This is a genomic window from Bacillus sp. GS3m_15504, assembly GCF_055825275.1.
In genome coordinates this window covers 2,765,427-2,821,946 of the sequence record NZ_JBVVNL010000001.1, presented here as the reverse complement: position 1 = coordinate 2,821,946, position 56,520 = coordinate 2,765,427, and the positions used below count along the sequence as shown (strand labels likewise).

Sequence of the window (56,520 nt, the reverse complement as noted above, 5' to 3'; positions counted from 1 at the left end):
AGAAAGAAAGTGAGGGTTGCATATGGCTGCATGGGTAATTTGGTTTATCATAGCTGGTATTTTATTTATTGCAGAAATGTTGTCGATTACATTTTACATGCTTTGGCTTGGAATTGGAGCTGTTGTCGGAGGTCTTATTGCTTTATTTGCCCCTGAAGCACTACTATTACAAGTTGTTGCTGGAGCGATTGTAAGTTTAACATTGACTTTCTTTACGAAAAGAATATCAAAAAACTTTCGAGAAGCAAAAGGTTTTACTGATACAGTAGATATGTTGGTCGGTAAAAAAGGGATTGTCATGCAAGCGATTACAAACGAAACGAATGGTATTGTGAAGGTGGATGGAGATACTTGGACAGCTGTTGCAGATGCTCCAATTGATACTGGAGAAAAAGTTGTTGTTATAAAGAGAAATAGTACTATATTACAAGTGAAAAAGGAGAGTGAATAAATATGGTAGCATTAACGCTAACGATTATTTTCGCACTAATTGTTGTTACATTTATCGCATTGACAATCAAAATTATTCCACAGCAAAAAGTTGGAGTCGTTGAAAGATTTGGTAAGTTTCAGCGTGTGATGCAGCCAGGATTAAATTTATTAATCCCGATTGTAGATCGCGTTCGTGTATATCATGACTTACGTATTCAGCAAACGAATGTACCACCGCAGAAAGTAATTACGAAAGATAATGTACAAGTAGAAATTGATACGATTATTTTCTATCAAGTCGTTGAGCCTGAACTTGCGACATATGGTATTTCGAACTATGAATATGGTGTTCGTAACATTACTTCAGCAACGATGCGTCAAATCATTGGTAAAATGGAACTGGATGAAACGTTATCTGGTCGTGAAAAAATTTCAACAGAAATTCGCTTAGCGCTTGATGAAGCAACAGAAAAATGGGGCGTTCGCATTGAACGTGTTGAAGTTGTCGATATTAATCCGCCTAAAGATGTGCAAGCGTCAATGGAAAAACAAATGAAAGCAGAACGTAATAAACGTGCGATCATATTAGAAGCTGAAGCTGCAAAGCAAGATAAAGTCCTTCGTGCTGAAGGGGAAAAGCAAAGTAAAATCTTGATGGCTGAAGGGGATAAAGAAGCACGTATTCGAGAAGCGGAAGGTATTAAAGAAGCAAAAGAATTAGAAGCACAAGGGGAAGCAAGAGCGATTGAGGAAATTGCGAAAGCAGAACAAAATCGAATTGAATTACTTCGTGAAGCAAATTTAGATGAGCGTATACTTGCTTACAAATCATTTGAATCATTAGCTGAAGTTGCGAAAGGGCCAGCAAATAAAGTCTTTATTCCATCTAATGCAATTGAAACACTTGGTACTCTTGGGGCAATTGGAGAAATCTTTAAAGAAAAACAAGCGAAGAAACTACCTTCAAATAATACAGAAAAAGAATAATAAGAGTGAAAAGAGAAATGGGATGCCATTTCTCTTTTTTATTATAGAAAATTCAGAGTATGATATAATGGAATTTTTCGGATATTAAAAAGGGGAGTGGAGAAACATGCAAATACTACTAATACGCCACGGAGAATCAGAAGCTGATATTTTAAACGTACATGAAGGACGAGCTGACTTTGAATTAACAGAAAAGGGAAGACAGCAAGTGCAAAGACTTGTACAGAAAGTGAAAGCAGATTTTCCGCCAGATTTCATTTGGGCAAGTACATTAAAACGTGCTCGCGAAACTGGTGAAACGTTAGCAGAAGGAATTGGGTGCCCAATTCAATTAGAAGAGGAATTAATGGAGTTTAATAATGGAGTGCAAGCAGGTCTTTCATTTGAAGAAGCTAAGAAATATCCCGAGCCAAAGTTTCTTCATGATCGTTTTGAAAACGGGGAATCATTTATTGAATTTAGAATGAGAATAGAAGGCATCTTTTCTAAAATCGTGACGGAGAATACATATGACCGAATTGCAATTGTTGCACACGGTGGTGTAATAAATAGTCTATTACGTGCGTTTTTCAAAATGCCAATTTCAATGGACTATTATTTTAAAATGGGAGATACGGGAATAAGCTTAATTGAAATTGACGGTGAACAAAAAACGGTACATTTCATTAATGATACGAATCATTTGCACGGGATGTAGAGAATTATGTGCAAAGTTGTATTTTTCGATGTTGACGGTACACTTTTAAGTGAGATTGATAGAAGTATGCACGAAAGTACAAAAGAAGCGATACATAGGTTAATAGATAAAGGGATTCATGTAGTTGTTACGACAGGGAGACCGTATAGTTTATGCTCACAATTTAATGCGCTGGGCATAAATACAATTATTTCTGCAAATGGTGCACATATCAAGTGTGGGGAAACAGTTATACATAAATCAGTACTTTCAAGTGAAATTGTTCATGATCTCTCAGAGTTTGCTGCATTACATGGTCACGGTGTTTCTTATTTTACAGAGGATTTTGCAATGAACGGAATAGCCGCGGATAATGGACGTGTAATGCAAGCGCTTAGCGAGACGTTGCATTTAGAGAAGTATCCAGAAAAAAGCAGGGATTTGTCAGAAGAAATCTATTGTTTATGTCTGTATGCAGATGAAATAGAAGCTCAAAAATTTCTTGAAAGATATCCAGCACTTACGTTTGAACGTTTTCACGGTTACGTTATGAATGTGTTGGAAGATAATAAAGTATCGAAGGTAACTGCAATTCAAAAGGTATTAGAACACCTAAACATTTGCAAATCAGAAGCCATTGCTTTTGGTGACGGTAGAAATGATATTGAGATGTTAGAGTATGTAGGATTAGGTATTGCGATGGGGAATGGCGGAGAAGAGTTAAAAACAAGAGCTGATTTTGTTACAAAGAAGGCGAGTGAAGGTGGTATTTTATTTGCCTTAGAAAAGTTTCATATCGTCTAACATACCTTTATTGAAATAAAGGTATGTTAGGATCTTTAATGTGCTCGCATAATAAAATATGTATTTGTCCACGATGATGATAAAAGTGTGCAACAATTTCAAGCAACCATTCAAAACGTGAATAAGAAACGCCCCAATAGGCAGTCTTAATTTCCACTAATTCTTCTCGGGAATAGGAAAGAAATGTTTTAGAGAGAAGGGTGAATCCTTCAAGCATTATTTGTTGCATGTATGTAATTGTTTCTGGTGTATGTTCTAAATAAAAGGTACGTAACTCTTTTTTCGTACTACCATTTAAAATGAGTAAATCAGCATGGCAAATAAGAGAAAGATGTGCACACATTTCAAATAATGAACGCTTCGATTGAATCGGAGCTATTTTTAAATCACTTTCAGTATATTGATCCAGCATTTGAATAGAAGTATCAATAGCAACTTTAAGTTGATGCAATGCAGATTGTACAAACATTGTAATTCTCCTCTTCTCCGTATATAATAGTTTCTTGAGGGTATTATATCATGCTCAAAATTCCGAAAATTCTAGTAGTTTGACTAGCATATTGAAAAGTATTATATTGTAAAAGGTCATATGAAACGTGAAATAGAATGGAATGCAATTATTGAGTTAGGAGTTAGACCAATGAGTTTGAAATATGGAAGAGATACAATTGTTGAAGTTGACTTAAATGCAGTAAAACATAATGTAAAAGAATTTAAAAAACGTGTGAATGATGAAAATATTGCAATGATGGCTGCTGTAAAAGCGAATGGGTATGGTCATGGGGCAGTTGAAGTTGCAAAAGCTGCTATTGAAGCAGGAATAAATCAGCTTGCAGTTGCATTTGTAGATGAAGCGATAGAGTTAAGAGAAGCAGGAATTAACGTGCCGATTTTAATTTTAGGCTATACATCAGTAGCGGCTGCGGAAGAAGCAATTCAATATGACGTTATGATGACCGTTTATAGAAGTGAAGATTTACAAGGTATAAATGAAATCGCAAACCGTCTTCAAAAGAAAGCGCAAATTCAGGTGAAAATTGATACAGGAATGAGTCGCATTGGTTTACAGGAAGAAGAGGTTAAACCATTTTTAGAGGAATTAAAACGTATGGAGTATGTAGAGGTAGTGGGAATGTTTACACATTACTCTACGGCAGATGAAATCGATAAATCATATACGAATATGCAAACAAGTTTATTTGAGAAAGCTGTCAATACAGCAAAAGAATTAGGAATTCATATTCCATATATTCATAGTTCAAATAGTGCAGGTTCAATGGAACTTAGCAATACATTTCAAAATATGGTTCGTGTAGGTATCGGAATTTATGGAATGTATCCTTCAAAAGAGGTAAATCATTCAGTTGTTTCGTTACAGCCTGCGTTGTCGTTAAAATCAAAAGTAGCCCATATTAAGCATGCGAAGAAAAATCGCGGTGTAAGTTATGGGAATACGTATGTAACGACTGGTGAAGAATGGATTGCCACTGTACCGATTGGTTATGCTGATGGTTATAATCGTCAGTTATCTAATAAAGGGCATGCATTAATAAATGGAGTTCGAGTACCTGTTATTGGCCGTGTTTGTATGGATCAGCTCATGTTAGACGTTTCAAAAGCAATGCCAGTACAAGTGGGAGACGAAGTAGTATTCTACGGTAAACAAGGCGAAGAAAACATCGCAGTAGAAGAAATAGCGGATATGTTAGGTACAATTAACTATGAAGTTACATGTATGTTAGATAGAAGAATTCCACGTGTGTATAAAGAAAATAATGAAACAACTGCTATTGTAAATATACTAAGAAAAAACTGAATCGTTATGATTCAGTTTTTTTATTTTTGACAAATAAAAAATGCCCTATTTGTACCGTGTGATTGAATGTCCTTAAAACCTACGGATTCTAGCGAAGAAATTATTTCTTCATTGGAATAACAAGCTTCTTCAAATGAAAAGTCACTTCTTGTCCAATTATTATCTATGTCATGCTGAAATAGTATAAAGTTCATTTCTGCTTTTTTATTTTCACTATCATATGTAGAATCAATCGTACAAACATATTCGTCTGCTGAAATATGAAACGAAGCAGTCCAATTTTCAAGAAAGCCTTTTTCCGTATTCATATCAAATACGAATGTACCTTCGCTATGTAATACGGAATAAACATTACGAAAAACACTTTTTAATTCATCTAATTTTAAAATATGGTTTAAGCTATCGCCAGTAGAGATAACATATTGAAATTGCTCATTTATGTTGAAATAGCGAGCATCATCTACGATAAAGGCTGCGTCTGGAGCGTTTTGACGTGCGTATTCAATCATTTGAGCAGAACCATCTATACCAGTTACCACAAAATGATTATCAATTAATTTCTTAGTAAGGTGACCAGTCCCACAGCAAAGATCTAAAATATGAGAATGTGGTGGTGCATATTGTAAAACGAGTTTTTCCAAAAGTAGATAAGCGTGTTCAGCATAATGCCCCCAATGCTTATTATAAATGGATGCGAAAATATCATAATCAGAATAAATTAGCTTTTTAGACATATGTATTCACCCCGGAATTCATTACATTATAATAGTCATGCTTCGCTTTCATTTCAAAACCACATTGTGTATATAGTTTTAAAGCATTGTTATTTTTCGTTTCGACGTCTAATTTAATTGTTGAAACTCCTTTTGTAATAAGGGTATGTATCATGGACGTAAGAATATCTTTACCGTATCCTTGCCCTTGATAAGAAGGGTGAACGGCGAATCCTGATAGTGTAGTAGATTGGTCTTCTTTAGAAACTGTAATTGTTCCTATCACTTTTTCATTGATAAGGACGCTGTAAACTTGATGGGAAGATGAATTCATCATCTTTTGTAACCATGTAGCGGTATTTTCTACTGAATCTCCAAACGCTTTACTAGAAAGCTCAATAAGATCAAGAAGTGATTTTGAAGATGCAAGAGTAAGCTGTATAGCATTCTTCGTCGTTTTTTGAACTTCTTTTCCTTTGAACTCCATACTATATTCACTATGTAAATAAGGCAGCTCCATATGTATTGCAAATTCTTTCCCAGAAGCAGACTCCCCATTCATAATAAGAAGAGCTTCGTCTGCCCCTCTTAATCGTATTTCTTTCATTGCGGTTTGTAAAAGAGTAGTACCTATACGTTGTTTCCTATAGTTCGGGTGAACAAAGCCTATTAACTCAAGTTTAGTAGGTCTTTCAAAGTCATACATACTTAATGCACCGACTAATTTTGTATCGTCATAAAATAGAAAATCATTTATCTCTTCTTTATTACGGGCAGTTAAAAAGTTTATATGTAAATCTGACGAATAATCAATTCGATCGTGTTGCCCGCAAATATGAGCTAAATCCTTCATTTGCTGTATTTCACATTCTGTTAAAGACCACTTTTTCTGAATTTCCATTTCATAACCCCTCACATTCGTATTTAAAAATAGGATGGATGCCTTAGCCACTTTTCTAATTCCACACTCCCTTGAACAGACAACAGTCGGTATAAATAACGGTAAGGCTGTCTACACTTTTCAAGTTGAGGAATAGGCATAATTGTTTCGTAACCACTTTTAAAAGCATGAGCTTCTTTTTCGGTAAGTACATATTCTAGTCCGATAAACTCAAACTCTCGAGGAGCAACTGCGTAAGCTTCTGTATCTACTAAACCTGTAATAGTTGTACCATCTGATAAAAACTGAGTAGGGTCCATATCAATTAAAACGAGCGTTGCCTCCTTTGGTACCGGTAAGGAAGAAAGTTGTTGTTCAAAAGTAGGAAATGCGTTACGGATGCTCGCATTATCGGAATAAAACCTATTTACAAGTTCTTTACTGACTTTTAATATGTGAGACTTAAATTCTTCTAGTGGAACTTGGAAAGTACCTGATGGGTTTCCTATAAACGCTGCTTGAAACGAATGAATTTCTGCTAGTCCTTTTCCAAGGCTGAATAAAATTGAATCAGATTGTCCGATAAAGGATTGCAGCGTATTTCCTGTTAGTTTTTCGACACTAACAAACTTTCGGCCATTTAAAACATGTTTTTGCAAAATAGTGGGGATGGGCAAGTTAGTATGCTTTTTCAATAATTCGTGTATAAGTTCTAAATGATGGACGTTTCTTGGATCAATTCCGAATAGGTTTTTACATCCCCACCAAAAATCATTATTTGGCTCTTCATTCATTTTTGAGGAACGAACAATAACTTCTTCAAATGCTGTTTTAACAAGAAACACATCGCTTGCATGTTCTTCATAACCTGGGTGTAAAGTTTGAATAGATAAAATAGGTGAAGCGAATAGTTGTTGTAGCATGAAGTCACTCCTTTTTTCTGTAAATTCGATAAACTCATTATATAACAGAATGTATACGAAGTGGATAATGATAGGGGCAACATAGAACTTAAATAAATTTACGGTGAGAAATCAGTGTGAAAATTATATTTTTCTACTTTTGTATGAATTATCAAAATAATGTTTCTGATGATAAATCTGTAAAAATACCCAAATATAAATCTCATATTTTTCAGTAAATGAAGAGTTAAGCTCACTTTCAATAGGAGTATAACGTAGGTTATGAAAAATATTTCTCAATAATAAAATGAAGAGAAAAATATGAAAAAGTAGAATAGATTCCTTTATAATAGTTTTAAATTAATTAATATAATTAATTATTAATTATATTAGATAGGAGAGAAAATGATGGCAAATGTACTCGTAATAAATTTCCCTGGAGAAGGTCATATAAATCCGACTTTAGCTATTATAAGTGAGTTAATTCGGCGAGGGGAAACAGTTGTTTCGTATTGTATTGAAGATTATAGAAAGAAGATTGAGGCAACAGGTGCAGAATTCCGAGAGTTTGAAAATTTTCTCTCCCAAATTAATATTATGGAACGAGTAAATGAAGGTGGGAGTCCTTTGACGATGCTATCTCATATGATTGAAGCATCAGAGCGTATTGTTACTCAAATTGTAGAAGAAACAAAAGGAGAACAGTACGATTACTTACTATACGATAATCATTTTCCAGTAGGACGTATTATAGCGAATGTTTTACAATTACCTAGCATTTCGTCTTGTACAACGTTTGCTTTTAATCAGTACATTACTTTTAACGATGAACAAGAATCGAGACAAGTAGATGAAACGAATCCGTTATATCAATCTTGTTTAGCGGGAATGGAAAAATGGAATAGACAGTATGGAATGAAATGTAATAGTATGTACGATATTATGAATCACCCTGGTGATATTACCATCGTATACACTTCAAAGGAATATCAACCACGTTCAGATGTATTCGATGAATCGTATAAGTTTGTCGGTCCATCAATTGCTACTCGAAAAGAAGTAGGTAGCTTTCCTATGGAAGATTTAAAAGGTGAAAAATTGATTTTTATTTCTATGGGAACAGTTTTTAATGAACAACCTGAGTTATATGAAAAATGTTTTGAAGCGTTTAAAGGGGGAGAAGCGACAGTCATATTAGCTGTTGGTAAGAAGATAAATATAAGTCAGTTTGAAAACATTCCGAATAACTTTAAGTTGTATAATTATGTGCCACAATTAGAAGTATTACAGCATGCTGATGTATTCGTGACACACGGTGGTATGAATAGTTCGAGTGAAGCACTATATTACGGTGTCCCGTTAGTTGTAATTCCGGTAACAGGAGATCAGCCTTTAGTTGCGAAACGAGTGAATGAAGTAGGGGCAGGAATAAGGCTTAATCGTAAAGAATTAACTTCTGAATTGTTACGTGAGACTGTAAAGGAAGTAATGTATGATGTAACGTTTAAGGAAAATAGTCGTAAAGTTGGAGAGTCACTTCGAAATGCTGGTGGATATAAAAGGGCAGTTGATGAAATATTTAAAATGAAAATGAATTCGTACTTGAAACTTAAATAAATGTTTGAGGCACACTTACTACAATGCGTAAGTGTGCTTCAATAAAAAATTACATAAAAATCACTATAATGGTGAAACTTTTGTGTATATAAACTGATATCTTTGTATTAGTAGTAAAATTACGTTAAAATAATACTAAGAAAATATATAAGTTTTGGGGGTAATGAATGAAGAAAGTATTTGAATACGTATTATTAACAATTGGCTCAATTATTGTAGCAGGTTCATTAGAGCTTATTTTAGCGCCTAATGGATTAGTAGATGGCGGGGTAACAGCCATTGCTATTATGGCGAATAAAGTTGCAGGATTGCCGCTTTATGGAGTGTTCTTAGGAATTAATATCCCGATTTTATTATTTACTGCAAAAGTAATGGGAAAGAAGTTCTTTATCCGTACATCCTATGCAAATGTTGTGACAACACTTGGATTGATTTATTTGAAACCATTTCCAGCAATTACAACTTCTGAATTGTTAATTGTTCTTTATGGAGGAGTTCTATTTGGTGTTGGTGTAGGGATTGTAGTAAAAATGGGCGGAGCAATTGACGGATCAGAAATGTTAGCTGTTTGGATGAATAAACATTTTAAAGTGCCGATTAGTACATTTTTACTTGCTGTAAATGCGGTTATTTTCATCTTTGTTGCCATTTTGTTTTCAATTGAACAAGCGATGTTCTCATTAGCAATTTTCTATATTGTTACGAAGATGATTGATTTCATATTAGATGGCATTAATCAAGGAAAGAGCGTTATGATTATTTCTGGTAAAAATAAAGAAATAGGCGATCTACTTATGAAAGAATTGCAATTATCCGTTACGTATCTACATGGAGAAGGTGGTTTTTTAGGAGAACATAAGAGAATCATTTATTGTATTACAAACCGTTTCATTTATCCGAAAATGAAAGATCTCGTTCTCTCTGTAGATCCAACTGCTATTATTGAAGCTTCCTATTCAACAGAAACAACTGGTGTCAAACGTCCAGGAAGGGCAATGAGATCAGAAAAATAGTACATAAAATAGCTCCACGTAAGTATAACTTGCGTGGAGCTATTCTTATTTAGGGAACCACGCTTTTTTCAGTAATTTGACAACAGTTTCGATACAATCCTCTGGAATACTGCCAAAACCGAGTAATACATACGATTCCTCCCTTACATTATGAACAGAATCGTATGTTGAGAGAGGGTATAACTTAATACGTTGTTTTGCAGCTGCATGAATAAGTTCTCGTTCGTTCATCCCATTATGAACGTGAAGTACAATATGAAGTCCGGATTGTTCACCGAGTATATGAACGTTATTTCCCATTTCGTTTGTAATAGATTTAATTAAAGAAATATGTTTTCTTTTATATAATGTACGACTTCGGTTAATATGACGTTCCCAATCACCACTTTGAATAAAGGTAGCAAAGGTAAGTTGTTGCATTGTAGAAACCGTTTGTTTAAACATACCACCAAATTCTTTATAGGTTTTTAGCAGATGAGCTGGTAAAACGATATATCCCATTCGTAAAGAAGGTAAAAAAGACTTCGAAAAAGTTCCCATATAAATAACACGTTCATTTGAATCTAGCCCTTGTAAAGAAGGAATAGGTTTTCCAATATAGCGGAATTCCCCATCGTAATCATCTTCAATAATATACCCCTTACAATCATTTGCCCATTTTAATAACTCGAGTCTTCTAGATAACGGCATAATGATTCCGAGTGGGAATTGGTGAGATGGAGTGACATAGGCCACATTGGAACCAGATTCACGTAAAGCAGAAATATGAATCCCTTTACCATCTAAAGGGATCGGGTGAACAGGAAGGTCACAACTTTGAATTATGGCAGGTATACGGTGAAATCCAGGGTTTTCGATTCCGTATTCTTTTTTTGAACCAAGTAGTTGAAGTAGTAGCCAAAGAAGAGGTTGCGTACCCGCTCCGATAATAATTTGATCAGGTGAAGAATGTACTCCGCGAGCATGATATAAATACTTTGAAATATGTTCTCGTAGTACGAGCTCACCTTGTGGATCTTCTTTAGCAAATAATTCATTTTCATACTGAAATAAAGTTTCGTGTAATGCTCTTTTCCAGTTTGTTATCGGAAAAGACTTTTGATCAATAAGTCCTTGACTACAATCATAATCATATTGTTCGCTTTCTTTATTGTTAGCAATGTTTGACGCAATTTGCTGTTTCTTTTGAATGACATCAATATCAACTTCCGCAACAAAAATCCCACGTTTCGGTTTGCTTTCTACATACCCTTCAGCTTGTAATTGTTGATAAGCGGATTCAACTGTAATACGGCTCACATTAAGTTGCATAGCTAAATTTCTATGAGAAGGAAGGCGTGTACCAGCACGTAGTGATCCTTGAGAGATTTCTCGTTTCATATATTCGTAAATTTGTAAGTAAATGGGTTTCTTACTTTGTAATTGTAATGGGATAGTAAAATCCATGTTATGAACGCTCCTTTAAAACTGTCCTTATAAAAAAGAATTGAACTGTCACTTAAGTTAAGGGCAGTTACTTTCTATAATAATGATATAACATTTAGAAAATTTTATAAATAGTAAGGGGAGAATCATAATGAATATTAAAGCAGTAGTAACAGAAGCTGATTTACACGATGTATTTCCTGTATTACAGCAATTGCGAACAAAACTTTCAAGAGAAGAAGCAAGTTCTTTATTTCAAAAAATGAAAGAAGAAAATTATAAACTATTTTCGCTGCGTAACGAAGAGAATGAAGTTGTTAGTCTAGCTGGTGTAGCGATTTGTACGAATTTTTATAATGAGAAACATGTTTTTGTGTATGACCTTGTAACCGCGGAAGCTCACAGATCAAAAGGGTATGGTAATGTTCTGCTGTCATATGTAGAAAAATGGGGGAAAGAAGAAGGGTGCAGTTCTATCGTACTTACATCTGCATTTCCAAGAATTGATGCACATCGTTTTTATGAAAGAGAGGGTTTTGATAAGGTAAGCTATTCTTTTTATAAAGCGTTATAATATTAAGTAGGTTCCGTATGTAAAAGTATATGGAACCTATTTTCTTTTTCAGATTTGGGTTAGGGACAGGTTTAGTAATATAATTTGTCGAATGTTAGAGATTAACAACGGAATATTGAATTCAGAGAATGTTAGGAGCGTTTAAACTTGAAAAAAATAAAGGAATTATCTATACCAAATGATGTAAGAGTCATTATTATTTCTGATATTCATGGAGAATTAGATCTTTTTAAGGAATTACTACATAAAGTTAATTTTAAAGATGAAGATTATTTAATTATTAATGGTGATCTTTGTGAGAAAGGGAGAGATAGTATTGGCGTCGTAAACTATGTGATGGATCTAGTAGTTAGTAAGCCAAATGTGTATGTAATAGAAGGGAATTGTGAAGTTGTAGTTGAAGCACTTGTAAATGAAAATCATGCTCTAATAAATTATTTGTGTACGCGAAAAAATACAATTTTTAATGAATGGCTAGCGCAATTGAATATTAACGTTCATAAAGAAAGTGATATCCGTGAATTGAAAACAAAATTAATGAGCCATTTCTCAAAAGAAATAAAGTGGCTAATAGAATTACCAACAGCGATTGAAACGGAGGATTATATCTTTGTACATGCTGGACTTGAAGATAGAGAAGATTGGAAAGAGACAGAACGAAAAAATGCGATAGCAATGCCGGAGTTTTTCAATCAATCACATAAAGCAAATAAGTATGTAGTTGTCGGTCATTGGCCTGTTGTAAACTATTCAGAGAAGGCACCATCTAACAATCCTGTTATTGATAAGGAAAAAAAGATTATTGCAATTGACGGCGGAAATACGATTAAAGAGGCAGGACAATTAAATGCATTTATCATTCAGAGGACAAGTGCAAGTGATAAGTTTTCTTATACATATGTAGACTATTTTCCAGAATATGAAGTAATAGCAGATTTTCATGCCGATGCAACAATGCAGGGCGGGGTTACCTATCCACATTATTACATAGAGCCTATGGAGAAGAAGCAAGATTACACAATATGCAGGCAAAAGGAAACGAATATATTACTTTATGTGAAAGATGAATATATTAGGCAACTTGATTCAGGTGAATACACAGTGAAAACGGATATATCTTGTGCGCAAATAAGCGTAAAAAAAGGGGATATTGTTTCTTTCATTGATGGTAGCTGCTCAGGATATGATTTAATTAAAAAAGATGGAGTAGAAGGCTGGATAGAGAAAGGGATTTTAGTTGAGATAGAAAAGACGAAAAAGAAAATATTTAGCTGAAATAGGAGGGATGTAACCTCCTATTTTTTTAAGAAGTAGATTGCTTGCTATCTTTAATAAGTAAATAAATCGTACTCGGTAAAATGACAAGCGTCATTCCTAAAATAATTGTTAGTATAGCATAACCTCTATATGGAGCAGAAACGATAAATGGAAGCCCCGCTAGGAAAATACCTGCTATCATCATTGAAATACTACAAATATTTGAAGCTCTTTTTTCAAGGTGCTTATCATTCCATTCCAATGAAACGGTTGATTTAGTCGTATCAATTTTGGAACTGAAATAGCCTATTAGTATAAATAAAAGCCCTAATGTTAAAAATATGAAATGATCAAGAGGAAGTGAAAAGCCAAGAGCGATAAGGGCAATGACAATATCAACAAAAAATAAGAATAGTAACATTGCGTTGCTAATCAAATGGAGAAATTTCTGGTTACTCGCTGCTTTAGATAAAGCTAAAAATAAAAAGAATACGAAGGAACATATAATTATATTTACGATAACAAAAGTGCCTTTATCCATTGTTGATGTAGGCGTTCCATTGAAGTCCCATTTCGTAACAATATTTGATGGTAAGAAGAAATAGAGAATAATATTTGTCGTAACAATAGTGAGAAATAAAGTAATACTAAATCGATTATTCATTGAATCACCAGCTTTCTACATGCATAATTGTTATCTTATAACAAAATTATACAATATAATAAACGATATCTGTTTTGATTTTTCAGAAAAAATATTATAATTATATATGAAATAAAGAGGAGTGTAGGAGGAAATTATGAAAAACGTAATCATAAAAGGGGATAAAGTAACAATTCGTACAATTGAAGAATCAGATATAAAAACATTATGGAATCTCGTGTTTAAAGAAGAAAATCCAGAATGGAAAAAATGGGATGCACCATATTTTTCGTTTTCGATGCAAGAATACTCAGTCTATAAGGAAAAGATGCAAACTCGTTTAAAAAAAGAACCGCTATCTAATTTAATTATAGAAAATAACGGTCAAGTTATAGGGACGGTCGGATTTTATTGGGAGTATAAACCGACGCGTTGGTTGGAGATGGGAATTGTCATTTATAATCCGGCTTACTGGAATGGCGGCTACGGTACAGAAGCGTTAACGTTATATCGGGATTTACTATTTGAAAAGATGGAGATTGGTAGAGTAGGGCTCACGACTTGGTCTGGTAATGAACGAATGATGAAAGTAGCGGAGAAAATAGGAATGAGCTTAGAAGGTAGAATGCGAAAATGCCGTTATTATAACGGAACGTACTATGACTCTATTCGAATGGGAATGATTCGTGAAGAATGGGAGGCACTATGTGTAACAAAGGGGTGAAGGGATATGTACGTTATTATTGCTACATTTGATCGTGTATTTACTAATAAAATTACAGAATTGCAAAATGAATTAACAAATATCATTGGCACAAATCAATTAGCCGGAGCAGAACCTCATATTACGTTAGCTGATTATAATGAGTTAAATGTTCATTTGTATAAGGAGAAATTAGGGGAGTTTGTAGCTATGCAAGAAAATATGGAACTAGTAACCTTTCCTTCTGTTGGAGTTTTTCCTACTAACGGAACAGTCTTTCTAGCACCGACTGTTACTGATGAATTGTTAAAATTTCATCATTCTTATCATGATTATTTTAACAATTTTCATGACAACCCAAATTCATATTACGTACCGGGAAAGTGGGTTCCGCATTGTACGATTGTAAATAGGTTACATACAAATCAGTTTTTAAGCGTAATGGAATATATTTATGAAAAATTTGATTTTGCAATAGCTTCAATTGAAAAATTAAAATTAATTAAGGTGGATTATGAAAATGGTTCTGCCATTTCTTCTAGTATATTAGCAGAATATAATGTAAAGAGAATGGAGACATCGAGATGACATATGTAATTAGAGAAATGAAGCAAGAAGATATTCATGCTGTACAATCAGTAGCGAAAATAGCTTGGCATGATACATACGAAGGCATTATTCCGAGAGAGATTCAAGACAGTTTTTTAGACGAGGCTTATTCTGAAGAAAAAATGAAATATCGTCTTGAGAATACACATTTATTCGTTGCAGAAGAAGAGGGAGAAGTAATTGGCTTTGCAAATTTTTCACCTGTTAGACTGCAAAACGAAGCAGAATTAGGTGCGATTTATTTGTTACCAGATCAACAAGGGAAAGGGATAGGAAGTGCTTTATTACAAAAAGGGTTAACAGTATTAAAAGGAATTCGGAAACTATACATTCATGTAGAAGCAGCGAATGAAAAAGGAAAACGTTTTTATGAAGCGAAAGGTTTTGCACAATTAGAGGAATTTGAAGAAGATTTTGAAGGACATATGATGCAGACAGTAAGGATGGTTTTATACATATAAGGAGGACTAGAAGTGAAAATCTTTGATTTTAGTGAAAAAGTAGGAAAGCAAATTACAGCATTTCAATCTAATTTCATAATGTCGAAAATAGTAAACCATCAAGGGAATATACATATCGGGGCTATGCATTTAAAAGAGAATGGAATAATTGGATATCATGAAGCAGTTGTATCGCAACTGCTTCTTATTGTGGACGGAACAGGATATGTATGCGGGGCAAATAAAGAAAAAGTGAAGGTGGAAGCGGGACAAGCTGTGTTTTGGGAGAAGGGTGAATTTCATGAAACGAGTACAGAAAAGGGATTGATGGCAATTGTGATTGAGTCGGAGGAACTAGAAAAAGGAATTTTAATGAAAGAAGTAGGAAAGTTTGATGATTAAGGTGTGTAAGGAGGGGGAATATGCGCAAAGTTACACAAATAGTAATATGCGCCACAGCAGTATTATTCATTACATTAGCTATGGTAAATGGAGAAACGTGGAAAGATAAAATTGTTATTTCACTAGCTGTTCTTATATTTACTGGATTTTCTTTAGTATGGAACACATTCGTTATAAATCTTATGGAGAAATTCAATAGAAAAAGGAGTAAATAAATGCGACCTTTCAAGCGAATGAGAACTATATATTTAATAACAGTACCTATTATTGCATTACTCTCATTATTTTTTCCACAGTCAGTAGGAGATCGTATACTTACTTTCTTTTTTGTACTTGTTTTTGGGGGATTAGCAATTGGATTTACATATTTGATGAACTTTATTAACGAAGCAAAAGATAAAAGAGGATAAATAAAAAAGTTTTCAGTGGGGGAGATAGTAAAACTCAAAGGTGTAGATTTGTATAGTTTGAGAAGACGGAACAGGAGACATAGGATGATAAAAATTGCAAGAGCAGTAATGATTATAGCAATTGTAATTGTAATCATTGCAGGGCTAATAGCTCCATTTTCATTAAAAGAAAAAATGGTATATACATTCGGTATGCTTTTTTATGGTGCAATCGGTTTAGGTGGACTTACATTATTAAATTACATTATAAAAAAGCAAAGAAAAGAGAAATAAATAAAAATTTTACCAATCGGAAAAATAGTTGGTGGTCTATTTGTAAAGTTAAAAAACAAGGGGAATAAGAGAATGTTAAAATCGTCAAAAATCATTAAAATTATTGGGTTTATAGTAATGGCTATTGCTAATAGAATTTTCCCTTTTATACTTGTATTCGGTGCAATGCCTCTTGGGAGTACAAACTTAGTAGAATACATAACTAATAAATTTAGAGAGAATAGAAATAATTAGTTTGTTTAAGAAAGTAAGGATCTGATTTATTGTAGATATAATTCTGTTAATTGTTAATGCTGGTGAATGAAAAATTTTCTTTTCAGTTTTAGAAAGAAGTGTGAAGATAATTTGAATGTGCGTAAAGGTACAAAAATATTTATATGCACTTTTGGATTAATAATGATGATACTATCAATGGTAGTACAGAACACATGGAAAGATAGAATTATAGTTGCTTTAGTTGCAATTTTATTTACTGTAATTTCTCTAGTGTGGAACTCTGTTGTTATTAATATCATTCAAAAATTTAATAAAAAGATAGATAAGGAACAGCAGGATGATGAAAATCGCGAAAATTGTAATGATTATAGTAGTTGTAATTTCAATCATTGTTGGACTAATGGGACCATATTCAATTAAGGAAAAGGTAATATATACATGTAGTATGGTTTTCTGGGGAGCTATGGGGATCGGAGCTATTACTTTAATGGATTATATTAGCAGAAGGATAAAAAAATGAAACTTGGATTAATGAGTATTTCTGATAGAAGGAAAATTAGACGAGTATTTCTTTTCTATAAATTGAAATGAAGAGAAATTTGTATTTATTATATTATTCTAAATGTAGATGAATACAAATTCAGTTAATATGGCTATAAAGGTAGCTTGGACAAAGAAAAAGGAGTAACTAAATGTTAAAGCAAGGAAGAATTATAATTGTTATTGGCACATTAGTAACGCTCATCGCGAGTTTTATGGTGCCAGCAGACAATAAAACAAGATTAATAAATGTACTCGTAATATTTTTATTCGGTGTAATAGCTGTGTGGTCTTCAGTTTTATTTGAACGAATTTATCAAAAGATACATAAAAAGTGAAATAAATAAAACTTTTGTCGATTGGAGTAGTAGTGAAACTAGAGGGATTAAAACAATTTTGATGATTATTGTTATAATGGTCGAATCGGCACATAAATGTAATTTTGATTATGTAGGTGTTCCTTATCCAGTGGGCTATTTAGGTGATGAAAAAGTATTACGTTTTAATCATGATAAGATTGTAGAGGAAATGCATAGAGGATATATGACTGAGAGTGAATTAGTAGAATTGTAAAGTGGTTGGAAAATACATATAGATTTTAAAAATACGAAAGGGGAAACAAAATGGAAAGATAATGAGAACCCTTGTAATCATAGGTATACTTATCCCTCCGGTACTACTGTGGAGTGCACCGGATGTTCCTTTAAATGATAAACTGCTGTTTACAGGGTTACAACTAACTGTAGGATTCACCACAGTGGTAGCGTTAGAGATTATATTTAAAAATCGAAAAAAGAAGAAGGTAAAATAGAGATAGATTGTATGGAATCACAGCTGAAAATATGTAACATGTATGATTAATAGTTTTAATTGGGAGGTGACCTACCAGTTGCCTCTTTTAACGTTATAGTTTTAATTTTATCTGAAAAAGAAAAAGGAGCAACGATATGCTTAAGCAAGGCAAATTTATGATTATTATTGGCACAATGGTACTTGTTATTGCAGGGTGGTTTTTCCCATTTAATTTATGGCAGAAACTATTTTTCAGTATTGGTATGATTAGTATTGGGATGTTGGCATATGGAAGTTCAGTATTATTTAATCGTTTAGCTAAAAAAATTACAAATAGAGGTGAATAAACACCTAGGAATTTTGTATTGATTGGGAAATGATAATAATAAACTTTCCATAAGAGTTGGAGAGAGCTGTACTTTAATAAGTAAGTAGCGAACATCATCTTATGGTTTTGAAATTAAAGGATATTTTTTGAAAGTGAAGTGTTACATATTACCGCTAGTGATAAGTATGTGAATGTGTGTTAATTTAATGAAAAAAGTCGCCTATTACAGGCGGTCATTTTGTAATATATGTAATATTATTTACTGATTATTTTTTTCGCTTATTAATTTTGTATGCTCATTTAAATAAATATCTATTAGATTTCTTAATGTAATAGTTTCTATTTCAAGAGGGATTTCGATTTCATCTTCATCATACTTATTAAATATAACTGTTGTATCTCTTCGAACATCCGCCCCAAAAATATTTGCACTTATTTTTTCGTGATGACTTTTTTTGTTTAAAACTTTATCTACAGTTTCAGCTATCCAATCACCGAATGTGGATACCTCCACATTTAAAAAAGCTTCTAAAGTATCGAATTCTTTTTGTAGTCTAATAACTAAGCTACCTGTACTAAGTAATTCGAATTTGTAATCTATATTATTTTCTCCTTCAAAAAATTAATTTTATCGATACATCGTCCACATTCCAATGTCTTTAAAACCTAATCGTTTATAAATTCGTCCAGCAGTTGGATTGTTATAAAATAAGCCATCCGTTTGGACAGCTCATTTACATAATTCTCGTTATTGGAAGTGAAATTATTTGATAAAGTAACCCCAATAACTTATTACTACAAGTATTAAAGATAATACTGTATATACAATAGATCCTATTAAAATAGGATTTACACTTATTTCAAATTTTTCTTCCTCTACTTTAATACCCAATCTAGCTTGAGCTTGAAGGCGAACACTGTTGCTAGAAAATCCGCCTTTACTGCTAAAGTAATATGTAATAATGACAAAACATATTCCAGCGAAGAAAGTTAAATCAACAAAACTCCATTTTAAGATCTTAGATGATTTATATACAATTCCAGCTTCAATCATTATAGTTACAAGTAATCCTAATCCTTTTTTCATGTAATCAATCCTTTTGTATTCTCTAATGATTTCGAAATTTATCACTTATAATCATTTTATCATGTGATAAGAAGAAAAAACGAGGGATTTTTATTATATATTGTGTTCATCCTCAATTAACATAACGTCTCCTGATTGGTAGCAAGCACATGGAGAAATCCTATCCTCAAAAGGAATCTGCCTTTTTCTTTTTATATAATTTTATGCAACTTTATATGTATCCCTATCCTAGCGTAGGTTTTAGGGTTTAGGGTTCTCGTATGTTACTGAATTAGCCAAAAACCTGTATGAAATCTTGCATGCTCTTAACGTGGATTTTTCCAATATATTGGCGCTCCCCTAATAGTGTGTATTTCTCAGCAGTTTGATCTTGTAGGAAATTCAATGATGTTACTCCGCAATTGCATAATTTGCTCTACAACATCTAGTGTGGCAAGTTTAATTGTTTCTTGGCCAGGCGTACTAGGTAAGTTGTCGGCATCTAGACATTTATAAAATACCTTTCATTTTTAGCACCGAACTGTATATTTGAAACAGTTTTAAATCGTTCAACAATAGTTGACTTTCCACAGAGTTTTATCAGCTTATATGCGGAAAGAAGTGCCTCATAATGAGAGGTAACAAATTCTTTTTTACTATATGGTATAAATGAATCATGGAAGCCGAGTAAAATTGATTTTAATGTTCCATTCTCTTGAAATACCCCCATAGATCTTGAAAGTCTGTTTCATAACCGAAAGACTCTATATCTTCAATAATAAATCAGTTATGGGCTGCTTCTTCTTTTGGGTAAGCGGATACTTGTTCATGATCTTTCTTAATTTTCGTATCATCATAAAATGGAATGTTTTTTTGTTTTTCCGAATTTTACAACTTAAGTTTTTTGAAAGCAATATAAAAATTTTATGTTTAGTTCACAAACTTTCGGAAAAACTAGGAAAGATATGACAAAGGAGGTTATGAACGGTGGATCATCCAATTCAAGGGTTAATGAAAGCAGCAATGGAAAATTTAAAAGAAATGGTCGATGTAAATACGATTGTTGGAGAGCCTGTTCAGACGGCTGACGGTGGTGTAGTGTTAACGGTTTCTAAAGTAGCGTTCGGTTTTGGAGCAGGAGGTTCTGATTTCCAAACGAATGATGGACAAAGAGCGAACGGTAACCCTGCATTTGGTGGCGGTAGCGCGGGTGGTGTTTCTATTACACCAGTAGCATTTCTTGTGGTGAATAAAGATGGAGTAAATATTCTGCATCTACAAAATGCGACACATTTAGCGGAAAAAATGATTGAATTAGCTCCACAAACAATTGATAAAATTCAATCGATGTTCCAAAAAGATGAAAAGAAAGAGGGAAATCATCATCCTCAAAATCCAGATGAAATCCTTTAAAAACGCCTGCTCACGAGCAGGTGTTTTTTCTTGTAATCACTATGTAATAAAACACATGAAATTGTAAATAGTTTTTGAAGTTTTTTCTATGTTTCTAAAATTTTTCATGTTAAAATATGCTATAGAATTGAAACATATAAAACGAAGGTGGCTAGGTGCTTTGTCTGGAGGATCTGACCAAGTAAAGAATATGATATATATTAATGGTAATCGTCGAGGTCATTGTTTTATTACATCAGGAATTACGTTTAAAGAGTTTGCAAGTAACATCCCTTCACCGCTTCATCAAGTGTTGCTTTTAAAGCATAACTTTGAATGGACAGATTTTCATTATCATACTTTATTTGAATATGTTGAGGAAGAAAATATACATAAGTTAATTCAAGCAGAGATTGATGAATTTGATGAATTTTGTTGGGTAGATTTTGATGATGCAAGCGATTTAGATGAACTAGAGCCAAAAGAAATTGCAGAGCTTTTATATTTGGCTCACAAAAAAGAACCACTTGCAAGAACGTTCTTTCCGTTATTGAAAAATAGATTTGTTTATTTTTCACATGATGACGGATGGTACAACAAAGTGTATTATCGTAGAATTGCAGACTTTGTAGGGATGTTAAGTAAAGTTATTCCTTATAAACTCGGTGCTTTCGGTAAGAAACGTTTTTCTTTCTTCCAAAAATCAAAAATTTTCCCAGCAATTTCAAAAGAAGTGATTATGGGGCTTCTTCCATTAATGGAAGATGGTCTTTATATTGATCTGGCAGGGAAAATTGAGTCAAGAAGGGGTCTTGAAATTCCGGTATATGTAGTTGGTTCGTATGAAAGTACGGATGAGGTACTAGATAATATCGATGAATTGAAAGAAGAAGCAACAGAGACTGGCTGGCTTATTTTTGATAAGAAAGAACAAGAGTGGCAATGGGTTGTGGACTAAGAAAACTTGGCGCATGCAGTCAAGTTTTCTTGTCTTTTGAAAGGAGTACAAATGAAGAAATATTATACAATTGTGGGTATTATAAGTATTATTCTTGTGGCAATTTTACTTATAACTTGTCCGAAAGAATCAGATTTTAGATTGTATCTAGAAGATAAGTATGCATTGAAATGTGACGAGAGTAGTTTTGAATGCACACAAAATGTAGATGGTAAAAAAGAAAAACTAAAATTTGAAAGTACAGATGCACGAAATGGTGTATTCTTTATGACTGTAAAGCAAACATTTAAAACAGAAGCTGATGTTACGAAAGAATATAGCGGGGTAGGAATGTTTGGTACATTTCTTTTTGTTTCAGAGAAGACTTTCTAGTAATAGAAGGTCTTTTTCTTATGCTTATGTTCATATAGATGAAGTAAGACAAGCATAGGAGGGATATTGATGAAGAAGGAATGTATTGTTTGTGGCGGTGAGGAGTTTTTCTCTTCTACATTATACGCACGTACAAAACAAGATTGGGCATATGCGCCAAACATGTACCGTTTTGAAAAGGTGTTTATTGAGCATAGGGATGAAGAAAATTATCCAGTGTTTCAAGAAATTACAGCGAAACATTGCTGTGGATGCGGTCATATTATGTTGTATCACGAATGAACACACCAAGTATAACTTGGTGTGTTTTTTTAAAACGCTGACAAAGCAAGCGGATAAAGTAAAGTAAATAAAACAGAAAAACTCCCAAAACCAATTGCTGTATATCCAAGTGTTCTTGCTCCGAAATTGACAGCTAATAAGCCAACTAAAATCGCAAGGGAACCGAGTGTAACTGGATAAAATGCAATGGAGAAAAGCGAAAGAAATAAAGCGACATAGCCTATCATTGCACCGGTATTTGTACCTTCTATTTCATTTGCAATTTCTTTACGCTTATGTCTAATTGGTAAGCCAGCTGGTGATATTTCAGCTGCATACTCTTCGTTTTTTTCACCACTTTTAAAATGATGATTCCTCTTTCTTCGCATGTACATCCCTCTCTTTCAATTGGGTGTACTTATAGTATCTTTCATCAAGAGAAGAACATGAGTATGAGTTAAACCCAAGTAAAGCAAAAATTGGAGAATAAAGATTCCTTCATTAGCATGTACATTTCCTAATGAAGATAAAACAGGAATTTTGGAAAATGATGTAGAATGAAATGATTGATAAAGCGTGAAGGTAGGGGAATGTATGACGAAATTTAATTGGCATGAATCAGCAGAAAAGAAATGGGATAGTAGTGCAGAGTTTTGGAATCAAAATAGTCAGGAGATGTGGGACAGCGGGAGTAGGAGTACAATTATTCCGTTTTTTGAACAGTACGTGAAGAAAGAAGCCGAGGTGCTCGATGTTGGTTGTGGTGATGGATACGGTACATATAAATTAAGTCGCACGGGCTATAAAGCAGTTGGAGTGGATTTATCAGAAGTGATGATTCAAAAAGGGAAGGAGCGCGGAGAAGGACCTGATTTATCTTTTATAAAAGGAGATCTTTCTTCCTTACCATTTGAAAATGAACAATTTGAAGCAATTATGGCAATTAATTCTTTAGAATGGACCGAGGAGCCATTACGAGCATTAAATGAGATAAAGCGTGTTCTAAAAAGTGATGGATATGCATGTATTGCAATTTTAGGACCGACAGCAAAGCCGCGCGAGAACAGTTATCCTCGTTTATACGGCAAAGACGTTGTTTGTAATACGATGATGCCCTGGGAATTTGAACAGTTAGCAAAAGAACAAGGTTTTAAAGTTGTAGATGGTATCGGTGTATATAAGCGCGGAGTAAATGAGAAGATGTTAGGTCAACTATCTACAGAGTTACAACAATCGTTAACGTTCTTATGGGTATTTATGTTAAAAAAGCATAAAGAAATGAAAGAATTTTTAGGAGGTAAATAAGTGCAGAAAATACAAAAAACTGATACAATATCATCAGAACCAATTAAAGGGGGACTAGGGTATATGACAACTACTACAACAGTTAAATCCGATATTGAAATCGCACAAGAAGCGAATATGAAAAAGATTCAAGAAATTGCAGCTGATTTAAATATTTTAGAAGATGAATTAGAGCCATACGGGCATTATAAAGGTAAGTTATCTCTTGATATTTTTAAGCGCTTACAAAATGAGAAAGACGGTAAAGTTGTTTTAGTAACAGCGATTAACCCAACTCCAGCTGGAGAAGGTAAATCAACAGTAACAGTTGGTTTAGGTCAAGCTTTTAATAAAATTGGTAAGAAAACAGTAATTGCACTTCGCGAACCATCTCTTGGACCAACGATGGGGCTAAAAGGCGGAGCAGCAGGTGGTGGCTTTTCACAGGTTGTACCAATGGAAGACATTAACCTTCACTTTACTGGAGATATCCATGCGATCACAACTGCTAATAACGCGTTAGCCGCGTTTATTGATAATCATATCCAACAAGGAAATACACTTGGAATTGATACGCGTAAAATCGTTTGGAAACGTTGTGTTGACTTAAATGATCGTGCCCTTCGTAACGTAGTAATTGGTCTTGGTGGACCGGTTCAAGGTGTACCACGTGAAGACGGTTTTGATATTACAGTAGCATCTGAAATTATGGCCGTATTCTGCCTTGCAACAGATATTCAAGATTTAAAAGCACGTCTATCACGCATCGTAGTTGCTTATAATTTTGCAAATCAACCTGTAACGGTTAAAGATTTAGGTGTAGAAGGTGCGTTAACATTATTATTAAAAGATGCATTAAAGCCAAACTTAGTGCAAACGTTAGAAAATACACCAGCTATCATTCACGGCGGACCATTTGCGAATATCGCTCATGGTTGTAACAGTGTTATCGCTACAACAATGGCAGCAAAATTAGGTGATTATGTTATTACAGAAGCTGGATTTGGTGCAGATTTAGGTGCTGAGAAGTTTTTAGATATTAAAGCTCGTGCAGCTGGCATTAAACCAGAAGCAGTTGTTATTGTTGCGACGATTCGTGCGCTTAAAATGCATGGTGGCGTAGCAAAAGATCAATTAAAAGAAGAAAATGTAGATGCATTAGCAAAAGGTATGGAGAACTTACAGAAGCACGTTGAAACAATTCAAAGCTTCGGTGTGCCTTTCGTAATTGCAATTAATAAATTCATTACAGATACAGATGCAGAAGTTGCATACTTACAAGAATGGTGTAATGAGCGTGGCTATGCGGTATCCTTAACAGAAGTTTGGGAGAAAGGTGGCCAAGGCGGAGTTGACCTTGCTGAAAAAGTGTTAAAAGAAATTGAAAAAGGTGAAAACAACTACGCACCACTTTATGAATTAGAATTACCATTAGAAGAGAAAATTCGTACAATTGCTCAAAAAGTGTACGGCGCAAAAGACATTGAATTTGCTCCGAAAGCACGTAAGCAATTAGCTCAATATGAAGGCGAAGGTTGGAGTAACCTACCAATTTGTATGGCGAAAACACAATACTCTCTTTCTGACGATGCAACGAAATTAGGTCGTCCATCTGACTTTATCGTTACAATTCGTGAGCTAAAACCATCTATTGGTGCAGGCTTTATCGTTGCGTTAACAGGAACAATGTTAACAATGCCAGGCCTTCCAAAACAACCAGCAGCACTACAAATGGATGTAAATGAAGATGGAAAAGCAGTAGGTTTATTCTAAAAGGTTGTAATTCATCTCGTTTATCTGTAAACTATATATACATCAAGTGGCGCCTTTCCATCGAAAGGCGCCTGTTTTTTGGAGGAAATTATGTTTGATCCAACTGCTTTTGATAATTTAAAAGTAATCGTAGAAGGCGCTGTATATGATTTTGATTTACATGGAGATATTCTTGTAACAGATCGAAAAGATATGATGGACCTTGCTTCATTAAGTCGTATATATCATATTTCATTTCAGTTAACAGAACCATTCGAACCGTTAGTAGAGGCAACATTTTCACTATCTGTAGATGCAAAGAACTTGTCTGGTGAAATATTAGAAGTACCACAATTTACACCAGGATGCGAAATGAAGTTAGCATTTTCATTCCCGATTGAAAAACCAGAAGTAGTGTGCGGTGAAATTGAAACTTTCATGCATTCTATATGGGGAAAAGAAAGAATGATTACGCAAAAACTTTCATACGAATATAATAAGCAAGCGATTTCATATCATAATAAGGTAGAGGTTCTATTTCAAAAAGCGATTACAGAAGACCATGTTGATGATTTAATAGCTGTTATTTCACACATGATAGAAACGGTGCGAACAATACAACATTTTCTTCAAAAATAGAGATAAAGGAGAAAAACAAATGATAAAAGATATGCAACCATTTTTACAACAAGCTTGGGAGAAGGCTGGTTTTAAGGAGTTAACTGAAATTCAAAAACAAGCGATTCCAACTATTTTAGAAGGACAAGACGTTATAGCTGAATCTCCAACTGGAACAGGAAAAACATTAGCGTACTTATTACCCCTTTTACATAAAATCAATCCTGAAGTAAAACAGCCGCAAGTTGTTGTTTTAGCGCCAACACGTGAACTTGTCATGCAAATTCATGAGGAGGTTCAAAAGTTTACAGCAGGAACTGAAATTTCAGGTGCATCTTTAATTGGTGGTGCAGATATTAAGCGCCAAGTAGAAAAATTAAAGAAACACCCAAGAGTAATTGTCGGTTCACCAGGTCGTATTTTAGAATTAATTCGTATGAAAAAGTTAAAAATGCATGAAGTGAAAACAATTGTATTTGATGAGTTTGATCAAATTGTAAAACAAAAGATGATGGGCGCTGTGCAAGATGTAATTAAATCTACGATGCGTGATCGTCAATTAGTATTCTTCTCAGCGACAATGACAAAAGCAGCAGAAGATGCGGCGCGTGATTTAGCAGTTGAGCCACAATTAGTACGTGTAACACGTGCAGAGTCAAAAAGCTTAGTTGAGCATACGTATATCATTTGTGAGCGACGTGAGAAAAATGATTATGTAAGAAGAATTATGCATATGGGCGATGTAAAAGCAGTTGCTTTCTTAAACGACCCATTCCGTTTAGATGAAATTACTGAGAAATTGAAATTCCGTAAAATGAAAGCAGCAGCTCTTCATGCAGAAGCAAGTAAACAAGAGCGTGAAGCAACAATGCGTGCATTCCGCGGCGGGAAATTAGAAATTTTACTTGCTACTGATATTGCAGCACGCGGTATCGATATTGACGATTTAACACATGTAATTCACTTAGAATTACCAGACACAGTAGACCAATATATTCACCGCTCTGGACGTACTGGACGTATGGGTAAAGAAGGAACTGTTGTATCTCTTGTAACACCGCAAGAAGAGCGTAAATTACTACAATTTGCGAAAAAACTAGGTATCGTATTTACGAAGCAAGAAATGTTCAAAGGATCATTTGTAGAAACAAAACCGAAAGCACCAAAGAAAAAGAAACCAGCATTTACTGGGAAGAAAAAGCCTAGATAAATGATGGGGAAGGCGTAACTATTTGTAGTTACGTCTTTTTTGTTTGTAATCAAGTGATAAAGGGTTAAGGTTAGGAGCTAACATAGTAACAGCCCATATTGGGAAAATCCCTGATGATGAAAATAGTGAGTACTATGATAAAATGCTACGTGTTTGTAATGAAATAGGGGACTTAGCGTTCAGATTTGGAGGATTCTTCGCTATTGAGACGGAATCTGAAAAAGCGATAGTGTTAAAGCGATTCATAGAAAATATAAATTCAAAAGGATTAGCGGTTAACTTTGACCCAGCAAATTTAATTAGCGATATAAATGAAAACTTGATAGAAAGTTTATTACTACTAAAAGATTATATAGTACAAACTCATATTAAAGATTGTACAAAAGTGAAAAGCGATAGTTCAAGTAAGTATATTGAAGTCGCAGCGGGGAATGGTGAAGTAGATTTCGATATATTCTTCAAGGTATTAGATAACATTGGATTCGAAGGATATAACATGATTGAAAGAAATGATTATTTTGATGAATTGGATGGGATGAGTCAGTCGATAAATTTTGCAAAGAAGTACATACCAACTCAAAAGGAATAACGATAGTATCTGTAGAAAGCTACATAGAATATAAAAACCATTAGGGGGAAATGTAATGATCCATAAAGTAGGACAAATTATGTTATATGTAAATAATCAAGATGAGGCAGTCAATTTTTGGACGGAAAAGGTAGGGTTTCATGTAGTAGCAGAGGAAGATAACAAGCAAGGAATGAGATGGATTGAAATCGCTCCGAAAAGCGGTGCTGAAACGAGCATTATACTACATAATAAAGAAGTGATTTCTAAAATGAGCCCAGAATTGAATCTTGGTACACCATCTTTAATGTTCTTCTCAGAAAATCTTGATCAATTATATACAGATTTAACAAATAAAAATGTTACTGTTGGAGAAATGGTAACTATGCCTTCTGGTAAAGTGTTTAACTTTGCTGATAGTGAAGGGAATTATTTTGCGGTTATGGAAAAGAACCAATAATAATATTGTTATGTGAAAATCCCCCCTCAAATATATTGAGGGGGATTACATATTTGAAGTGGATTTTTCATTAGAGAGTTGATTAATATAAAATACGCCTTTTTCAATAGCTGTCTCAATATAACCAATGATTTGATTAAACGTAAACACCTGTAAGTCTTTATGCAAATGTTGCTCTGGATACAACATATCTTCAAAAAGATATTTTCGAAATTCTAAAACATTTTCTTTAGAAACCTCTTCAATATCGACAATGTGAGCATCTTGATTGAGAAGCGAGAAGAGCTGTTGTTCTTTATCGTAATGATGAAGCAACTTTGCATTTAACAATTTAAAATCGTTATAGTACAGGGTTGCGATCGTCTCGTCATTTTCTATTCTATTTTTTAACCAAGGTAGAAAAAAGCCACTTAGCCAATTATCATCGGCAATGAGGTGAGTGTAATAGCCTAAGAGAAAAGGGGAATCCATTTGAGCTTTATATTTTTGAAAAAAAGAATTGAAAGCTATCCTTCTCGTATAATTTTTCGTTGTGCCAGCGTAAAAGTGTGAAGTTCCTTTTTCTTCTGCTGAATGAACCGCATCAGGGGCTACACCTCCGAGTATGAAAGAAGTTTTATCTTGAATACATAGTTTTTCGGCAATACCGTTAGCAATAATAGCATGCATAATTCGTGATCCCATGAATGACACCTCGGTTTCAAGTATTCATTTCAGGAGGAGGACTGAACAGTTAGTATTACTTTCCCTGTACTTTTTCTACTTTCGACCCATTCATGTGCTTTCCCTGCATCTTGAAGTGGAAAAGATTTCGTAGCCTTGATTTGCAAATGTCCGTCACGCAAATAACGGAAAACTTCATTTGCAGTTTCTTGGAGTAGTTCAGGACGTTTTTTTCGTGTAGTTCCAAAGCTAAAACCGAGTATAGAGCGGCAACTTGCATGTAAATCTTTCGTTTGGAAATTGCCAATTTCACCACTTGCATTACCAAAATGAATGAGGCGGCCGTAATAAGCAAGACATTTTAAACTTCTTTCCGAAACCGTTCCAGAAATAGAGTCTAAAATTACATCAACCCCTTCACCATTTGTCAGCTCATTGACTTTCTCTACAAAATCCTCATCTTGATGACCAATTACATAATCAGCACCGGCATCTAAAGCAATTTCTTTTTTTGCTTCACTTCCGACAGTACCTATAACTGTTCCAGCCCCTAATAGTTTTGCAAGTTGAATAGCAGTAGTGCCAATTCCACCAGCTGCCGCATGAATGAGTACAGATTCACCTTGTTGAAGCCTTGCTACATTTGCGAGTAAATTATAGCTTGTGAAAGATACGATAGGGCATGCTGCTGCAATTTGAAAATCGACTTCATCAGGTAATGCGAAAGTAAGATTTTCATTTGCAACAACATATTCAGCGTAAGACCCATTTTGAGGGAAAGCAATGACACGTTGTCCAGGATAAATATTTTTCACATGAGAACCGACACGTTCTACAATACCAGCGGCATCTATCCCTAGAATAAAAGGTAGCGCTTTATTTCCTTTTTTGCCATAACGTGATTTAATATCAGCGAAATTTACACTCGTAGCAACAACACGAATTAAAACTTGATCTTCTGAAATAGCCGGTATATCTACATCTGTATATTTCATCACTTCAGGTCCTCCGAACGACGTTACAACGATAGCTTTCATCATATATCCTCCTAAATTTGACTATATAAATCATTTTAAGTCTTCATTAGAAATTGGAAAATTATATAATTGTTATGCAAGGTTATAAGCGAAGCTTATGAACGTATTGAATCATTATATTAATTTATATAAAATTTTCTAGAAAAATCGAACGAAATATAAATTACTTGCCAATATATTGTGTAAGACAAAGGAGGGCTGGAATATGAAGGGTGAAATAGATGACACACATTTAATCCAATTAACTTTATCGGGCAATAAAGAAGCGTATAGCGAATTGTATGATAAAACAATCCAAGAAGTATATAAGACAGCACATTTTTTAATAGATGATAAAGCAGATGTAGATGATGTCGTTCAAGAAATATACATACAGCTATATGAATCGCTTCGTAAGTATGATAGCGAGAAGCCATTTCGTCCTTGGCTAATTGGAATTGCAATTAAACAAATTCATTCTTATAGAAGAAAGAGGTGGATGCGACTACGAATTATAAAAAAAGCAGAAGAGCAAAGAAAACCAGTACAAATTGATTTTTCTAGCGATGTTGTAAGTAAAATATCAAACCAAAAATTAATCGAACTTATTCATAAATTACCGTATAAATTGAAACAAGTTATTATCTTAAGATACTTACACGATTACTCTCAAGAAGAAGTAGCACAAATATTACATATTCCAATTGGTACTGTGAAATCTAGAATTCACGCAGCATTAAAAAAACTACGTCAAAAAGAGCAAATAGAAGAAATCTTTTTAGGAGAGGTAGGGAATGTGAAATGAGTTTAGATTGTAGAGTTAGAGAATCTATACAAGAAGAAGCGAAGGGGATTGTTGCCCCGCCGGAGTTGAAAGAAAAAGTAATCGTTCAAATAAAAATGAATCAAGGGGGGCGTAAGAGGAAGAAACGCCTTATCGCAGGAGTACTTGCAGCGGCTTTTTTAATCCCGACGACTGGTTTTGCGTATCAATCTATTATGGCAGATGGTATATACGGATCTTTTGAGAATTTAAAAAAGCATGCTGGAACGATGACATTAGAGGCGTACATGCGTTTTAGTGCAAAGTTATCAGAAGCGAAAGATGAAATGGGTACGAAAGAATATGAAGTGTTTACAAAAGAACTAAAGAAATTAACGAATGCAAAGCTTGCGTACGGAGATTCAAACGGTAATATTGATTATGATGCATTATCATCAGAAAAAAGAGAAGAAATGAAAAAGGTAAGTATGGGCCTTCAACCATACTTTGATAAATTAAATGGTCATAAATCAAGTAAAGAAGTATTAACGCAAGAAGAGTTTGATTGCTATATGGAAGCTTTAATGACACATGAAATCGTACGAGTGAAGACAAAATCAACTGGTGCAATAAAAGTAGAAGAAATACCTGAGGCGTACAAAGAAAGGTTTATTAAAGCGGAGCAGTTTATGGAGTATGTAGACGAAAAGGTAAGATAAGTTAGAAAGCTCATAGCTTTTGCTTTGAGCTTTCTTTATTGAAACGTAATTATATTTCCTATTCCTTTTGCTAGCAATAGAAAATATACAACTACTAGTATTAGTCCATTTAATACTGTACCAACTATTCCGAATAACCAATTTTTTGATGCTATCGCAAAAAAATCCCCAGTAATGAAAGAATCCCTAGTATTGAAATAACTAAAGTTAAATTTGCATTAGGCCCTCTTTAAATAAAGAAAGAACATATGCTTGCGAGAAACATTAAACGTGAGAATCCAAAAAATCTATACATAATACTTCTCCCTTGATTGAAGTGTATTTTGAATTAGTGCACGATTTTCTTTAGTTTAGCATAAATTTCCTAGTGCATATTGAATATATAAACAATAAAAAACGAGTATAAAATCTAAGTGATTTCATACTCGTTTTATTATTACTTAAATTTTCTTACCGCATGAATAGCTACTCTTACAAGTAATATCGCACTTATAAATAAACCACCGTAACCAACGACACTTAAAAATTGATCATTTGGTTCTTTCGCATTGTTTGCTAAATGCAATACGCCTACCGAAATTCCACCAAATGCAGTTCCAATAAATGCAATGAGGAATTGTGAGATGAACGTAGTAATGAATGATGCATTTGTTTCGTCAGAGAAAAAGCCGACCTTTACGGATAATTCTCCGTTTTCTAGTTTTGAACTTAAATCATCTAATTTTCTAGGAATGCGTCGCATGGCAGGTAACATAGAGAGTAATTCGTTTGTTGCAGCTTCTTTTAAACTTGAATAATTGTTAACTGGCATAAAACTAGCTACATGATCTTTCGCAAAGCGCTTCGCTTCATCCATTAAATTGAATTCAGGGTTTAGTTGTAGCATCGTTCCTTCTAGCGTAATTAAAGAGCGGAAAGCCCCTGCAACCATTGGATAAAATGCTAATTCAAATTCAGCGATTATTTGAAACAACCCTTGAATGAATTCTTCAGAACTATTTGTAGAAACGTACGTACTTTGGATTAATAATTGACTAATAGACTGTTCTAATCCTTCTTTATCAACATTTGGTTTCTTTTCAACTAATTGAAGCAGTCCATCAAGTAAGACATATGAATTTTTGCGCTCAAAGCCGATAAGCAGTCGCTTGAATGCCTCTTGTTGAAGTGTTCCTAATCGTCCGACAGAACCGAAATCAAGTAATGCAGGAGTACCATCACGAAGAATATACACATTACCTGGATGAGGGTCTGCATGGAAAATACCTTTAAAGAAAATTTGCTCTAAAATACAATCGAAGAGTTGTCGTTGTACTTTTTTCGTATCAATTTGTAATTCATTTAATAATGCTGCCCCACTTTTAACACTTACTCCATCTAAAAATTCAAGCACAAGTATTTTTGAATTACTGTATTCTTGATATACTTCCGGTATTTTTACTTTCGTTTCACTATTTTTTAGTGAATCAGACACTTGTTCGAAGTTACGAGCCTCGATTTTGAAATCAATTTCTTCTTTCATTGCGGTAGAGAAGCCCTGTGCTAAATCAAGAAATCCGATATTTTTAGCCCAAGTTGATTTGTTGGAAATCCATAGAGCGAAGTGAATTAAAATATCTAAGTCACGTTTAATTGTCTCAGAAATATTAGGACGTAGTAGTTTAACGACGACATCCTGGTCGTTTTCTTTGAGCTTCGCTTTATGTACTTGGCCAATAGAGGCGGCAGCTAACGGTTCCATTTCAAAGGAGCTGAAAATTTCATCTTTCGGTATATGTAGTTCCTTGTTCAATATTTCTTCAACTTGTTGTTGTGATAAACGTGTTACATTTTCTTGAAGGTTTGATAATTCGTGAATAAAAACTGGTGGTAGTAAATCAGATCGAGTTGATAAAACTTGTCCGAATTTAATAAATACACCACCACATTCTTCTAGTGTATTTCGAAGGGAAGTGGCGAGCTTGCGATCTGCTTCTGGTGAGCGCTTTAAAGCTAAATATTTTCCCATTCCGTGTTTGATTGCAATAGAAGAGACGCGCATATATCTTTTTTGTCTACCAATTTTAGCGAAGAATTTTGAAATAGGGTTTCTGCTTTCTATTACTACGTCATCCATTTCGCTACGCTTAATAGGATCAAATAATTCAAAAACTAGGTAACAAAGCATCGATACAATTAATGAGCTCCCCAGCCAAAAATATCTATCAACACCGACAATCGATTCATCTTGATAGCGTAAATATAAAAACCAATACATAGCCGACGTAAGTGAAACACCTAAAGTGGCTGCACTTGCTTGTTTGAAAAAATTTAGTTTTGTACCAATTAGTCGACCACTAATAAAAGACATAATGACTGCTAGTAGAAAAAATTGAAAAAACATTGTATCATTCCTCTGAATTTTATTCGATTACTGTATTATACTGGAATATAATTATTGTAACAACAAGCCAAGGAAGTACATCCCTGACTTGCACGATCAAATAGAGTATTCAATTATATTTTTTCATATTTGCAGTGTCTTTTTGTATAAAGGAATCTAACAGTGAATAACCAGCTATTAAACTAATTATCGTAACAAAAGTTGTATTTATAAGAATAATATTAGCTAAATAAGGTAAGTATGAACCAACTGGTGAAAAGAGTAGAGCTGGAGAAAAGGAAATGAATAGCGTAGGCAACGTAATAGCAATAAATTTATCCGTTTGAAAGCTCCAGTTTTGTTTACTCGTTTCGCGATTAATAGATTGAAGGAATCGTAATAAAATGCCAACTATAAGAGGGAAGAGTGTAAAGTAGAATAATCTTGGATAAACGTTAAAGTTCACTTGCGCGTCTGTATCTAAATAAAATTGAATTTTTACTCCGACAAATAATAATAAGACGACAAATAATGTGAAGCAGAGGTATAGCATCACTTTTTGCATTACATTCCACCATCCTTTACTCAAAATATATTCAAAAAAAGAAGAGATATACAATAACTACTGTTGTATATCTCTTCTTTTACTGTTAGCTAATAGGTGGATTAGTTTTTTCTAACTTCGTGAAATAATCAATAATGCCCATTGCGCTAATTTCTATATCTAGATGTAAAATGTTATAAACGGAATGATCTGATGGGACGTTTAATTTTATAAGATGAGAAGAGATTTTATCCATTAATATAGTTTGCAAAGCTTTAGTAGCCTCATCGAAATCATTATATTTTTCAAAGACCTCTTTACCAGTATGAACGAAAATAGGTAACCAATGTTCTAGTTGCTTATATACTTCTGTAACATTGGATGATGCGCCGTAATGGCCGAAATAAATAGTATCTACATTCATACTTTGAATATGATTTTTAGAAGCAATCATCGCATCTGGTTGGAATTGTGAAGGGGACGTTGATGGTAGATACAGTTCTACACCAAGGTCTGCAAGTTCTCTATAATAAATTCCAATTGTATCGCCAGTGAAAATACCGTTTGTTAATGAATCGTGAATGCTAATATGGTGCTTAGCATGTCCCGGTGTATCATAAAATGTAAGGATGCGGTCTTCTGCAATTTGTAACGTATCACCATGTTGTACAATATGAACACGTTCTTCTTCAATTGGAAGAATTGGATCAAAAAGTTTATCGAAATCTTCTTTGTACACAGCTTTTGCACCTAAAATGAGTTTTGTTGGATCAATCATATGACGAGCACCGCGAGAATGCACATATAAAGTAGCATTTGGGCATTTTTCCATCATTAAACCAGCAGCACCGGCGTGATCTAAATGAACATGTGTAACGATAATGTTTTTAACTTCGTTTAAATCAATATGTAATTGTTGTAAGCCGTCTAAAATATACGGAAGAGAAGGGGCTGCACAAGTTTCAATTAAAGTAATATCATCACCTAATAAAACATACGTACCAGTTCGTTCATTATGTTGTAAATCAAAATCATCAATCAGATATAGGTGAGAAGATAATTGTTCTACTTTTTTCATCTTTACCACTCCTTATATACGGTATGTAACTATTATACGCCAAAAATACAAAAAGGCAGAAAACGAAAGTTTCGTCTTCTGCCTTTTTGTATTGTAATTATTGCTTTTGTTGTTTATTGATAGACATAACGAATAGTCCAACAATGCCACCAACTAATGGAAGCATAATTTCTCCAGCTAAATTAAAATAGGAGCTTAAAAATAAACCATTTACATCGATTACCCAGCCAATCACATACAATAACACCATATATAGTACGAAATAAAACTCGCGATTTGAAATCGTTTCATGTTGTGCAGTTTTCATATTGAACACCATCCTTTTCTATAATAATAGAATATAAACTGTCACATTTTGTTCACAATTTAATTGTAAAACTTTCCATCATAAAAGTCTAGTAATTTGTGTCGAATTTTCGAACGGAAATAAAGCGTTTACAATCGTGGGGAGAAAATACGTAATAAGAGCTGTAAATTCACGAATGTAGTATAGTATAAACATAGAATGATAGTGAAGAGAGGGGCAAAGACAATGACAGTGTATGATTTTTCAGCTAAAACAATAATAGGTGAAGAAAAATCGTTAAAAGATTACGAGGGAAAAGTACTTCTTATTGTAAATGTAGCTAGTAAATGCGGGTTTACACCGCAATATAAAGGATTACAAGAAGTATATGATAAATATAAAGAACAAGGGCTAGAAATACTCGGTTTCCCATGTAACCAATTCGGAGGACAAGAACCAGGTACAGAAGTAGATATTACAAGCTTTTGTGAATTAAACTACGGTGTAAACTTCCCAATGTTTGCAAAAATTGATGTAAAAGGTGATAAGGCTCATCCTCTGTATACATACATGACAGAACAAGCACCAGGTTTACTCGGTATGAAAGCAGTAAAATGGAACTTTACAAAATTTCTAATTGGAAAAGACGGAAAAGTAGTAGGACGTTTTGCACCGCAAACGAAGCCGGTGGATTTAGAGGTTGAGATTGAGAAGGTACTTGGTGAATAACTAGGAGTTTCACTTTATTAAAAAATGTCTCAAAGAACTATTTTGTTCTTTGAGGCATTTTATTTACATTCACATTGTCAATATTAAATCGCTGAATGGAAGTCATTTGATTTAGGTGGAGAAGCAGCTTTCTTCATAAGCTTTTCCCATAAGTGTACGGATTTTTTCCATTCTGCTGCGGCTTGTCCTTTTTGATACATAGCATACTCATAACTGAAAGTAAGTTGTTGCATATCCGCCGAGTTGTAAAGTGTATCAACATGGAGAGCATATTCTCGGAATGTTTGACTCTCGTCTCGTCGTATACCAATTCGCGCAAATTGTTTTAGGAGTGAATCGTAAGCTTTTGTATAAACGGCATCATCTTTTCGATATTTATAGAAATGAATGATAAAAAACGTAATCCATTTCATTCTAATGATGAATAGAATGTATCCTATAATACTAATCGGTATCGTAGAGAGGAATACGTACCACCAAGAAAATCCATTTTTAGAATTTGGAATCTTTTTAGTAGAAGCGTCTTCTGTATCTTCTATTAAACTTTTGAGCTTTGCTTCATTGTTTCGTTGTTGTATTGGTTCGTTATTAGAATTATATACTTCGTTATTTTGTAAAGTAGGAGCAGGAGTATTATTTGTGAAATTATAGGGATTCGTAAATCCTTTTGTCGGTTCGAATGGAATCCATCCATATCCAGGGAAATATACTTCGACCCAAGAGTGTGCGTTATCGTTCGCGACTTTATAAACATCCTCACCTTCAGCACCCACAAGCGTATTATCAAGTGTTCCTTCTGTATAACCTTTTACCCAACGAGCTGGAATCCCGGCAGAACGAAGTAAAACAATCATAGACGTCGAAAAATTATTACAGTAGCCGCTTTTTGTATCGAAAAGAAATTGATCTACATAATCTTGGTGTTTGGTAGGGAATGAGACATTCGTTGTTTCATATACAAAAGAATGGTCAGTAAAGTAGTTTTCAATAGCTAATACTTTATCATATCGGTTGTTTTTATCATTTGTTAGATTAACAGCTAAGTCTCTTACTCGCTGCGGTAATGATTCGGGAAGTTGCGTGTACTTTGTCATGAAATAAGGATTTGTTTCTTGACCTTCATTCGTTTTTACAGCTTTCAAGTTTTCTATGGAAAACTCCGGGACCTCATATGTTACTTTATAAGAATGTAAAGTAGTAGAAGAGTCTGCGTCCATCGTATAGATTTTTTCTGAAAATGGGTCAACGCTGTATGATATATCAGAAGAAGCCTCAACTGATACTAAACCTGCTGGATAGGTAAGGTGCGGATAACTTTTTTGCATGGTGATTGTTGCCGTAGTTGTCTTTGTTTTTGTATTTTGTTCGTACCAACTCACGACGTCGTTTTTATTTTTAAAAGTAACCTTCTTTTGATTTTCAGAAACTTCCCAACCTTTTCCTGTATAAAAATCTTTCGTTTCTACTCTCCAATATTGTTTGTTTTGCGTTGCTGCTGTAAAAACAATTGTAGGATCTGCTTTAAAAGGACCACCTAATCGTGAGTCATCTAAACCATACCCAATTTTAGAAACTTCTTGTTTTTTACTTGATTCGGATGTGTTGAATTTTAAAAAATCCATTGGGTTTGGCCATTGAGGGCCAAATTTTGGCGCAAAGTATGCGATGGTTGCTGACAATACAATAAATATTGTAAGAGGTTTAAGTAGTTTTGAGATTTCTCTAGCATAATTTTGTAAGTGCTCACTCTCTTTTATATGTTCTATGCGAAGAAGACTCAGCATAAAAAAGCCGATGACAACGGTACGAATAATAGCGTAGTTTGCATTGTATACATGTAAGTTATGAAAAGCGGTGATATAAATAATAGTCAATATAAGAAATAACAATCCACGCTTTTTATGAATCATCCAAAAAGAGATGAAAGAACTCAAAAACCAAAATGATAAAAAAAATAAAAGTGTAGGAAAAACAGGAGAAATATCTAGTAAATTCCCCTGAAATAACAGGGAGGAATTTCGAGAAATATCAGTAAAAAATTTTGTTAGCCAAGTTGGATTAATAAAAGCATTTTTATAATACAGGAAATGAATGATGAATAAAATCGTCACGATTTTTAGTGGAATTTGCCACCTTATTTGAAAAAAAGAAAGAGTGAAGCAAATTCCTATAAATATTACAAAAATATCTAATCTACCTACATTTGTAATACCTATAAGGGGTCGTATCCATTCTAGTAAAAGTAGAAATGCGCATGCATGCATGAAGAATCTGCTCATATCCCATTTGTATTTTGTTTGTAATGTTGTCATTTGCTCACCTCAAAAAACACATTGGTATATCGGTTTTCATAAACCACATTTACAAATATTTTTCGTTTTTGTAGAGTTTCTAAAATACTTAGTTCTCGATGTGAGAGTTGATTCGGTTTTTCTTTTACAATAAAAACTAGTAATTTTCTATTTTGTATAGCGGCATAGTCAGCCGCCTTTTGAATATCGGGAGAAAGATCGCTTGTCACGAGTATAATTGTTACGGGCTCATAAACTTTTCTTAATTCCATTTCTACACTCTGGGAGAGCGGGAATACACTGTCCGCTTGTACTTTTGCTAAATGACAAAAGATTTGCTGCAACTGACTATCTCCATTGTCTAAAGGGAAAAAAGTTCGTTCTTTTCCGACAGACACAAATGACGCTGGTGAATTTTGCTTCAATACAGCCCTGACAATAGAGGCAGTAAATGTGACGACTGATTCGAATAGAAGGGACTCAGTTCTGTCTATGAATATCATAATATTATGGCTACGCTGTTGTTCAAACTCTTTCGTCATAATGTTGTTTGTTCTTGCAGTTGCTTTCCAATCAATCCATGAAAAGCGGTCACCAGGTTTATAGTCTCTCACACCGACAGAAATGGTAGAGTCTTTTGTGAAATTTATATTTGCTGAGAGCGCTCCTTGTTCGAAATGGTTTTCCAATTGCTGATACGTTATATCTACATACTGAGGATAGACTAAAAATGTATCCGGAACTGAAAAAGTTACTTCTTTCTCCATCATACTGAATAGATCACCAGTTTTGACTCGTACGCTTGAAAAAGTGTGCTCTCCTCTAGGGATTGTGTCAATTGCATATTGAAACGAAATATTTCGTTTTAATCCTGGAAAGAGTATTGTTTTATTCATCTTTGTTTGTCTACAACTTGTAAGGTGTGGTGGCAGTTCATCTTCTATAACTAAATAAAGTAAGGGGAAAGGAAATTTTCTTTTTATTGTAATCGTGCTTACAAATCGTTCTCCTGCTACATAATCGTTTTGATTTGTTATTCTTTTTACTTCAGCACCCCGTAAAGCGTAGAAGGGGAGTAAAAGTGAATAAAGACCAATAGGAACCATACTGTAAAATAAAAACCAACTTACAAATCCTCCTTGAAGCATAGCATACACAAATGTTAACACTAGGCATAAAGGGATTAGTAATAACTTCGTAACGTGATATAGTGCTCGTAGCGTGCGTTTCATTAAAGGTTCATCTTCCTTTGAGTCGGCACGGTAGTTCGTGCAACGATTTTTGAAATAACTTGTTCCCCTGTTATTCCTTCAAATTTTGCTTCCATTTTTAGAATGAGTCTGTGAGCTAACACGTAAGGAGCTAAAAATTTAACATCGTCTGGAATAACATAATTTCTGCCATGGATGAATGCATAAGCTTGTGAAGCTTTCATTAAAGCAATCGAGCCACGCGGACTTGCACCTAGTTGTATAGAACTATAAGAACGAGTCTGACTAACAAGCTTTACAATGTAATGCTTAATTCCTTTGTCCATACTTACTTCCCGTACGCTTTGTTGCAAATAAAGTAATTCTTCTATTGTAGTAATAGCTTGTAAATGGGAGAGGGGATTTGTTTTTTCCATCCGGTTTAAAATTTCAAATTCTTCTTCTGGCGAAGGATATCCCATTTTTAGCTTCAATAAGAAACGATCGAGCTGGGCTTCTGGTAAAGGATATGTTCCCTCATATTCGACCGGATTTTGTGTAGCCATTACAAAGAACGGTTTTGGTAACGGTCTTGTCATACCATCTATTGTAATATTGCCTTCTTCCATACTTTCAAGTAAGGCAGATTGTGTTTTGGGAGATGTACGATTAATTTCATCAGCAAGTATAAAATTCCCCATGATTGGTCCAGGCTTGAACTCGAATTGGAGCTCTTTCGGATTGTAAATAGAAACACCTGTTACATCTGATGGCAGTAAATCAGGTGTGAATTGAATTCGCTTGTAATCAGCATCAATAGATTTAGAAAGAGCGCGTACTAACATTGTTTTCCCAACGCCAGGAACATCTTCTAATAGTACATGACCTTCAGCTAAGAGAGCTGTCAAAGCTAAAATCGTTTCTTTTCTTTTTCCGACCATTAATTTTTCAATATTGTTAATTATTTTTTCTATAATGGGATGTAATGAATCAAACTGGTGCATCGTAATCCTCCTAATGTGTTATTATCGTTTTCTAATCTATTTAGTGGAAAATAGAACGTATCTCTCTATGTGCAAGTATAAAACTATTACCTTTAATTCTGAGAATATTCAGATTATTTATTCTGATTACATCTAGTATAATTGTTTCAGTAACTAAGGGCAATATGGTAAATAATGATTTCTAGTTTTATAAATGCATTCAAATGGCTGTTTCCTACGTTTTTCTTTTGCAAAATAGTCAATACCTCAAAATACTATTCTTCTATTAATCAAGATTTACTATAAATCTTCATAACAAAACAAAAGGTCTTCTCACAAACTTATTTTCTACTGAATTTTTGACAATCTCTTGAACTGTGCGAAATGTCACATCTGTATTTTACAACCTCTCTTATAGTAAGGGTATGTAAGAGAGACGTATTAAAGGAGTGAACAGTATGAAGAAGAAACCTTCAGCACTAATGAGACGTTTAAAATATTTTTCACCAATAGATCGTTATAACGATAATCATACACAAGAAACATATGAAGATCGTGAATGGGAGAATGTGTATAGAAAGCGTTGGCAGCATGATAAAGTAATTCGTTCTACACATGGTGTGAACTGTACTGGTTCATGTAGTTGGAACATTTATGTGAAAGATGGAATTGTAACTTGGGAAGGACAGGAGCTTAACTATCCAACAACAGGTCCAGATATGCCTGACTTTGAACCACGAGGGTGTCCACGTGGAGCGAGTTTTTCTTGGTACATTTATAGTCCACTTCGTGTGAAATATCCGTATGTACGTGGTGTTCTTTGGAGTATGTGGCTAGAGGAATTACAAAATAATGAGTCACCATTAGATGCTTGGAAAAGCATTGTGGAAAACCCTGAAAAAGCACGCAAGTATAAGCAGGCACGTGGTAAAGGGGGATTCGTTCGTGCGAATTGGGATGAAGTGTTACAACTCGTTTCAGCTTCATTATTATATACAGTAATGAAATACGGTCCAGACCGAAATGTTGGCTTTTCACCAATTCCAGCTATGTCGATGTTAAGTCATGCTGCAGGCAGCCGCTTTATGCAACTTATGGGCGGGCCAATGCTTAGTTTTTATGATTGGTATGCAGATTTACCACCAGCTTCGCCGCAAATTTGGGGCGATCAAACAGATGTACCAGAAAGTAGTGATTGGTATAACTCTGGTTACATTATGACGTGGGGTTCAAATGTACCGATGACGAGAACACCAGATGCTCACTTTTTAGCAGAGGTTCGATATAAAGGAACGAAAGTCGTTTCTGTCAGTCCTGACTTTGCTGAATCTACGAAGTTTGCGGATGATTGGATTAGTGTGAAACAAGGTACAGACGGTGCACTTGCGATGGCAATGGGGCACGTGATCTTACAAGAATTTTACGTAGATAATCAAGTGGAATACTTCACAAAGTATGCGAAGCAATATACTGATTTTCCTTTCTTCGTTACATTGAAACAAAAAGGAGACCAATTCGTTGCGGATCGATTCTTAAATGCTTCTGATATTGGACGCGAAACAAAGTTAGGAGAATGGAAACCTGTACTTTGGAACGAGAACACGAATGATTTTGCAACACCTCATGGCACAATGGGGTCACGTTGGGATAACGAAAAGAAATGGAATTTACGTTTAGAAGATGAAGAAACAGGTGAAAAGATTGATCCACGTCTTTCTTTACTTGGAATGGAAGATAGTGTTCAAACGGTGCAAATTCCGTACTTCTCTGATGATGGAAACACAGTGTTAGAACGTACAATTCCAGTGAAAAAGGTTATGACAGAAGAAGGCGAAGTGTTCGTTACAACCGTATACGACTTAACGTTAGCAAATTACGGTGTGAACCGAGGGCTTGGCGGACAAGAGCCGAAAGACTTCAATGATGACGTGCCGTTTACACCTGCATGGCAAGAGAAAATGACAGGAGTAAAACGTGAGCTTATTATTCAAATCGCTCGTGAGTTCGCACAAAATGCTGTTGATACGAACGGTCGCTCAATGATTATTGTCGGAGCTGGTATTAACCATTGGTTTAACTCTGATACGATTTATCGCGCCGTTTTAAATCTTGTACTTCTCGTCGGAGCACAAGGTGTAAACGGCGGTGGCTGGGCGCATTACGTTGGGCAAGAAAAATTACGACCAGCAGAAGGATGGCAAACAATCGCAATGGCAAAAGATTGGCAAGGGCCACCAAAATTACAAAATGGTACATCTTTCTTCTATTTCGTAACAGATCAATGGCGCTATGAAGATACACCAGTGGGACATTTAGCATCACCAGTCGAAGGCAACTCTCGTTATCAACATCACGGTGATTACAACGTATTAGCGGCGCGACTTGGCTGGTTACCTTCGTATCCGACATTTGAGAAAAATGGAATTGAACTATATAAAGAAGCTGTTGCTGCTGGTGCAACAACCCAAGAAGAAATCGGAAAATATGTTGCACAAAAATTAAAAGAAAAAGAACTAAAATTTGCGATTGAAGATCCAGATAACAAAAATAACTTCCCACGCAACTTATTCGTATGGCGTGCGAACTTAATTTCAAGTTCCGGTAAAGGGCACGAATATTTCTTAAAACATTTATTAGGTACAACAAATGGATTAATGAATGACGATAGGGATTCGTTACGACCAGAAGAAATTAAGTGGCATGAGGATGCACCAGAAGGGAAGCTTGATTTACTCATTAACTTAGACTTCCGTATGGCTGGAACAGCACTTTATTCTGATATCGTCTTACCAGCTTCAACTTGGTACGAAAAACACGATTTAAGCAGTACAGATATGCATCCATTTGTGCATCCGTTTAATCCAGCAATCGGTTCACCATGGGAAGCACGTTCTGACTGGGATATTTTCACTTCACTTTCTAAAGCTGTGTCAGATTTAGCAGAGAAAATTGATCTTGACCCAATGAAAGAAGTTGTGGCAACACCACTTCTTCACGATACACCGCAAGAATTAGCACAACCACTTGGTAAGATTAAAGATTGGAGCAAAGGTGAGTGTGAACCAATACCCGGTAAAACGATGCCACAAATTCATGTTGTCGAAAGGGATTATAAAACGATTTATGACAAAATGACTGCGCTAGGACCAAATGCCGGGAAACAACCGATTGGTACGAAAGGAATTTCTTGGTCAGCAGAAAAAGAGTATGAGCAATTAAAGAGCCGGTTAGGAGTTGTTCGAACAGATTCTATTGCGAAAGGTTGTCCAGACATAAAAGAAGCAATCAATGCTGCTGAAGCGGTATTAACGCTTTCTTCTACAACAAACGGTCATATGGCTGTAAAAGCATGGGAAGCACTTGAAAAACAAACAGATTTAAAATTACGTGATTTAGCAGAAGAACGTGAAGAAGAATGCTTCACATTTGAACAAATTACAGCGCAGCCAAAAACAGTAATTACTTCTCCAGCCTTTACAGGTTCTGAAAAAGGTGGGCGCCGTTACTCACCATTTACAACAAATGTAGAACGTCTCATCCCTTGGAGAACAATCACTGGACGACAATCTTTCTATTTAGATCATGACATGATGAAAGAATTTGGTGAAACGATGGCAACATTTAAACCAATTCTACAACATAAACCGTTCCGTAAATCACGGCCTGAAGTAGAAGGAAAAGAAATTACATTAAACTATTTAACGCCGCATAATAAGTGGTCCATTCATAGTATGTACTTTGATTCATTACCGATGTTAACGCTGTTTAGAGGTGGTCCAACCGTTTGGATGAATAAAGAGGATGCAGCTGAAGCAGGCGTTGCGGATAATGATTGGATCGAGTGTTTTAACCGTAACGGTGTTGTTGTAGCACGTGCTGTTGTAACGCATCGTATACCGAGAGGAATGGCGTTTATGCATCATGCACAAGATCGTCATATAAACGTACCTGGTACGAAATTAACAAGTAACCGCGGGGGAACACATAATAGTCCAACTCGCATTCACGTGAAACCAACACATATGATTGGTGGATATGGTCAATTAAGTTATGGATTTAACTATTATGGTCCAACTGGGAACCAGCGCGATTTAAACGTTGTAATTCGCAAACTGAAGGAGGTAGATTGGCTTGAAGATTAAAGCACAAGTCGGAATGGTAATGAACCTAGATAAATGCATCGGCTGCCATACTTGTAGCGTAACGTGCAAAAACACCTGGACAAATCGTCCAGGTGCTGAATATATGTATTTCAATAACGTAGAAACAAAACCTGGTATTGGTTATCCGAAGCAGTGGGAGGATCAGGAGAAATATAAAGGCGGCTGGGAATTGAAAAATGGTGAAATTCAGCTGAAATCCGGTTCGAAAATGAAGCGCCTTATGAATATTTTCCACAATCCAGATCAACCAACAATTGATGATTACTTTGAACCGTGGAACTATGATTATGAAACGTTAACAAATAGTCCGCAGCGTAAGCATCAGCCAGTTGCTCGTCCAAAATCAGCAATTACAGGCGAATTTATCGACAAAATTGAATGGGGTCCAAACTGGGAAGATGATTTAGCTGGTGGACATATAACAGGATTACAAGATCCGAACGTAAAGAAAATGGAAGAAGAAATTAAAACCGATTTTGAAAATGTCTTTATGATGTATTTACCACGCATATGCGAACATTGTATGAATCCATCTTGCGTATCGTCTTGTCCATCTGGTGCGATGTATAAACGGGAAGAAGATGGGATTGTTCTTGTGGATCAAAACGCATGTCGTGCATGGAGATTCTGCGTATCGTCTTGCCCATATAAAAAAGTGTACTTTAATTGGCAAACGAATAAAGCGGAAAAATGTACAATGTGTTTCCCACGTATTGAAGCTGGTATGCCAACAATTTGTTCGGAAACATGTGTAGGACGTATCAGATATATTGGGGTAATGCTATATGACGCTGACAAAGTAAAAGAAGCGGCTTCTGTTGAGAATGAAAAAGATTTATATGAATCTCAGCTTACTGTTTTCCTAGATCCAAATGATCCTGAAGTAGCAGCTGAAGCGAAAAAACAAGGCATTCCTGAAGAGTGGATTAAAGCGGCACAACAGTCACCAATCTATAAAATGATTATCGATTGGAAAATTGCTCTACCTCTTCATCCGGAGTATCGTACAATGCCAATGGTTTGGTATATCCCACCGCTTAGCCCAATTATGAATATGGTGGAAGGGAAAGGTAGTAACTGGCAAGCAGAAGAGATTTTCCCTGCTATCGATAATATGCGTATTCCAATTCAATATTTAGCGAATCTACTCACTGCAGGAGATGAATCACACATTCGACTTACATTGAAAAAAATGGCTGTTATGCGAACGCATATGAGAGCACTGCAAATTAATAAAGAACCAAATGAAGCTGTATTAAAAGAACTTGGTTTAACGAAACAGGATGTAGAAGATATGTATCATCTTCTTGCCATTGCAAAATATAAAGATCGCTTCGTCATCCCGACATCTCATCGTGAACAAGTGGCAGATTTATACAGCGAGCAAGGAAGCTGTGGTTTATCATTTGCAGGTGGTCCAGGTTCTTGTATGACAATTTCTTAAATAATGGGGGCGGAAAAATATGAAACAAAGTCTACAAACTGCTTTTTCTTGTTCTTCATTCCTTCTCTCTTACCCGGAACTTGGGTGGAGAGAAGCTTTAACTGAATTACTAGAAGAGATTGAAGCAATTGAACAGGAAGACGTTAAAGCATCACTTACAACATTTATAAAACAAGCACTACATAAAACGAACGATCAACTTATTGATAGTTACGTATATACATTTGATTTTGGTAAGAAGACAAATATGTATTTAACGTATATGAACACCGGTGAACAAAGAGAAAGAGGTATTGAATTACTAGAGTTAAAACAGCACTATAAAAAATCTGGTTTTGAAGTAACAGATAAAGAACTACCTGATTACTTACCGCTATTACTCGAGTTTTTTGCAAATGCAAATGAGCAAGACAGCGAACCAATTATGAGTAAATACAAGGAGAATATACAAGCATTACACGTTCAGTTAAAAGAAGCAGATAGTATGTATGAACCAATTCTTTCGGCTGTTTTACTTGCTATCGATACATGGGGTGTACAGACAAATTAGAAAGGAGAGTTGTCAAAATGATGGATCAATTTCTATGGGTATTGTTTCCCTATATCATTTTTGCAATCTTTATCGGTGGACATATTTTCAGATACAACTATGATCAATTTGGTTGGACATCAAAATCTAGTGAACTATTAGAAAAGAAAATGCTCCGAATAGGAAGTATATTATTCCACTTTGGGATTATGTTCGTAATTGGCGGGCATGTTATGGGGATTTTAATTCCAGAAGCTGTATACCGTTCCATAGGTATTTCTGAGCATATGTATCATGTAGTAGCAATTAGTTTTGGTCTTCCGGCAGGTATTGCTTCAATCGTCGGTTTAATTATATTAACGTACCGCCGCGTAACAGTAAAACGTATTATTGCAACGAGTACAAAGGGAGATTATATTGCGCTTATTCTATTACTTATCGTAATGCTAGCAGGACTTTCTTCAACGTTTTTAAATATCGACTCAAAAGGATTTGATTATCGTACAACGATCGGTCCATGGTTCCGAAGCCTCTTCATTTTCCAACCGAAAGTTGAATATATGATGGAAGTACCTGTATGGTTTAAAATTCATATTCTTGCAGGGCTAGGGCTTTTCGCAGTATGGCCATTCACAAGACTGGTACATGTATTTAGTGCCCCAATTAAATATATAAGCCGTAGTTATGTTATTTACAGAAGGCGTATTCCGAATGAATTGAAAAAATAATACTGCTGTAAACGAATAGGAGTTAGCAGTTAAAACGAAACGAGGTCTCATATGGCAGGCCTCGTTTTATTCATATAGGGGAGATTGTCCATGACCATCAACCTAAGAGTAATAAGAGGATAGGGGTGACTGGTTCTTTTTGAGATTTCTATGACTACAAAAAATATATGTATTACCAATAAACCTATAAAATATCTATTTTTAAAATATTCAACAATTTTGTAACAATATATCTTGTTAATTCATTTTTTATAATTTATAATTTTAACTGTGTATGGTGTGTATGGTGTGTATGGTGTGTATGGTGTGTATCATATAACATAACAATAATTGATTGAGAGGTTGTTTAATGAAAATAATTTTAAGTAATGTGTCAAATCAACCTTTATATCAGCAAATAAAGGAACAGATTAAAGAATCGATATTTAACGATGAGTTAAAAGAAGGCGAACAGCTACCATCAATTCGCTTATTGGCCAACGACTTACATGTAAGTGTATTAACTACAAAAAGGGTCTATGCGGAACTAGAAGCAGAAGGTTTTATTATTACTAGGGTTGGTAAAGGAACCTATGTAGCTCCCACAAACTTAGAGTTATTAATGGAATCAAAGCGCCACATGGTAGAAGTCAAACTTGCAGAAGTCTGTCAAATTGCTCGAAGTATAGGAATTCATGCGGATGATCTCCATTCAATGATGGACTTAATTTTAGAAGAGGAGGAGAGTGGCAAATGAATGCTGTACTAGAAGTGAATAAACTAAACAAATCTTATGGTAATTTTTCATTAAAAGATGTTACTTTTTCACTTGAAAAAGACTGTATAACAGGGTTTATTGGTACGAATGGTTCTGGGAAAACTACTACGATTAAAGCAATCCTTGGACTTATTTTAAAAGATTCCGGAAATATTAGGTTTTCCGGAAAAGATATGGATAAAAATGAAAGGAAATCTAAAAACAAAATTGGCATTGTGTTAGATGAGGGGTATTTCTATGATGAATTAACATTGAAAGAAATGAAAAATGTGATTGCCCCTTCTTATACTGACTGGGATGAAGCAGTCTTCTTATCTTATATTAAACAATTTAATTTAAATCTAAGACAAAAAATTTCTACTCTATCTAAAGGGATGCGGATGAAATTTGCGGTTGCTTTGGCTTTATCACACCATGCAGACTTACTGATAATGGATGAACCAACAAGTGGTTTGGATCCATTAGTACGGAATGAATTGATGAATATTCTTCTGGATTTTATGAAGGAACCAGGTAAAAGTGTCTTTTTTTCTACTCATATTACCTCTGATTTAGATAAAATTGCCGATATAATTATTTTAATTAATGATGGGGAAATTGTAGTTAATGAGGAAAAAGATATATTAGTAGAGACTCATGCATTAGTAAAAGGTGACAATCGGTTAATTAATGAGCAAACTAAATCTCTTTTTTTAAATTTGCACCAATCTCAATATGGGTTTGAGGGGATTACTCATAAAAAAGATGATGTGCATCGCCTAATGCCTGATGTATTAATGGAAAGACCAACTATAGAAGATATTATGCTTTCATACATTGGAGGTAATAATCATGTTAATTAACCTTGTATTGAAAGACTTTATGTTAGTTAAAAAATATTCCTTAATTCTACTCATTTTTGCAGCTGTCGCTCCTATTTATGTTTCTTCACAAATACAGTTAAATGATGGCGGTCTTGTAGGGTTTCTTATAACAGTGCTTTTAACAGAGCATATTTTGTTTAGTACAATATCAAAATTCGAGGATCAGTATAAAGGAGCTGCTTTACTTTGTGCAACTCCGTACACACGAAATACATTTGTAAAAGCAAAGTATCTCTTTCTCTTTATAATCTTCATTTGTATCTCTATCATTCGTATCATTATATCAATTATTATGCCATCGGGTATAGAAAAACTCAGCGTAAATGCTCTTGGAATAACATTTTTAATTCTAAGTATTCTATTTGGTATATTACTTCCTATTCAATTTAAATTTGGTTATGACAAAACAAAATTCATATCATTTTTCACTGTTTTTTTAATACCTTTTGTCGCTCCTACTCTTATAAGAGGAGTTCAATCGATTCACATTGATTTTACAATTACATTTCCATTCCCGCAAATTACTCAAGACTGGATGCTTTGTTTTATTTCACTAGTCATTAGTCTTGTCTCAATGATTATATCTCTAAAGATATATGCAAAAAAAGATTTATAAGTAATTTTTAAATATAATAGGGATCATTGTTAAAGGAAATATGTAATACATACGAATTCAGTACTTTTTAAAATTTAATACCCTTTTGCAATGTCCCTTTTTCTTGATTAAGTAAATTTTATACATATTGAAATAAACTAAACCTTTACACCAGTAGTCTTTTTAATTATTTTACTAAGCAGAGGACAAAATCCCATCGCTATCAGGTTAAAAAATTCATTGCTTCTCAAAATAATAAATCGGATTCCTATATTATAGCTATGAAAAGGTAAAAAATCGCTTTTAGAGTATTTCAACATCTTATCTTGATGGCAATGGGGAGTTAACTGTTAAGTTTAAAAAAGAACATAATATGAAAAAAGATTAGCATCTAAATAAGACGCTAATCGATACTACAAACAGAAGCAGAACAATCTTCACAAGCAATTTCACATTTTAAAAATTGTAAATCGTGGATTGTAATCTTTCCTTTATGAATAGAAATTGTACCTTGCTTTTTTAATTCATTTAACATTCGATTTACACTTTCACGTGAAGTTGCACAGAAATTAGCAAGTTCTTGATTCGTTAACGGTAAATCGATGAGAATACCATTTTCCTTTAAAACACCATAACTATTTGTCATTCGTATGAGAGTAGAATATAAGGCACCTTTTTTGCCGTGTAATACTAAATCTCGGAACTTCGTTTGCATTCTTCTTAAATGTTCACTAATCCATTTCATAAATTCAAATACAAGAGCTGGTTTTTGGAGTAATTCTTTTTCTAACGCTTCACGCTTTATAACGCCTACTTCAACATCTTCAAGGCATTTTGAATTTAATAAATACTTCGCATTATCCGTGAACAATGTTAATTCTCCAATAATGTCGTATGCCGAACAAATTCGAAGTGTTAGTTCTTGTCCGTCAGCACTAAGTTTACTAATTTGTACTTTTCCTGAGTGGATGATATAGAGTTCGGTTGCCTCCATACCTTCTTGAAAAATAAAACTACCTTTTTTTATCTGCATTTTATATTCAACAGATGCAAGTAATTCTTTTAAATCTTGAGATAATGTCATACTGTTTGCCACAGCAATCACCTTTCTTCTTATAAGCAATACATTTCCTATTTTGAGTGTAAATATGATGAAAATGCAAGAGCTATTTTAAAAATAATGTAAAATTTCAATGACCGTAAGGAGTATGGCCTGAAGATGTGAACAAAATGCGAACGGATTTGTGAAAAGTTTTTGAATGGGGAAAGTGATGTGAGAAAAGTCACATTGAATATGTAGCTTCTTTTTTATAATAAAGGCAAATAAAAAAATGAAAGCTTACTAAGGATTGCAGCAGAAAAGAAGGGATATAGATGCACGAGAACATGAAAGATTCTTTAAAGCGGCCACTTCAAGATTTACGCATTTCAGTTATTGATCGTTGTAATTTTAGGTGCACATATTGTATGCCTGCTGAAGTGTTCGGACCTGATTATGCTTTTTTACAGGAAGAGTGTTTATTAACGTTTGATGAAATAGAAAGGTTAGCGAGATTATTTATAAGTATGGGAGTTAATAAAATTAGGCTTACTGGCGGTGAACCTTTATTGCGTAAAGACTTACCGAAGTTAATTGCAAGACTTGCAAAGCTAGAAGGCTTAAAAGATATTGGGCTCACAACAAACGGAATTCATTTAGCAAAACAAGCTAAGGCGCTAAAAGAAGCAGGATTAAAGCGTGTAAATATTAGTTTAGATGCAATAGAGGATCGTGTCTTCCAAAAAATTAATGGAAGACATGTAAGTACGAAACCTGTACTGAAAGGAATTGAAGCAGCGAAGGAAGCTGGATTAGAAGTAAAGGTAAATATGGTCGTAAAAAAAGGGATGAATGATAGTCAAATTCTTCCTATGGCTCAGTATTTTAAAGAACAAGAAATACAGTTACGTTTCATTGAGTTTATGGATGTAGGCAGTACGAACGGATGGAACTTTGAACAAGTCGTTACGAAGGAACAATTAATAGAGAAAATTAATCGTGTATATCCAATTGAACCTGTTAAACCTCGTTACTTTGGAGAAGTTGCGAAATTGTATCGATATGTAGGAAACGATGCTGAAGTTGGATTTATTACTTCAGTATCTGAGTCATTTTGTTCTTCTTGTACGAGAGCACGTATTTCGGCAGACGGCAAGTTTTATACGTGCTTATTTGGAGAAAAAGGAACGGATTTACGATCGCTTCTTCGAGAAAATATTTCTGATGCATCACTATTAAAAATTTTACAACATACATGGCGATATAGAACAGATCGATATTCAGATGAAAGAACGGCGGAAAGTACAAATAAACGTCAAAAAGTTGAGATGTCTTACATTGGTGGATAGCGAAAGGAGGATTCCTTATGCAAGAGCGATATTCAAGACAAGTATTGTTTTCTGGAATAGGTGAAATGGGACAAAGGAAAATAAGGGAAAAGCATGTGCTCTTAATTGGTGCGGGGGCGCTAGGAGCTGCAAATGCAGAAGCGCTCGTTCGGATGGGAATTGGGAAATTGACAATTGCCGATCGTGACTATGTCGAATGGAGTAATTTACAACGGCAACAGTTATATACAGAAGAAGATGCAAAACAATGCAAACCAAAAGCAATTGCAGCGGCAGAACATGTAAGAAAGATTAATTCTGAGGTGGAAATTGTACCAGTTGTAACGGATGTCACAATGAAAGAAATGGAAGAGTTAACGAAAGAAGTGGATCTCATATTAGATGCGACTGACAACTTTGATACGCGTCTACTTATAAATGATATTTCACAAAAAGAAAATATACCTTGGATATACGGTGGATGCATTGGAAGTTACGGTGTAACGTACACAATTCTTCCAGGAAAAACACCATGTTTTCGCTGCTTAATGGATCATCCGATGGGCGGTGCAACATGTGATACAGCGGGAATTATTCAGCCAGCTGTACAGATGGTTGTTGCTCACCAAGTGACAGAAGCAATGAAAATATTGGTGGATGATTTCGAGACGCTACGAGGAACAATGTTATCATTTGATATTTGGAACAATCAATTTCTCTCATTAAAAGTAAATAAACAGAAAAAAAGTACATGTCCATCTTGCGGAAATACACGTACGTACCCAAGTTTAACATTTGAATCACAGGTGAAAACGGAGGTGCTATGCGGACGGAATACAGTTCAAATCCGTCCAGGAATAAAGAGAGTTCTATATTTAAACGAAATCAAAAAAAGATTACAAAAAATTGTACATGTCCAAAAAACGCCGTACTTACTATCATTTCTAATTGATGAATATCGTTTCGTTTTATTTACAGACGGTAGGGCATTTATTCATGGGACAAATGATGTGAAAATAGCAAAACGATTGTACGCAAAATATATAGGATGAACAGAGAGAGTTTCCCCCTTATTAAAACGAGGTGAAAAAGAATGTTAGCAAAACGTATACCGATTCCAGTGGCAGAAGCAGTTGCACGAGTAATGAAATATGCTCATCAAGGTGAAACAGAAGAGGTTTCTCTTATAGAAAGTTACGGAAGAACGCTTGGAGAAGATGTTATTGCAGATCATGATGTCCCGCATTTTGATCGCTCTCCGTACGACGGATTTGCGATTCGAGCGGAAGATACAAAAGAAGCAAGTAGCAGTAATCCCATTCAGTTTGAAGTGATTGGTGAAATTGGAGCAGGGGTTGTTTTTACAGAAGAAGTGAAAGCATTTCAAGCTGTCCGTATTATGACAGGAGCCGCAATTCCGAGAGGGTGTAATGCGGTTGTTATGTTAGAACTAACGGAAGGATTTGAAAAAAACGAAAAGACTTATATGACATTAAAACGCTGTTTCGCAGCCGGTGATAACATTTCTTTTAAAGGTGAAGATGTAAAACAAAATACTATCCTTGTGAAAGAAGGGACTGTTATTAACCCGGGAGTTGCAGCACTTCTTGCTACGTTTGGTTATAGTTCCGTACACGTTGTAAAACGGCCGATTATTGGCATTGTAACGACGGGTAGTGAACTACTTGAAGTACATGAACAATTAAAACCAGGAAAGATTCGAAATAGTAATTCCTATATGATTGCTGCTCAAATTGAACGAGCGGGCGGAGTTGTACAGTATTATGGGAAATTCGCTGACGATTTTGAGACTTGTTTTAACACTGTAAAAAAAGCAATAAAAGAAGTCGATATTTTAATTACAACTGGTGGTGTTTCGATAGGAGACTATGACTATTTACCTGCTATTTATGAGAGATTACAAGCAAATGTACTTTTCAATAAAATTGCGATGCGACCAGGAAGTGTGACAACTGTAGCTGAGATAGAGGGAAAACTATTATTTGGTCTATCTGGTAATCCTTCAGCTTGTTATGTCGGATGTGAGTTATATGTTCGACCAGTCATTGGAACATATTTGCATAGGAAAGATTCACATATTTATCGTGCAGAAGCAATTTTACAGAAAGACTTTTCGAAAGCAAATCCGTTTACTCGTTTTGTAAGAGGGAGAGTGGAATTTGCAGATGGTCAATTACAAGTTACACCAGTTGGTTTAGATAAATCTAGCGCAATTTCTTCACTTGCAGAAGCGAATGCATTTATTGTTTTGCCAGGGGGAACGAGAGGATTTAAAGCTGGAATTACTGTTTCGGTACTGTTACTAGAATCAACCAGCGGAAGTGAATGGCCATGGAAAGAATCGCTTCGTTCATACAAATAATAGAAAAATAGGTTGCTAATTTATACAAAGATAAGAGGTGCGAAATGACACATACGTATTATGAAGTAATTGATACACCTATATCAATTGAAGAAGTTACAAACAAAGTAATTCGGCGTGAGTGTGGTGCGGTTACTACTTTTATTGGCACTGTTAGAGAATTTACGAAAGGCCGACGTACGCTTTATTTAGAGTATGTAGCTTATAAGACGATGGCGGAGAAACAGCTTGAGAGAATTGGTACCGAAGTAGGGGAGAAATGGCCTGGAACATATGTGGCAATTACACATCGCATTGGTACGTTACAAATTTCGGATCTTGCTGTTGTTGTGGCTGTTGCTACACCACATCGGAAAGCGGCCTATGAAGCAAATGAATATATTATGGAGCGTATAAAACAAATTGTTCCAATTTGGAAGAAAGAGTTTTGGGAAGATGGTGAGTCATGGATAGGTGATCAGTTAGAGCGGGTAACATATGCAAATGGTGAGCCTAGAAAGGAGATGAGAATATGATTAAAGTGCTATTATTTGCACATTTACAGGAAGAAGTAAGGAAGTCGTCCTTGCACATAGATTGTGAAAATATTACAGTCGCGAAGCTGAAGGAAGTTCTGGTTAAGGAATATAATGTAGCAATTTCAAACGAGATTATGGTCGCGATAAATGAAGAATACGCAAATGAGGATGACATCATTCAAACTGGCGATGTCGTAGCAATGATTCCGCCAGTAAGTGGTGGTTGATTCTTTTCAGCCTAATCATGTAAGAACGTGATTAGGCTGGAGGGAATGAATATAACTACGTATACATAGGAGGGAACAGGATGAAAAGTCCTAATTTTCAATTAAGTTTACAAACTTCTAATCTAATTATCGGTTTTATGGTGTGGGTTATTTTATCATCATTAATGCCCTATATTAAAGTGGATATCCCATTAACTGCGGGACAAATTTCTATGGTAACAGCAGTACCCGTTATTTTAGGGTCTGTTCTTCGTATTCCAATTGGTTATTGGACAAATCGTTTCGGAGCAAGAAAATTATTCTTTATTAGTTTTATTCTATTATTATTTCCTGTTTTTTATATTAGTGTTGCCAATTCTATGATGGATTTAATTATTGGTGGATTATTTGTAGGAATCGGTGGTGCTGTATTCTCTGTAGGAGTAACTTCTTTACCAAAATACTTTCCAAAAGAGAGTCACGGTTTTGTAAATGGTATTTACGGTGTCGGTAACGCCGGAACAGCAATTACTTCGTTTCTAGCACCAGTTATCGCAACCTCGGTTGGCTGGAGAACGACAGTACAATGTTATTTAGTTTTACTTGCAGCATTTGCACTCATGAACTTTTTATTAGGTGATCGTAAGGAGAAAAAGGTGAATACACCATTAATGGAACAAATAAAAGGTGTATATAAAAATGAAAAACTTTGGTTTTTATGTATCTTTTACTTTTTAACATTTGGATCATTTGTCGCATTTACCGTATACTTACCAAACTTCTTAGTATCTCACTTTGGATTAGAGAAAGTAGATGCAGGTATGCGGACAGCAGGATTCATCGTACTCGCAACAATTATGCGTCCAGTTGGTGGATGGTTAGGTGATAAATTTAATCCATTTAAAATATTAATCTTCGTATTTATCGGTTTAACACTTTCAGGTATTATC

Annotated in this window: 65 protein-coding genes and 4 pseudogenes (1 of these 69 cut by a window edge); 47 read left to right on the top strand and 22 right to left on the bottom strand. The window is 34.7% G+C overall.

The genetic code is table 11. The annotated features are described in order from the left end of the window. Positions 1-22 precede the first annotated feature (22 nt). The 4 genes from AC0L0O_RS14865 (at position 23) to AC0L0O_RS14850 (ending at position 2,899) form a co-directional block, all read left to right on the top strand. Positions 23-451, top strand: a complete 429-nt coding sequence (locus AC0L0O_RS14865; protein ID WP_000741984.1) for an NfeD family protein — start codon at positions 23-25, stop codon at positions 449-451. Positions 452-453: 2 nt separating this feature from the next. Further along, on the top strand, positions 454-1,419 hold the full coding sequence (locus AC0L0O_RS14860; RefSeq protein WP_000226262.1) for an SPFH domain-containing protein: 966 nt from the start codon (positions 454-456) through the stop codon (positions 1,417-1,419). A gap of 106 nt (positions 1,420-1,525) precedes the next feature. Continuing rightward, entirely contained in the window at positions 1,526-2,116 is a 591-nt protein-coding gene (locus AC0L0O_RS14855) for a histidine phosphatase family protein (protein WP_001166467.1), read from the top strand. A 6-nt stretch (positions 2,117-2,122) separates the two neighbouring features. Beyond that, positions 2,123-2,899: a Cof-type HAD-IIB family hydrolase gene (locus AC0L0O_RS14850; RefSeq protein ID WP_428888681.1), complete on the top strand. Its 777-nt coding sequence runs from the start codon at positions 2,123-2,125 to the stop codon at positions 2,897-2,899. Positions 2,900-2,906: 7 nt separating this feature from the next. On the opposite strand, the gene AC0L0O_RS14845 is transcribed toward AC0L0O_RS14850, so the two are convergent. Continuing rightward, positions 2,907-3,368, bottom strand: a complete 462-nt coding sequence (locus AC0L0O_RS14845; protein WP_428888682.1) for a DinB family protein — start codon at positions 3,366-3,368, stop codon at positions 2,907-2,909. 171 nt (positions 3,369-3,539) lie between these two features. Between AC0L0O_RS14845 and alr the strand changes: the two genes are divergently transcribed. Next, positions 3,540-4,715, top strand: coding sequence for an alanine racemase (gene alr, locus AC0L0O_RS14840; RefSeq protein ID WP_098638198.1), 1,176 nt, complete (start codon positions 3,540-3,542; stop codon positions 4,713-4,715). Between the two features lie 20 nt (positions 4,716-4,735). Here alr and AC0L0O_RS14835 read toward each other — a convergent pair whose 3' ends face one another. Genes AC0L0O_RS14835 through AC0L0O_RS14825 form a run of 3 tightly spaced genes read right to left on the bottom strand, consistent with a single transcriptional unit; the run spans position 4,736 to position 7,231 of the window. Further along, positions 4,736-5,449, bottom strand: a complete 714-nt coding sequence (locus AC0L0O_RS14835; RefSeq protein WP_000038485.1) for a class I SAM-dependent DNA methyltransferase — start codon at positions 5,447-5,449, stop codon at positions 4,736-4,738. After that, positions 5,442-6,329: a GNAT family N-acetyltransferase gene (locus AC0L0O_RS14830; protein ID WP_000405451.1), complete on the bottom strand. Its 888-nt coding sequence runs from the start codon at positions 6,327-6,329 to the stop codon at positions 5,442-5,444. The genes AC0L0O_RS14835 and AC0L0O_RS14830 overlap by 8 nt, the downstream gene beginning before the upstream one ends. A gap of 23 nt (positions 6,330-6,352) precedes the next feature. Continuing rightward, entirely contained in the window at positions 6,353-7,231 is an 879-nt protein-coding gene (locus AC0L0O_RS14825) for a nitrate reductase (protein ID WP_000941342.1), read from the bottom strand. Between the two features lie 387 nt (positions 7,232-7,618). Here AC0L0O_RS14825 and AC0L0O_RS14820 point away from each other — a divergent pair, with 387 nt between their 5' ends. Continuing rightward, a complete protein-coding gene (locus AC0L0O_RS14820) occupies positions 7,619-8,827 on the top strand; it encodes a macrolide family glycosyltransferase (RefSeq protein ID WP_428888683.1) in 1,209 nt (402 codons plus the stop codon). 167 nt (positions 8,828-8,994) lie between these two features. Beyond that, complete coding sequence (locus AC0L0O_RS14815; protein ID WP_000755132.1) at positions 8,995-9,840, top strand: YitT family protein; 846 nt, start codon at positions 8,995-8,997, stop codon at positions 9,838-9,840. A 45-nt stretch (positions 9,841-9,885) separates the two neighbouring features. Here the strand turns inward: AC0L0O_RS14815 and pdxR are convergent, their stop codons facing one another. After that, positions 9,886-11,286: a MocR-like pyridoxine biosynthesis transcription factor PdxR gene (gene pdxR / locus AC0L0O_RS14810; RefSeq protein ID WP_428888684.1), complete on the bottom strand. Its 1,401-nt coding sequence runs from the start codon at positions 11,284-11,286 to the stop codon at positions 9,886-9,888. Positions 11,287-11,416: 130 nt separating this feature from the next. On the opposite strand from pdxR, the gene AC0L0O_RS14805 reads away from it, so the two are divergent. Together AC0L0O_RS14805 and AC0L0O_RS14800 are read left to right on the top strand one after the other, a co-directional pair. Beyond that, entirely contained in the window at positions 11,417-11,839 is a 423-nt protein-coding gene (locus AC0L0O_RS14805; RefSeq protein WP_001021801.1) for a GNAT family N-acetyltransferase, read from the top strand. Between the two features lie 147 nt (positions 11,840-11,986). Beyond that, on the top strand, positions 11,987-13,114 hold the full coding sequence (locus AC0L0O_RS14800) for a metallophosphoesterase (protein WP_428888685.1): 1,128 nt from the start codon (positions 11,987-11,989) through the stop codon (positions 13,112-13,114). Between the two features lie 28 nt (positions 13,115-13,142). On the opposite strand, the gene AC0L0O_RS14795 is transcribed toward AC0L0O_RS14800, so the two are convergent. Further along, positions 13,143-13,760 carry a DUF1648 domain-containing protein gene (locus AC0L0O_RS14795; RefSeq protein WP_001065189.1) on the bottom strand — a complete coding sequence of 206 codons (618 nt, stop codon included), beginning with the start codon at positions 13,758-13,760 and terminating at the stop codon, positions 13,143-13,145. Positions 13,761-13,896: 136 nt separating this feature from the next. On the opposite strand from AC0L0O_RS14795, the gene AC0L0O_RS14790 reads away from it, so the two are divergent. The 12 genes from AC0L0O_RS14790 (at position 13,897) to AC0L0O_RS14735 (ending at position 18,471) form a co-directional block, all read left to right on the top strand. Then, positions 13,897-14,463 (top strand): GNAT family N-acetyltransferase, encoded by a 567-nt coding sequence (locus AC0L0O_RS14790; RefSeq protein WP_428888686.1) that lies wholly within the window; start codon positions 13,897-13,899, stop codon positions 14,461-14,463. A gap of 6 nt (positions 14,464-14,469) precedes the next feature. Beyond that, positions 14,470-15,030 carry a 2'-5' RNA ligase family protein gene (locus AC0L0O_RS14785; RefSeq protein WP_072181009.1) on the top strand — a complete coding sequence of 187 codons (561 nt, stop codon included), beginning with the start codon at positions 14,470-14,472 and terminating at the stop codon, positions 15,028-15,030. Then, positions 15,027-15,512, top strand: coding sequence for a GNAT family N-acetyltransferase (locus AC0L0O_RS14780; RefSeq protein WP_000222826.1), 486 nt, complete (start codon positions 15,027-15,029; stop codon positions 15,510-15,512). The genes AC0L0O_RS14785 and AC0L0O_RS14780 overlap by 4 nt, the downstream gene beginning before the upstream one ends. 12 nt (positions 15,513-15,524) lie before the next feature. Continuing rightward, the gene (locus AC0L0O_RS14775; protein ID WP_071729970.1) at positions 15,525-15,893 is read left to right on the top strand and encodes a cupin domain-containing protein; all 369 of its coding nucleotides are present in this window, start codon (positions 15,525-15,527) and stop codon (positions 15,891-15,893) included. Positions 15,894-15,913: 20 nt separating this feature from the next. After that, the gene (locus AC0L0O_RS14770; protein WP_001233482.1) at positions 15,914-16,108 is read left to right on the top strand and encodes a hypothetical protein; all 195 of its coding nucleotides are present in this window, start codon (positions 15,914-15,916) and stop codon (positions 16,106-16,108) included. Continuing rightward, on the top strand, positions 16,109-16,303 hold the full coding sequence (locus AC0L0O_RS14765) for a hypothetical protein (RefSeq protein ID WP_001247267.1): 195 nt from the start codon (positions 16,109-16,111) through the stop codon (positions 16,301-16,303). Between the two features lie 84 nt (positions 16,304-16,387). Further along, on the top strand, positions 16,388-16,576 hold the full coding sequence (locus AC0L0O_RS14760; protein WP_428888687.1) for a hypothetical protein: 189 nt from the start codon (positions 16,388-16,390) through the stop codon (positions 16,574-16,576). A gap of 72 nt (positions 16,577-16,648) precedes the next feature. Further along, the gene (locus AC0L0O_RS14755; RefSeq protein WP_000920427.1) at positions 16,649-16,810 is read left to right on the top strand and encodes a hypothetical protein; all 162 of its coding nucleotides are present in this window, start codon (positions 16,649-16,651) and stop codon (positions 16,808-16,810) included. Positions 16,811-17,132: 322 nt separating this feature from the next. Continuing rightward, positions 17,133-17,312, top strand: coding sequence for a hypothetical protein (locus AC0L0O_RS14750; RefSeq protein ID WP_071736247.1), 180 nt, complete (start codon positions 17,133-17,135; stop codon positions 17,310-17,312). 172 nt (positions 17,313-17,484) lie between these two features. Continuing rightward, positions 17,485-17,670 carry a hypothetical protein gene (locus tag AC0L0O_RS14745; RefSeq protein ID WP_000917620.1) on the top strand — a complete coding sequence of 62 codons (186 nt, stop codon included), beginning with the start codon at positions 17,485-17,487 and terminating at the stop codon, positions 17,668-17,670. Between the two features lie 61 nt (positions 17,671-17,731). Next, the gene (locus tag AC0L0O_RS14740) at positions 17,732-17,905 is read left to right on the top strand and encodes a DUF4176 domain-containing protein (RefSeq protein ID WP_003171639.1); all 174 of its coding nucleotides are present in this window, start codon (positions 17,732-17,734) and stop codon (positions 17,903-17,905) included. Between the two features lie 374 nt (positions 17,906-18,279). Continuing rightward, positions 18,280-18,471, top strand: coding sequence for a hypothetical protein (locus AC0L0O_RS14735; protein WP_000917614.1), 192 nt, complete (start codon positions 18,280-18,282; stop codon positions 18,469-18,471). A 240-nt stretch (positions 18,472-18,711) separates the two neighbouring features. On the opposite strand, the gene AC0L0O_RS14730 is transcribed toward AC0L0O_RS14735, so the two are convergent. The 4 genes and pseudogenes from AC0L0O_RS14730 to AC0L0O_RS14715 all read right to left on the bottom strand — a co-directional run. Continuing rightward, entirely contained in the window at positions 18,712-19,053 is a 342-nt protein-coding gene (locus tag AC0L0O_RS14730; protein ID WP_000384718.1) for a hypothetical protein, read from the bottom strand. A gap of 27 nt (positions 19,054-19,080) precedes the next feature. Next, positions 19,081-19,164: pseudogene (locus AC0L0O_RS14725) on the bottom strand (GNAT family N-acetyltransferase); the annotation flags it as partial. A gap of 51 nt (positions 19,165-19,215) precedes the next feature. Next, a complete protein-coding gene (locus tag AC0L0O_RS14720) occupies positions 19,216-19,539 on the bottom strand; it encodes a hypothetical protein (RefSeq protein WP_000715532.1) in 324 nt (107 codons plus the stop codon). Between the two features lie 371 nt (positions 19,540-19,910). Beyond that, positions 19,911-20,361: pseudogene (locus tag AC0L0O_RS14715) on the bottom strand (GNAT family N-acetyltransferase); the annotation flags it as partial. A gap of 144 nt (positions 20,362-20,505) precedes the next feature. Between AC0L0O_RS14715 and ytfJ the strand changes: the two are divergent. The 4 genes from ytfJ (at position 20,506) to AC0L0O_RS14695 (ending at position 22,522) form a co-directional block, all read left to right on the top strand. Further along, entirely contained in the window at positions 20,506-20,931 is a 426-nt protein-coding gene (gene ytfJ / locus AC0L0O_RS14710) for a GerW family sporulation protein (protein WP_000349987.1), read from the top strand. 160 nt (positions 20,932-21,091) lie between these two features. Next, entirely contained in the window at positions 21,092-21,868 is a 777-nt protein-coding gene (locus AC0L0O_RS14705; RefSeq protein WP_000014091.1) for an oxalate:formate antiporter, read from the top strand. Between the two features lie 51 nt (positions 21,869-21,919). Beyond that, positions 21,920-22,240 carry a hypothetical protein gene (locus AC0L0O_RS14700; RefSeq protein ID WP_001985402.1) on the top strand — a complete coding sequence of 107 codons (321 nt, stop codon included), beginning with the start codon at positions 21,920-21,922 and terminating at the stop codon, positions 22,238-22,240. Between the two features lie 69 nt (positions 22,241-22,309). Continuing rightward, on the top strand, positions 22,310-22,522 hold the full coding sequence (locus AC0L0O_RS14695; protein ID WP_000711202.1) for a hypothetical protein: 213 nt from the start codon (positions 22,310-22,312) through the stop codon (positions 22,520-22,522). 29 nt (positions 22,523-22,551) lie between these two features. On the opposite strand, the gene AC0L0O_RS14690 is transcribed toward AC0L0O_RS14695, so the two are convergent. Next, on the bottom strand, positions 22,552-22,890 hold the full coding sequence (locus AC0L0O_RS14690) for a hypothetical protein (protein WP_001253207.1): 339 nt from the start codon (positions 22,888-22,890) through the stop codon (positions 22,552-22,554). Positions 22,891-23,095: 205 nt separating this feature from the next. On the opposite strand from AC0L0O_RS14690, the gene AC0L0O_RS14685 reads away from it, so the two are divergent. The 6 genes and pseudogenes from AC0L0O_RS14685 (at position 23,096) to AC0L0O_RS14660 (ending at position 28,393) form a co-directional block, all read left to right on the top strand. Continuing rightward, complete coding sequence (locus AC0L0O_RS14685) at positions 23,096-23,806, top strand: class I SAM-dependent methyltransferase (protein WP_000160034.1); 711 nt, start codon at positions 23,096-23,098, stop codon at positions 23,804-23,806. A gap of 63 nt (positions 23,807-23,869) precedes the next feature. Beyond that, positions 23,870-25,558 carry a formate--tetrahydrofolate ligase gene (locus AC0L0O_RS14680; RefSeq protein WP_003159099.1) on the top strand — a complete coding sequence of 563 codons (1,689 nt, stop codon included), beginning with the start codon at positions 23,870-23,872 and terminating at the stop codon, positions 25,556-25,558. A gap of 90 nt (positions 25,559-25,648) precedes the next feature. Then, entirely contained in the window at positions 25,649-26,176 is a 528-nt protein-coding gene (locus AC0L0O_RS14675; RefSeq protein ID WP_000460210.1) for a hypothetical protein, read from the top strand. Positions 26,177-26,195: 19 nt separating this feature from the next. Further along, a complete protein-coding gene (locus AC0L0O_RS14670; protein WP_000588613.1) occupies positions 26,196-27,365 on the top strand; it encodes a DEAD/DEAH box helicase in 1,170 nt (389 codons plus the stop codon). A gap of 52 nt (positions 27,366-27,417) precedes the next feature. Then, a pseudogene (locus AC0L0O_RS14665) lies at positions 27,418-27,954 on the top strand (sugar phosphate isomerase/epimerase family protein); the annotation flags it as partial. 55 nt (positions 27,955-28,009) lie between these two features. Next, positions 28,010-28,393, top strand: coding sequence for a VOC family protein (locus AC0L0O_RS14660; RefSeq protein WP_000581467.1), 384 nt, complete (start codon positions 28,010-28,012; stop codon positions 28,391-28,393). A gap of 45 nt (positions 28,394-28,438) precedes the next feature. Here AC0L0O_RS14660 and AC0L0O_RS14655 read toward each other — a convergent pair whose 3' ends face one another. Next, the gene (locus AC0L0O_RS14655; protein WP_042511403.1) at positions 28,439-29,077 is read right to left on the bottom strand and encodes a zinc dependent phospholipase C family protein; all 639 of its coding nucleotides are present in this window, start codon (positions 29,075-29,077) and stop codon (positions 28,439-28,441) included. Between the two features lie 29 nt (positions 29,078-29,106). Further along, positions 29,107-30,093: a quinone oxidoreductase family protein gene (locus tag AC0L0O_RS14650; RefSeq protein ID WP_000644640.1), complete on the bottom strand. Its 987-nt coding sequence runs from the start codon at positions 30,091-30,093 to the stop codon at positions 29,107-29,109. Between the two features lie 205 nt (positions 30,094-30,298). Here AC0L0O_RS14650 and AC0L0O_RS14645 point away from each other — a divergent pair, with 205 nt between their 5' ends. Beyond that, entirely contained in the window at positions 30,299-30,877 is a 579-nt protein-coding gene (locus tag AC0L0O_RS14645) for a sigma-70 family RNA polymerase sigma factor (protein ID WP_000675547.1), read from the top strand. Then, positions 30,874-31,554, top strand: a complete 681-nt coding sequence (locus AC0L0O_RS14640) for a DUF3600 domain-containing protein (protein ID WP_428888688.1) — start codon at positions 30,874-30,876, stop codon at positions 31,552-31,554. Before AC0L0O_RS14645 ends, AC0L0O_RS14640 begins: the two co-directional genes overlap by 4 nt. A 35-nt stretch (positions 31,555-31,589) precedes the next feature. On the opposite strand, the pseudogene AC0L0O_RS14635 reads toward AC0L0O_RS14640, so the two are convergent. The 5 genes and pseudogenes from AC0L0O_RS14635 to AC0L0O_RS14615 form a co-directional block, all read right to left on the bottom strand. Further along, positions 31,590-31,849, bottom strand: a pseudogene (locus AC0L0O_RS14635) (hypothetical protein). A 141-nt stretch (positions 31,850-31,990) separates the two neighbouring features. Continuing rightward, positions 31,991-33,937, bottom strand: coding sequence for an ABC1 kinase family protein (locus AC0L0O_RS14630; RefSeq protein WP_000466004.1), 1,947 nt, complete (start codon positions 33,935-33,937; stop codon positions 31,991-31,993). A 109-nt stretch (positions 33,938-34,046) separates the two neighbouring features. Then, positions 34,047-34,481, bottom strand: a complete 435-nt coding sequence (locus AC0L0O_RS14625) for a hypothetical protein (RefSeq protein WP_001174551.1) — start codon at positions 34,479-34,481, stop codon at positions 34,047-34,049. An 85-nt stretch (positions 34,482-34,566) separates the two neighbouring features. Beyond that, positions 34,567-35,538, bottom strand: a complete 972-nt coding sequence (locus AC0L0O_RS14620) for an MBL fold metallo-hydrolase (RefSeq protein ID WP_000754984.1) — start codon at positions 35,536-35,538, stop codon at positions 34,567-34,569. 97 nt (positions 35,539-35,635) lie between these two features. Continuing rightward, positions 35,636-35,845, bottom strand: coding sequence for a DUF3925 family protein (locus AC0L0O_RS14615; RefSeq protein ID WP_000844987.1), 210 nt, complete (start codon positions 35,843-35,845; stop codon positions 35,636-35,638). A 225-nt stretch (positions 35,846-36,070) separates the two neighbouring features. On the opposite strand from AC0L0O_RS14615, the gene bsaA reads away from it, so the two are divergent. After that, positions 36,071-36,553 (top strand): glutathione peroxidase, encoded by a 483-nt coding sequence (gene bsaA, locus AC0L0O_RS14610; protein WP_000219417.1) that lies wholly within the window; start codon positions 36,071-36,073, stop codon positions 36,551-36,553. 83 nt (positions 36,554-36,636) lie between these two features. Here the strand turns inward: bsaA and AC0L0O_RS14605 are convergent, their stop codons facing one another. From AC0L0O_RS14605 to AC0L0O_RS14595, 3 genes are read right to left on the bottom strand one after another with little or no spacing between them, the layout of a single operon-like run. Further along, positions 36,637-38,865: a DUF4129 domain-containing transglutaminase family protein gene (locus AC0L0O_RS14605; protein ID WP_428888689.1), complete on the bottom strand. Its 2,229-nt coding sequence runs from the start codon at positions 38,863-38,865 to the stop codon at positions 36,637-36,639. Next, positions 38,862-40,076, bottom strand: coding sequence for a DUF58 domain-containing protein (locus AC0L0O_RS14600; RefSeq protein ID WP_428888690.1), 1,215 nt, complete (start codon positions 40,074-40,076; stop codon positions 38,862-38,864). Before AC0L0O_RS14600 ends, AC0L0O_RS14605 begins: the two co-directional genes overlap by 4 nt. Further along, positions 40,076-41,038: an AAA family ATPase gene (locus AC0L0O_RS14595; protein ID WP_042511398.1), complete on the bottom strand. Its 963-nt coding sequence runs from the start codon at positions 41,036-41,038 to the stop codon at positions 40,076-40,078. Before AC0L0O_RS14595 ends, AC0L0O_RS14600 begins: the two co-directional genes overlap by 1 nt. A gap of 437 nt (positions 41,039-41,475) precedes the next feature. Here AC0L0O_RS14595 and AC0L0O_RS14590 point away from each other — a divergent pair, with 437 nt between their 5' ends. The 7 genes from AC0L0O_RS14590 (at position 41,476) to AC0L0O_RS14560 (ending at position 50,117) form a co-directional block, all read left to right on the top strand. Further along, on the top strand, positions 41,476-45,159 hold the full coding sequence (locus AC0L0O_RS14590) for a nitrate reductase subunit alpha (protein ID WP_042511397.1): 3,684 nt from the start codon (positions 41,476-41,478) through the stop codon (positions 45,157-45,159). Next, complete coding sequence (narH, locus tag AC0L0O_RS14585) at positions 45,149-46,624, top strand: nitrate reductase subunit beta (RefSeq protein WP_042511396.1); 1,476 nt, start codon at positions 45,149-45,151, stop codon at positions 46,622-46,624. The genes AC0L0O_RS14590 and narH overlap by 11 nt, the downstream gene beginning before the upstream one ends. A gap of 19 nt (positions 46,625-46,643) precedes the next feature. Further along, positions 46,644-47,174, top strand: a complete 531-nt coding sequence (narJ, locus tag AC0L0O_RS14580; protein ID WP_000814219.1) for a nitrate reductase molybdenum cofactor assembly chaperone — start codon at positions 46,644-46,646, stop codon at positions 47,172-47,174. A gap of 17 nt (positions 47,175-47,191) precedes the next feature. Then, positions 47,192-47,881: a respiratory nitrate reductase subunit gamma gene (gene narI, locus AC0L0O_RS14575; protein WP_000969198.1), complete on the top strand. Its 690-nt coding sequence runs from the start codon at positions 47,192-47,194 to the stop codon at positions 47,879-47,881. A gap of 349 nt (positions 47,882-48,230) precedes the next feature. After that, positions 48,231-48,617: a GntR family transcriptional regulator gene (locus AC0L0O_RS14570; protein ID WP_000691668.1), complete on the top strand. Its 387-nt coding sequence runs from the start codon at positions 48,231-48,233 to the stop codon at positions 48,615-48,617. Beyond that, positions 48,614-49,480, top strand: coding sequence for an ABC transporter ATP-binding protein (locus AC0L0O_RS14565; RefSeq protein ID WP_000994769.1), 867 nt, complete (start codon positions 48,614-48,616; stop codon positions 49,478-49,480). Before AC0L0O_RS14570 ends, AC0L0O_RS14565 begins: the two co-directional genes overlap by 4 nt. Continuing rightward, complete coding sequence (locus AC0L0O_RS14560) at positions 49,470-50,117, top strand: ABC-2 transporter permease (protein WP_000906767.1); 648 nt, start codon at positions 49,470-49,472, stop codon at positions 50,115-50,117. Before AC0L0O_RS14565 ends, AC0L0O_RS14560 begins: the two co-directional genes overlap by 11 nt. Positions 50,118-50,499: 382 nt before the next feature. On the opposite strand, the gene AC0L0O_RS14555 is transcribed toward AC0L0O_RS14560, so the two are convergent. Next, the gene (locus AC0L0O_RS14555) at positions 50,500-51,192 is read right to left on the bottom strand and encodes a Crp/Fnr family transcriptional regulator (RefSeq protein WP_000013859.1); all 693 of its coding nucleotides are present in this window, start codon (positions 51,190-51,192) and stop codon (positions 50,500-50,502) included. A 278-nt stretch (positions 51,193-51,470) separates the two neighbouring features. Between AC0L0O_RS14555 and moaA the strand changes: the two genes are divergently transcribed. The 6 genes from moaA to narK form a co-directional block, all read left to right on the top strand. Beyond that, positions 51,471-52,484, top strand: coding sequence for a GTP 3',8-cyclase MoaA (moaA, locus tag AC0L0O_RS14550; protein WP_000545021.1), 1,014 nt, complete (start codon positions 51,471-51,473; stop codon positions 52,482-52,484). A 17-nt stretch (positions 52,485-52,501) separates the two neighbouring features. Further along, a complete protein-coding gene (locus AC0L0O_RS14545; protein WP_001158137.1) occupies positions 52,502-53,515 on the top strand; it encodes a molybdopterin-synthase adenylyltransferase MoeB in 1,014 nt (337 codons plus the stop codon). A gap of 41 nt (positions 53,516-53,556) precedes the next feature. After that, positions 53,557-54,846: a molybdopterin molybdotransferase MoeA gene (moeA, locus tag AC0L0O_RS14540; protein WP_000880211.1), complete on the top strand. Its 1,290-nt coding sequence runs from the start codon at positions 53,557-53,559 to the stop codon at positions 54,844-54,846. Positions 54,847-54,890: 44 nt separating this feature from the next. Next, positions 54,891-55,361 (top strand): molybdopterin synthase catalytic subunit MoaE, encoded by a 471-nt coding sequence (moaE, locus tag AC0L0O_RS14535; RefSeq protein WP_000149974.1) that lies wholly within the window; start codon positions 54,891-54,893, stop codon positions 55,359-55,361. Then, complete coding sequence (gene moaD / locus AC0L0O_RS14530) at positions 55,358-55,591, top strand: molybdopterin converting factor subunit 1 (protein ID WP_000598698.1); 234 nt, start codon at positions 55,358-55,360, stop codon at positions 55,589-55,591. The genes moaE and moaD overlap by 4 nt, the downstream gene beginning before the upstream one ends. An 80-nt stretch (positions 55,592-55,671) precedes the next feature. Beyond that, positions 55,672-56,520: the 5' portion of a nitrate transporter NarK gene (narK, locus tag AC0L0O_RS14525; RefSeq protein WP_000841852.1), read on the top strand. Its footprint extends 321 nt past the window's final position; only the first 849 of its 1,170 coding nucleotides appear in the window; its start codon is at positions 55,672-55,674; its stop codon lies beyond the right edge, outside the window.

Bases quoted from the DNA above. Each gene is read 5' to 3' on its own strand.
- AC0L0O_RS14865 (WP_000741984.1), top strand. From the start codon at position 23: ATGGCTGCATGGGTAATTTGGTTTATCATAGCTGGTATTTTATTTATT.
- AC0L0O_RS14860 (WP_000226262.1), top strand. From the start codon at position 454: ATGGTAGCATTAACGCTAACGATTATTTTCGCACTAATTGTTGTTACA.
- AC0L0O_RS14855 (WP_001166467.1), top strand. From the start codon at position 1,526: ATGCAAATACTACTAATACGCCACGGAGAATCAGAAGCTGATATTTTA.
- AC0L0O_RS14850 (WP_428888681.1), top strand. From the start codon at position 2,123: ATGTGCAAAGTTGTATTTTTCGATGTTGACGGTACACTTTTAAGTGAG.
- AC0L0O_RS14845 (WP_428888682.1), bottom strand. From the start codon at position 3,368: ATGTTTGTACAATCTGCATTGCATCAACTTAAAGTTGCTATTGATACT.
- alr (WP_098638198.1), top strand. From the start codon at position 3,540: ATGAGTTTGAAATATGGAAGAGATACAATTGTTGAAGTTGACTTAAAT.
- AC0L0O_RS14835 (WP_000038485.1), bottom strand. From the start codon at position 5,449: ATGTCTAAAAAGCTAATTTATTCTGATTATGATATTTTCGCATCCATT.
- AC0L0O_RS14830 (WP_000405451.1), bottom strand. From the start codon at position 6,329: ATGGAAATTCAGAAAAAGTGGTCTTTAACAGAATGTGAAATACAGCAA.
- AC0L0O_RS14825 (WP_000941342.1), bottom strand. From the start codon at position 7,231: ATGCTACAACAACTATTCGCTTCACCTATTTTATCTATTCAAACTTTA.
- AC0L0O_RS14820 (WP_428888683.1), top strand. From the start codon at position 7,619: ATGGCAAATGTACTCGTAATAAATTTCCCTGGAGAAGGTCATATAAAT.
- AC0L0O_RS14815 (WP_000755132.1), top strand. From the start codon at position 8,995: ATGAAGAAAGTATTTGAATACGTATTATTAACAATTGGCTCAATTATT.
- pdxR (WP_428888684.1), bottom strand. From the start codon at position 11,286: ATGGATTTTACTATCCCATTACAATTACAAAGTAAGAAACCCATTTAC.
- AC0L0O_RS14805 (WP_001021801.1), top strand. From the start codon at position 11,417: ATGAATATTAAAGCAGTAGTAACAGAAGCTGATTTACACGATGTATTT.
- AC0L0O_RS14795 (WP_001065189.1), bottom strand. From the start codon at position 13,760: ATGAATAATCGATTTAGTATTACTTTATTTCTCACTATTGTTACGACA.
- AC0L0O_RS14790 (WP_428888686.1), top strand. From the start codon at position 13,897: ATGAAAAACGTAATCATAAAAGGGGATAAAGTAACAATTCGTACAATT.
- AC0L0O_RS14785 (WP_072181009.1), top strand. From the start codon at position 14,470: ATGTACGTTATTATTGCTACATTTGATCGTGTATTTACTAATAAAATT.
- AC0L0O_RS14780 (WP_000222826.1), top strand. From the start codon at position 15,027: ATGACATATGTAATTAGAGAAATGAAGCAAGAAGATATTCATGCTGTA.
- AC0L0O_RS14770 (WP_001233482.1), top strand. From the start codon at position 15,914: ATGCGCAAAGTTACACAAATAGTAATATGCGCCACAGCAGTATTATTC.
- AC0L0O_RS14765 (WP_001247267.1), top strand. From the start codon at position 16,109: ATGCGACCTTTCAAGCGAATGAGAACTATATATTTAATAACAGTACCT.
- AC0L0O_RS14760 (WP_428888687.1), top strand. From the start codon at position 16,388: ATGATAAAAATTGCAAGAGCAGTAATGATTATAGCAATTGTAATTGTA.
- AC0L0O_RS14755 (WP_000920427.1), top strand. From the start codon at position 16,649: ATGTTAAAATCGTCAAAAATCATTAAAATTATTGGGTTTATAGTAATG.
- AC0L0O_RS14750 (WP_071736247.1), top strand. From the start codon at position 17,133: ATGAAAATCGCGAAAATTGTAATGATTATAGTAGTTGTAATTTCAATC.
- AC0L0O_RS14745 (WP_000917620.1), top strand. From the start codon at position 17,485: ATGTTAAAGCAAGGAAGAATTATAATTGTTATTGGCACATTAGTAACG.
- AC0L0O_RS14740 (WP_003171639.1), top strand. From the start codon at position 17,732: ATGATTATTGTTATAATGGTCGAATCGGCACATAAATGTAATTTTGAT.
- AC0L0O_RS14735 (WP_000917614.1), top strand. From the start codon at position 18,280: ATGCTTAAGCAAGGCAAATTTATGATTATTATTGGCACAATGGTACTT.
- AC0L0O_RS14720 (WP_000715532.1), bottom strand. From the start codon at position 19,539: ATGAAAAAAGGATTAGGATTACTTGTAACTATAATGATTGAAGCTGGA.
- AC0L0O_RS14700 (WP_001985402.1), top strand. From the start codon at position 21,920: ATGAAGAAATATTATACAATTGTGGGTATTATAAGTATTATTCTTGTG.
- AC0L0O_RS14695 (WP_000711202.1), top strand. From the start codon at position 22,310: ATGAAGAAGGAATGTATTGTTTGTGGCGGTGAGGAGTTTTTCTCTTCT.
- AC0L0O_RS14690 (WP_001253207.1), bottom strand. From the start codon at position 22,890: ATGCGAAGAAAGAGGAATCATCATTTTAAAAGTGGTGAAAAAAACGAA.
- AC0L0O_RS14685 (WP_000160034.1), top strand. From the start codon at position 23,096: ATGACGAAATTTAATTGGCATGAATCAGCAGAAAAGAAATGGGATAGT.
- AC0L0O_RS14680 (WP_003159099.1), top strand. From the start codon at position 23,870: ATGACAACTACTACAACAGTTAAATCCGATATTGAAATCGCACAAGAA.
- AC0L0O_RS14675 (WP_000460210.1), top strand. From the start codon at position 25,649: ATGTTTGATCCAACTGCTTTTGATAATTTAAAAGTAATCGTAGAAGGC.
- AC0L0O_RS14670 (WP_000588613.1), top strand. From the start codon at position 26,196: ATGATAAAAGATATGCAACCATTTTTACAACAAGCTTGGGAGAAGGCT.
- AC0L0O_RS14660 (WP_000581467.1), top strand. From the start codon at position 28,010: ATGATCCATAAAGTAGGACAAATTATGTTATATGTAAATAATCAAGAT.
- AC0L0O_RS14655 (WP_042511403.1), bottom strand. From the start codon at position 29,077: ATGGGATCACGAATTATGCATGCTATTATTGCTAACGGTATTGCCGAA.
- AC0L0O_RS14650 (WP_000644640.1), bottom strand. From the start codon at position 30,093: ATGAAAGCTATCGTTGTAACGTCGTTCGGAGGACCTGAAGTGATGAAA.
- AC0L0O_RS14645 (WP_000675547.1), top strand. From the start codon at position 30,299: ATGAAGGGTGAAATAGATGACACACATTTAATCCAATTAACTTTATCG.
- AC0L0O_RS14640 (WP_428888688.1), top strand. From the start codon at position 30,874: ATGAGTTTAGATTGTAGAGTTAGAGAATCTATACAAGAAGAAGCGAAG.
- AC0L0O_RS14630 (WP_000466004.1), bottom strand. From the start codon at position 33,937: ATGTTTTTTCAATTTTTTCTACTAGCAGTCATTATGTCTTTTATTAGT.
- AC0L0O_RS14625 (WP_001174551.1), bottom strand. From the start codon at position 34,481: ATGCAAAAAGTGATGCTATACCTCTGCTTCACATTATTTGTCGTCTTA.
- AC0L0O_RS14620 (WP_000754984.1), bottom strand. From the start codon at position 35,538: ATGAAAAAAGTAGAACAATTATCTTCTCACCTATATCTGATTGATGAT.
- AC0L0O_RS14615 (WP_000844987.1), bottom strand. From the start codon at position 35,845: ATGAAAACTGCACAACATGAAACGATTTCAAATCGCGAGTTTTATTTC.
- bsaA (WP_000219417.1), top strand. From the start codon at position 36,071: ATGACAGTGTATGATTTTTCAGCTAAAACAATAATAGGTGAAGAAAAA.
- AC0L0O_RS14605 (WP_428888689.1), bottom strand. From the start codon at position 38,865: ATGACAACATTACAAACAAAATACAAATGGGATATGAGCAGATTCTTC.
- AC0L0O_RS14600 (WP_428888690.1), bottom strand. From the start codon at position 40,076: ATGAAACGCACGCTACGAGCACTATATCACGTTACGAAGTTATTACTA.
- AC0L0O_RS14595 (WP_042511398.1), bottom strand. From the start codon at position 41,038: ATGCACCAGTTTGATTCATTACATCCCATTATAGAAAAAATAATTAAC.
- AC0L0O_RS14590 (WP_042511397.1), top strand. From the start codon at position 41,476: ATGAAGAAGAAACCTTCAGCACTAATGAGACGTTTAAAATATTTTTCA.
- narJ (WP_000814219.1), top strand. From the start codon at position 46,644: ATGAAACAAAGTCTACAAACTGCTTTTTCTTGTTCTTCATTCCTTCTC.
- narI (WP_000969198.1), top strand. From the start codon at position 47,192: ATGATGGATCAATTTCTATGGGTATTGTTTCCCTATATCATTTTTGCA.
- AC0L0O_RS14570 (WP_000691668.1), top strand. From the start codon at position 48,231: ATGAAAATAATTTTAAGTAATGTGTCAAATCAACCTTTATATCAGCAA.
- AC0L0O_RS14565 (WP_000994769.1), top strand. From the start codon at position 48,614: ATGAATGCTGTACTAGAAGTGAATAAACTAAACAAATCTTATGGTAAT.
- AC0L0O_RS14560 (WP_000906767.1), top strand. From the start codon at position 49,470: ATGTTAATTAACCTTGTATTGAAAGACTTTATGTTAGTTAAAAAATAT.
- moaA (WP_000545021.1), top strand. From the start codon at position 51,471: ATGCACGAGAACATGAAAGATTCTTTAAAGCGGCCACTTCAAGATTTA.
- AC0L0O_RS14545 (WP_001158137.1), top strand. From the start codon at position 52,502: ATGCAAGAGCGATATTCAAGACAAGTATTGTTTTCTGGAATAGGTGAA.
- moeA (WP_000880211.1), top strand. From the start codon at position 53,557: ATGTTAGCAAAACGTATACCGATTCCAGTGGCAGAAGCAGTTGCACGA.
- moaE (WP_000149974.1), top strand. From the start codon at position 54,891: ATGACACATACGTATTATGAAGTAATTGATACACCTATATCAATTGAA.
- moaD (WP_000598698.1), top strand. From the start codon at position 55,358: ATGATTAAAGTGCTATTATTTGCACATTTACAGGAAGAAGTAAGGAAG.